This window comes from Streptomyces sp. MJM8645 (assembly GCF_001625365.1).
GTDB lineage: Bacteria > Actinomycetota > Actinomycetes > Streptomycetales > Streptomycetaceae > Kitasatospora.
On sequence record NZ_LJJF01000001.1, the window covers coordinates 4747501 to 4805171 of the forward strand.

Annotated in this window: 41 protein-coding genes, 3 rRNA genes and 1 other RNA gene (2 of these 45 only partly in view); 34 read left to right on the forward strand and 11 right to left on the reverse strand. The window is 72.1% G+C overall.

Going from position 1 to position 57671, the window contains the following annotated elements; all coding sequences use genetic code 11:
- The 5 genes from A6F73_RS20520 to A6F73_RS20540 all read left to right on the forward strand — a co-directional run.
- Positions 1-12, forward strand: a 16S ribosomal RNA gene (locus A6F73_RS20520) (it extends 1512 nt beyond the left edge of the window).
- A gap of 268 nt (positions 13-280) precedes the next feature.
- Positions 281-3401, forward strand: a 23S ribosomal RNA gene (locus tag A6F73_RS20525).
- Between the two features lie 87 nt (positions 3402-3488).
- A 5S ribosomal RNA gene (gene rrf / locus A6F73_RS20530) occupies positions 3489-3605 on the forward strand.
- The 16S, 23S and 5S rRNA genes sit together here, the layout of an rRNA operon.
- Positions 3606-3809: 204 nt before the next feature.
- Positions 3810-4217 carry a YciI family protein gene (locus A6F73_RS20535; protein WP_063351357.1) on the forward strand — a complete coding sequence of 136 codons (408 nt, stop codon included), beginning with the start codon at positions 3810-3812 and terminating at the stop codon, positions 4215-4217.
- A gap of 8 nt (positions 4218-4225) precedes the next feature.
- Positions 4226-5371: a DUF6596 domain-containing protein gene (locus A6F73_RS20540; RefSeq protein ID WP_063349147.1), complete on the forward strand. Its 1146-nt coding sequence runs from the start codon at positions 4226-4228 to the stop codon at positions 5369-5371.
- An 86-nt stretch (positions 5372-5457) separates the two neighbouring features.
- Here the strand turns inward: A6F73_RS20540 and A6F73_RS20545 are convergent, their stop codons facing one another.
- The 5 genes from A6F73_RS20545 to A6F73_RS20565 all read right to left on the reverse strand — a co-directional run bounded on the left by A6F73_RS20545 (position 5458) and on the right by A6F73_RS20565 (position 10882).
- Positions 5458-6768, reverse strand: coding sequence for a DUF58 domain-containing protein (locus tag A6F73_RS20545; RefSeq protein WP_063349148.1), 1311 nt, complete (start codon positions 6766-6768; stop codon positions 5458-5460).
- A 28-nt stretch (positions 6769-6796) separates the two neighbouring features.
- Entirely contained in the window at positions 6797-7717 is a 921-nt protein-coding gene (locus A6F73_RS20550; RefSeq protein ID WP_244293663.1) for a MoxR family ATPase, read from the reverse strand.
- Positions 7718-7818: 101 nt separating this feature from the next.
- On the reverse strand, positions 7819-9051 hold the full coding sequence (locus A6F73_RS20555; protein WP_063349150.1) for a DUF4350 domain-containing protein: 1233 nt from the start codon (positions 9049-9051) through the stop codon (positions 7819-7821).
- On the reverse strand, positions 9048-9707 hold the full coding sequence (locus A6F73_RS20560) for a DUF4129 domain-containing protein (RefSeq protein WP_063349151.1): 660 nt from the start codon (positions 9705-9707) through the stop codon (positions 9048-9050). The genes A6F73_RS20555 and A6F73_RS20560 overlap by 4 nt, the downstream gene beginning before the upstream one ends.
- A gap of 5 nt (positions 9708-9712) precedes the next feature.
- The gene (locus tag A6F73_RS20565) at positions 9713-10882 is read right to left on the reverse strand and encodes a hypothetical protein (protein WP_063349152.1); all 1170 of its coding nucleotides are present in this window, start codon (positions 10880-10882) and stop codon (positions 9713-9715) included.
- Between the two features lie 288 nt (positions 10883-11170).
- On the opposite strand from A6F73_RS20565, the gene mtrA reads away from it, so the two are divergent.
- The 3 genes from mtrA (at position 11171) to A6F73_RS20580 (ending at position 15795) form a co-directional block, all read left to right on the forward strand.
- The gene (mtrA, locus tag A6F73_RS20570; protein ID WP_030247322.1) at positions 11171-11848 is read left to right on the forward strand and encodes an MtrAB system response regulator MtrA; all 678 of its coding nucleotides are present in this window, start codon (positions 11171-11173) and stop codon (positions 11846-11848) included.
- A gap of 118 nt (positions 11849-11966) precedes the next feature.
- Positions 11967-13955, forward strand: a complete 1989-nt coding sequence (gene mtrB / locus A6F73_RS20575; RefSeq protein ID WP_279634958.1) for an MtrAB system histidine kinase MtrB — start codon at positions 11967-11969, stop codon at positions 13953-13955.
- Positions 13930-15795 carry an LpqB family beta-propeller domain-containing protein gene (locus tag A6F73_RS20580; protein WP_208869098.1) on the forward strand — a complete coding sequence of 622 codons (1866 nt, stop codon included), beginning with the start codon at positions 13930-13932 and terminating at the stop codon, positions 15793-15795. Before mtrB ends, A6F73_RS20580 begins: the two co-directional genes overlap by 26 nt.
- Positions 15796-15872: 77 nt before the next feature.
- On the opposite strand, the gene A6F73_RS20585 is transcribed toward A6F73_RS20580, so the two are convergent.
- Positions 15873-16592 carry a ComF family protein gene (locus A6F73_RS20585; protein ID WP_107452923.1) on the reverse strand — a complete coding sequence of 240 codons (720 nt, stop codon included), beginning with the start codon at positions 16590-16592 and terminating at the stop codon, positions 15873-15875.
- Positions 16593-16962: 370 nt separating this feature from the next.
- Here A6F73_RS20585 and raiA point away from each other — a divergent pair, with 370 nt between their 5' ends.
- Together raiA and A6F73_RS20595 are read left to right on the forward strand one after the other, a co-directional pair.
- Positions 16963-17655, forward strand: a complete 693-nt coding sequence (gene raiA / locus A6F73_RS20590) for a ribosome-associated translation inhibitor RaiA (protein ID WP_063349155.1) — start codon at positions 16963-16965, stop codon at positions 17653-17655.
- A gap of 253 nt (positions 17656-17908) precedes the next feature.
- Positions 17909-18619 carry a response regulator transcription factor gene (locus A6F73_RS20595; protein WP_063351359.1) on the forward strand — a complete coding sequence of 237 codons (711 nt, stop codon included), beginning with the start codon at positions 17909-17911 and terminating at the stop codon, positions 18617-18619.
- 20 nt (positions 18620-18639) lie between these two features.
- On the opposite strand, the gene A6F73_RS20600 is transcribed toward A6F73_RS20595, so the two are convergent.
- Together A6F73_RS20600 and A6F73_RS20605 are read right to left on the reverse strand one after the other, a co-directional pair.
- Positions 18640-19863 carry a crosslink repair DNA glycosylase YcaQ family protein gene (locus A6F73_RS20600; RefSeq protein ID WP_063349156.1) on the reverse strand — a complete coding sequence of 408 codons (1224 nt, stop codon included), beginning with the start codon at positions 19861-19863 and terminating at the stop codon, positions 18640-18642.
- 56 nt (positions 19864-19919) lie between these two features.
- Complete coding sequence (locus A6F73_RS20605; protein WP_063349157.1) at positions 19920-20492, reverse strand: GNAT family N-acetyltransferase; 573 nt, start codon at positions 20490-20492, stop codon at positions 19920-19922.
- A gap of 242 nt (positions 20493-20734) precedes the next feature.
- Here A6F73_RS20605 and secA point away from each other — a divergent pair, with 242 nt between their 5' ends.
- Complete coding sequence (gene secA, locus A6F73_RS20610) at positions 20735-23497, forward strand: preprotein translocase subunit SecA (protein WP_063349158.1); 2763 nt, start codon at positions 20735-20737, stop codon at positions 23495-23497.
- Positions 23498-23637: 140 nt separating this feature from the next.
- Here secA and A6F73_RS20615 read toward each other — a convergent pair whose 3' ends face one another.
- The gene (locus A6F73_RS20615; RefSeq protein WP_063349159.1) at positions 23638-24078 is read right to left on the reverse strand and encodes an Rv3235 family protein; all 441 of its coding nucleotides are present in this window, start codon (positions 24076-24078) and stop codon (positions 23638-23640) included.
- 360 nt (positions 24079-24438) lie between these two features.
- Between A6F73_RS20615 and A6F73_RS20620 the strand changes: the two genes are divergently transcribed.
- The 14 genes from A6F73_RS20620 (at position 24439) to A6F73_RS20685 (ending at position 43369) form a co-directional block, all read left to right on the forward strand.
- A complete protein-coding gene (locus A6F73_RS20620; RefSeq protein ID WP_159398499.1) occupies positions 24439-25611 on the forward strand; it encodes a patatin-like phospholipase family protein in 1173 nt (390 codons plus the stop codon).
- A 90-nt stretch (positions 25612-25701) separates the two neighbouring features.
- Positions 25702-26211: a hypothetical protein gene (locus A6F73_RS20625; RefSeq protein WP_063349161.1), complete on the forward strand. Its 510-nt coding sequence runs from the start codon at positions 25702-25704 to the stop codon at positions 26209-26211.
- A gap of 85 nt (positions 26212-26296) precedes the next feature.
- Positions 26297-26956 carry a haloacid dehalogenase-like hydrolase gene (locus tag A6F73_RS20630; RefSeq protein ID WP_079135844.1) on the forward strand — a complete coding sequence of 220 codons (660 nt, stop codon included), beginning with the start codon at positions 26297-26299 and terminating at the stop codon, positions 26954-26956.
- A 151-nt stretch (positions 26957-27107) separates the two neighbouring features.
- On the forward strand, positions 27108-28733 hold the full coding sequence (gene pruA, locus A6F73_RS20635; protein WP_063351360.1) for an L-glutamate gamma-semialdehyde dehydrogenase: 1626 nt from the start codon (positions 27108-27110) through the stop codon (positions 28731-28733).
- Between the two features lie 283 nt (positions 28734-29016).
- Positions 29017-33963, forward strand: a complete 4947-nt coding sequence (locus A6F73_RS20640) for an NAD-glutamate dehydrogenase (protein WP_063349163.1) — start codon at positions 29017-29019, stop codon at positions 33961-33963.
- Positions 33964-34568: 605 nt separating this feature from the next.
- Positions 34569-35888, forward strand: coding sequence for an ATP-binding protein (locus A6F73_RS20645; RefSeq protein ID WP_063349164.1), 1320 nt, complete (start codon positions 34569-34571; stop codon positions 35886-35888).
- A complete protein-coding gene (locus A6F73_RS20650; RefSeq protein ID WP_063349165.1) occupies positions 35885-36295 on the forward strand; it encodes a roadblock/LC7 domain-containing protein in 411 nt (136 codons plus the stop codon). The genes A6F73_RS20645 and A6F73_RS20650 overlap by 4 nt, the downstream gene beginning before the upstream one ends.
- Positions 36292-36666: a DUF742 domain-containing protein gene (locus A6F73_RS20655; protein ID WP_063349166.1), complete on the forward strand. Its 375-nt coding sequence runs from the start codon at positions 36292-36294 to the stop codon at positions 36664-36666. Before A6F73_RS20650 ends, A6F73_RS20655 begins: the two co-directional genes overlap by 4 nt.
- Positions 36641-37231, forward strand: a complete 591-nt coding sequence (locus tag A6F73_RS20660) for an ATP/GTP-binding protein (protein WP_063349167.1) — start codon at positions 36641-36643, stop codon at positions 37229-37231. Before A6F73_RS20655 ends, A6F73_RS20660 begins: the two co-directional genes overlap by 26 nt.
- 73 nt (positions 37232-37304) lie before the next feature.
- A complete protein-coding gene (locus A6F73_RS20665; RefSeq protein WP_079135845.1) occupies positions 37305-38690 on the forward strand; it encodes a cytochrome P450 in 1386 nt (461 codons plus the stop codon).
- A gap of 266 nt (positions 38691-38956) precedes the next feature.
- A complete protein-coding gene (locus tag A6F73_RS20670; protein WP_244293666.1) occupies positions 38957-40147 on the forward strand; it encodes a cytochrome P450 in 1191 nt (396 codons plus the stop codon).
- Positions 40144-41058, forward strand: a complete 915-nt coding sequence (locus A6F73_RS20675; RefSeq protein ID WP_244293446.1) for an enoyl-CoA hydratase/isomerase family protein — start codon at positions 40144-40146, stop codon at positions 41056-41058. Before A6F73_RS20670 ends, A6F73_RS20675 begins: the two co-directional genes overlap by 4 nt.
- Positions 41059-41185: 127 nt before the next feature.
- Positions 41186-41989 (forward strand): hypothetical protein, encoded by an 804-nt coding sequence (locus tag A6F73_RS20680; RefSeq protein WP_159398500.1) that lies wholly within the window; start codon positions 41186-41188, stop codon positions 41987-41989.
- A gap of 165 nt (positions 41990-42154) precedes the next feature.
- Positions 42155-43369 (forward strand): IS30 family transposase, encoded by a 1215-nt coding sequence (locus A6F73_RS20685; RefSeq protein WP_063346835.1) that lies wholly within the window; start codon positions 42155-42157, stop codon positions 43367-43369.
- Positions 43370-43475: 106 nt separating this feature from the next.
- Here A6F73_RS20685 and A6F73_RS20690 read toward each other — a convergent pair whose 3' ends face one another.
- A complete protein-coding gene (locus A6F73_RS20690; RefSeq protein WP_063351364.1) occupies positions 43476-46337 on the reverse strand; it encodes an FtsK/SpoIIIE domain-containing protein in 2862 nt (953 codons plus the stop codon).
- A gap of 416 nt (positions 46338-46753) precedes the next feature.
- On the opposite strand from A6F73_RS20690, the gene A6F73_RS20695 reads away from it, so the two are divergent.
- The 3 genes from A6F73_RS20695 (at position 46754) to prfB (ending at position 51330) form a co-directional block, all read left to right on the forward strand.
- Positions 46754-48649 (forward strand): serine/threonine-protein kinase, encoded by a 1896-nt coding sequence (locus A6F73_RS20695; protein WP_063349169.1) that lies wholly within the window; start codon positions 46754-46756, stop codon positions 48647-48649.
- A gap of 228 nt (positions 48650-48877) precedes the next feature.
- A complete protein-coding gene (locus A6F73_RS20700; protein WP_063349170.1) occupies positions 48878-50137 on the forward strand; it encodes a serine/threonine-protein kinase in 1260 nt (419 codons plus the stop codon).
- 80 nt (positions 50138-50217) lie between these two features.
- On the forward strand, positions 50218-51330 hold the full coding sequence (gene prfB, locus A6F73_RS20705) for a peptide chain release factor 2 (protein WP_063349171.1): 1113 nt from the start codon (positions 50218-50220) through the stop codon (positions 51328-51330).
- 65 nt (positions 51331-51395) lie between these two features.
- Here prfB and A6F73_RS20710 read toward each other — a convergent pair whose 3' ends face one another.
- Positions 51396-51590 (reverse strand): hypothetical protein, encoded by a 195-nt coding sequence (locus A6F73_RS20710; protein ID WP_063349172.1) that lies wholly within the window; start codon positions 51588-51590, stop codon positions 51396-51398.
- Between the two features lie 349 nt (positions 51591-51939).
- Here A6F73_RS20710 and ftsE point away from each other — a divergent pair, with 349 nt between their 5' ends.
- The 6 genes from ftsE to A6F73_RS20740 form a co-directional block, all read left to right on the forward strand.
- Entirely contained in the window at positions 51940-52629 is a 690-nt protein-coding gene (gene ftsE / locus A6F73_RS20715; protein ID WP_063349173.1) for a cell division ATP-binding protein FtsE, read from the forward strand.
- 86 nt (positions 52630-52715) lie between these two features.
- Positions 52716-53627 (forward strand): permease-like cell division protein FtsX, encoded by a 912-nt coding sequence (gene ftsX / locus A6F73_RS20720; protein WP_063349174.1) that lies wholly within the window; start codon positions 52716-52718, stop codon positions 53625-53627.
- A 110-nt stretch (positions 53628-53737) separates the two neighbouring features.
- Positions 53738-54874, forward strand: a complete 1137-nt coding sequence (locus tag A6F73_RS20725; RefSeq protein ID WP_063349175.1) for a S41 family peptidase — start codon at positions 53738-53740, stop codon at positions 54872-54874.
- 43 nt (positions 54875-54917) lie between these two features.
- Positions 54918-55394, forward strand: a complete 477-nt coding sequence (gene smpB / locus A6F73_RS20730) for an SsrA-binding protein SmpB (protein WP_063349176.1) — start codon at positions 54918-54920, stop codon at positions 55392-55394.
- Between the two features lie 85 nt (positions 55395-55479).
- Positions 55480-55861, forward strand: a transfer-messenger RNA (tmRNA) gene (gene ssrA, locus A6F73_RS20735).
- 128 nt (positions 55862-55989) lie between these two features.
- Positions 55990-57671, forward strand: partial view of a UvrD-helicase domain-containing protein gene (locus A6F73_RS20740; protein WP_063349177.1) — the 5' portion only. Its footprint extends 622 nt past the window's final position; only the first 1682 of its 2304 coding nucleotides appear in the window; its start codon is at positions 55990-55992; its stop codon lies off the right edge, out of view.

Consider the following 57671-nt stretch of genomic DNA (forward strand, 5'->3'; position numbering starts at 1 on the left):
ATCACCTCCTTTCTAAGGAGCACATGGCCGCTTGCAGGCGAATGTCCTGCACGGTTGCTCATGGGTGGAACGTTGACTATTCGGCACAGGAAGAGATCAGAGGTTAGTACTGCTTCGGCGTGGAACGCTTCTGGGATTGACTGTGTCGGGCACGTTGTTGGGTCCTGAGGGAACGGAAGTTGCCTCATGGAAGCCGGCCTCATCTGATGCGCTCTTCGGGGTGTTGAGGGTGTGTGACTGGTCGTTGTTTGAGAACTGCACAGTGGACGCGAGCATCTGTGGCCAAGTTTTTAAGGGCGCACGGTGGATGCCTTGGCACCAGGAACCGATGAAGGACGTGGGAGGCCACGATAGTCCCCGGGGAGCCGTCAACCAGGCTTTGATCCGGGGGTTTCCGAATGGGGAAACCCGGCAGTCGTCATGGGCTGTCACCCGCTGCTGAACACATAGGCAGTGTGGAGGGAACGCGGGGAAGTGAAACATCTCAGTACCCGCAGGAAGAGAAAACAACCGTGATTCCGGGAGTAGTGGCGAGCGAAACCGGATGAGGCTAAACCGCGATGGTGTGAGACCCGGCAGGGGTTGCCATCGCGGGGTCGTGGGATTTTTCTTGACCGGTCTGCCGGCCGGTCGGCGAGTCAGAAACCGTATGGGTAGTCGAAGGACATGCGAAAGGTCCGGCGTAGAGGGTAAGACCCCCGTAGACGAAATCTGTACGGCTCGTTTGAGAAACTCCCAAGTAGCACGGGGCCCGAGAAATCCCGTGTGAATCTGGCGGGACCACCCGCTAAGCCTAAATATTCCCTGGTGACCGATAGCGGATAGTACCGTGAGGGAATGGTGAAAAGTACCGCGGGAGCGGAGTGAAATAGTACCTGAAACCGTGTGCCTACAAGCCGTGGGAGCGTCGTCGTGGTCTTCGGATCACGGCCGTGACTGCGTGCCTTTTGAAGAATGAGCCTGCGAGTTTGCGGTGTGTAGCGAGGTTAACCCGTGTGGGGTAGCCGTAGCGAAAGCGAGTCCGAATAGGGCGTCTGAGTTGCATGCCCAAGACCCGAAGCGGAGTGATCTAGCCATGGGCAGGTTGAAGCGCGGGTAAGACCGTGTGGAGGACCGAACCCACCAGGGTTGAAAACCTGGGGGATGACCTGTGGTTAGGGGTGAAAGGCCAATCAAACTCCGTGATAGCTGGTTCTCCCCGAAATGCATTTAGGTGCAGCGTCACGTGTTTCTTGCCGGAGGTAGAGCACTGGATAGGCGATGGGCCTTACCGGGTTACTGACCTTAGCCAAACTCCGAATGCCGGTAAGTGAGAGCGTGGCAGTGAGACTGTGGGGGATAAGCTCCATGGTCGAGAGGGAAACAGCCCAGAACACCGACTAAGGTCCCTAAGCGTGTGCTAAGTGGGAAAGGATGTGGAGTCGCAGAGACAACCAGGAGGTTGGCTTAGAAGCAGCCACCCTTGAAAGAGTGCGTAATAGCTCACTGGTCAAGTGATTCCGCGCCGACAATGTAGCGGGGCTCAAGCACATCACCGAAGTCGTGTCATTGCAGCATATAGGGCCAACGCCTGCTGTGATGGGTAGGGGAGCGTCGTGTGCCGGGTGAAGCGGCGGTGGAAACCAGTCGTGGACGGTATACGAGTGAGAATGCAGGCATGAGTAGCGATACAAGAGTGGGAAACTCTTGCGCCGATTGACCAAGGGTTCCTGGGTCAAGCTGATCTGCCCAGGGTAAGTCGGGACCTAAGGCGAGGCCGACAGGCGTAGTCGATGGACAACGGGTTGATATTCCCGTACCCGCTTTGAAGCGCCAACGCTGAACCAGGTGATGCTAAGGCCGTGAAGCCGGCCCGGAGTCTTCGGACAAAGGGACGTGGTGGAGCCGCTGAACCAAGTCTGTAGTAGGTGAGCGATGGGGTGACGCAGGAAGGTAGTCCAGCCCGGGCGGTGGTTGTCCCGGGGTAAGGGTGTAGGACGAACGGTAGGCAAATCCGCCGTTCACATAGTCTGAGACCTGATGCCGAGCCGATTGTGGTGAAGTGGATGATCCTATGCTGTCGAGAAAAGCCTCTAGCGAGTTTCATGGCGGCCCGTACCCCAAACCGACTCAGGTGGTCAGGTAGAGAATACCGAGGCGTTCGGGTGAACTATGGTTAAGGAACTCGGCAAAATGCCCCCGTAACTTCGGGAGAAGGGGGGCCATTCCTGGTGACGGCACTTGCTGTCAGAGCTGGGGGTGGCCGCAGAGACCAGCGAGAAGCGACTGTTTACTAAAAACACAGGTCCGTGCGAAGCCGTAAGGCGATGTATACGGACTGACGCCTGCCCGGTGCTGGAACGTTAAGGGGACCGGTTAGCTTGGATTCGTCCAGGCGAAGCTGAGAACTTAAGCGCCAGTAAACGGCGGTGGTAACTATAACCATCCTAAGGTAGCGAAATTCCTTGTCGGGTAAGTTCCGACCTGCACGAATGGCGTAACGACTTCTCGACTGTCTCAACCATAGGCCCGGTGAAATTGCATTACGAGTAAAGATGCTCGTTTCGCGCAGCAGGACGGAAAGACCCCGGGACCTTTACTATAGCTTGATATTGGTGTTCGGTTCGGCTTGTGTAGGATAGGTGGGAGACTTTGAAGCAGCAACGCCAGTTGTTGTGGAGTCGTCGTTGAAATACCACTCTGGTCGTGCTGGATGTCTAACCTGGGTCCGTGATCCGGATCAGGGACAGTGTCTGGTGGGTAGTTTAACTGGGGCGGTTGCCTCCTAAAGAGTAACGGAGGCGCCCAAAGGTTCCCTCAGCCTGGTTGGCAATCAGGTGTTGAGTGTAAGTGCACAAGGGAGCTTGACTGTGAGACTGACGGGTCGAGCAGGTACGAAAGTAGGGACTAGTGATCCGGCGGTGGCTTGTGGAAGCGCCGTCGCTCAACGGATAAAAGGTACCCCGGGGATAACAGGCTGATCTTCCCCAAGAGTCCATATCGACGGGATGGTTTGGCACCTCGATGTCGGCTCGTCGCATCCTGGGGCTGGAGTAGGTCCCAAGGGTTGGGCTGTTCGCCCATTAAAGCGGTACGCGAGCTGGGTTTAGAACGTCGTGAGACAGTTCGGTCCCTATCCGCTGTGCGCGTAGGAGTGTTGAGAAGGGCTGTCCCTAGTACGAGAGGACCGGGACGGACGAACCTCTGGTGTGCCAGTTGTCCTGCCAAGGGCATGGCTGGTTGGCTACGTTCGGGAGGGATAACCGCTGAAAGCATCTAAGCGGGAAGCCTGCTTCGAGATGAGCACTCCCACCTCCTTGAGAGGGTAAGGCTCCCAGTAGACGACTGGGTTGATAGGCCGGATATGGAAGCCCTGTGAGGGGTGGAGTTGACCGGTACTAATAGGCCGAGGGCTTGTCCTCAGTTGCTCGCGTCCACTGTGTTGTTCTGAAACAACGACCCCAACCCGTTTGGCTACGGGGTTGGTGCGGTTGACAGTTTCATAGTGTTTCGGTGGTCATAGCGTGAGGGAAACGCCCGGTTACATTCCGAACCCGGAAGCTAAGCCTTACAGCGCCGATGGTACTGCAGGGGGGACCCTGTGGGAGAGTAGGACGCCGCCGAACAATCATTCACAGAGAACCCCCATCCGGGAAACCGGATGGGGGTTCTTTGCGTTTCCGGCCCACGGGAGCACCTCACCAGGGCCCCACGAAAGTCCCCACGAAAGTTCAAAAAAGTTCGGCCGGCCATGTCGAGAACCCGTGGCTGGCTCCGTCCCCGGGGTGGACGCGGCCACAATGGGTCGCACCAGCACCGAGGAGAACATCATGGCCAAGTACCTGCTGCTCAAGCACTACCGAGGCGCCCCGGCTCCGGTCAACAACGTGCCCATGGACCGATGGACGCCCGAGGAGATCTCGGCGCACGTGCGGTACATGCAGGACTTCGCGGACCGGCTGGAGAAGACCGGCGAGTTCGTCGACGGCCAGGCACTCGCTCCCGAGGGGACGTTCGTCCGGTACGACGGCGAGGGGCGCCCGCCGGTGACCGACGGCCCGTTCGCCGAGACCAAGGACCTGATCGCCGGCTGGATGGTGATCGACGTCGACAGCTACGAGCGCGCCGTCGAGCTGGCCGGGGAACTGTCGGCCGCTCCCGGGGCGGGCGGGCGGCCGATCCACGAGTGGCTGGAGCTGCGTCCGTTCCTGGCCGCGCCGCCCACCGTCACCGAGTGACCTCCCCGGTGGACGAAGTCCTGCTCCGGAGCCTCGCGCCGAGCGTGCTCGGTATCCTCGTCCGCCGCGGAGCCGACTTCGCGGCGGCCGAGGACGCCGTGCAGGACGCGCTGGTCGAGGCGGTCCGCGTCTGGCCGGCCGACCCGCCGCGGGACCCCAAGGGCTGGCTGGTCACCGTGGCCTGGCGCCGGTTCCTCGACGGGGCCCGGGCGGACGCGGCCCGCCGCCGACGCGAGGACCGGGTCGAGGAGGAACCGGAGCCGGGGCCCGCGTCCGCGGTGGACGACACGCTCCAGCTCTACTTCCTGTGCGCGCACCCGTCGTTGACGCCGTCGTCGGCGGTCGCGCTCACGTTGCGGGCCGTGGGTGGGTTGACCACCCGCCAGATCGCCCAGGCCTACCTGGTGCCCGAGGCGACCATGGCGCAGCGGATCAGCCGGGCCAAGCGGACCGTCTCGGGGGTGCGGTTCGACCGGCCCGGCGACGTCGCCACCGTGCTGCGCGTGCTCTACCTGGTCTTCAACGAGGGCTACTCCGGGGACGTCGACCTCGCCGCCGAGGCCATCCGGCTGACCCGGCAGCTCGCGGAGGCGATCGACCACCCCGAGGTGGCGGGGCTGCTCGCCCTGATGCTGCTCCACCATGCCCGGCGCGGGACCCGGACCGCGTCTGACGGGAGCCTGGTGCCGCTCGCCGAGCAGGACCGTGGCCGGTGGGACACCGGGTTGATCGCCGAGGGCGTCGGGATCCTGCAAGCGGCCCTCGGCCGCGACCGGTTGGGCGAGTTCCAGGCCCAGGCCGCCATCGCGGCGCTCCACGCCGACGCGCCCACCGCCGAGGAGACCGACTGGGTGCAGATCGTCGAGTGGTACGACGAGCTCGCCCGCCTGACCGAGAGCCCGGTCGTCCGGCTCAACCGCGCGGTGGCCGTCGGTGAGGCCGACGGACCGCGCGCCGGGCTGGCGGCACTCGGGGAGCTGGACGGCTCGCTGCCCCGCCACACGGCGGTGGCGGCGTACCTCCACGAGCGCGACGGCGACCTGGAGACGGCGGCCCGGCTGTACGCCGAGGCGGCCCACCGGGCCCCCAACCTCGCCGAGCGCGACCACCTGACGCGCCAGGCCGCCCGGCTCAACGCCCGTCGGCGTCGCTGACGGACCAGGTGGGTGACGCCGCGTCACCACGGCCTGCCCGTTGAAGGAACGGGACCACCCGACGGGGCCGTCCGTACGGCGATGGCTCAGAGGCGGCCGGCGGCCTTGAGGGCGAGGTAGGTGTCCGCGAGGGCGGGGGCGAGTTGGGCGGGGGAGGCGTCGAGGACGGTGACGCCGTGGCGGCTGAGGAGGTCGGCGGTGGCACGGCGGTCGGCGCGGGTCTGTTCGGCGGCGGCGGCGCCGTAGACGGCCTCCAGGGTGCCGCGCCCGGCGGCGAGGGCGTCCAGGTGGGGGTCGGCGACGGAGGCCAGGACCACCTCGTGGCGCTTGGTGAGGAGCGGCAGCAGCGGGCGCAGGCCGTCTTCGACCGGGGCCGTGTCGAGGCCGGTGAGCAGGACGATCAGCGAGCGGTGCGGTGCCATCTTGAGGGCGGTGGAGACCAGTGAGCGCATGTCGGTCTCGTGCAGGGCGGGTTGGAGGGAGGCCATCGCGTGGGTGAAGGCCGGCAGGATCTCGCTGGGCGAGCTGCCGGCGACCGCGGCGCGCTTGCGGGCGTCGTGGGCGAGCAGGTCGACGCGGTCGCCGGCGCGGGTGGCGAGGGCGGTGAGCAGCAGGGCGGCGTCGAGGGCGGCGTCGAGGCGGGGTGCGTCGCCGACCCGGCCGGCGGAGGTGCGGCCGGTGTCGAGGACGACGAGGATGTGCCGGTCGCGTTCGGGGCGCCAGGTGCGGACGGCGACGGTGTTGCGGCGGGCGCTGGCCCGCCAGTCGATGGAGCGGACGTCGTCGCCGGGCAGGTACTCGCGCAGGGAGTCGAACTCGGTGCCCTGGCCGCGGGTCAGGACGGAGGTGCGGCCGTCGAGTTCGCGCAGCCGCGCGAGCCGGGAGGGCAGGTGCTTGCGGCTGTTGAACGGGGGCAGGGCGCGGACCGTCCAGGGCAGGTGGTGCGAGCCCTGGCGGCCGGCCAGGCCGAGCGGCCCGAGCGAACGGACCGTCACCCGCCGGGCGTGGTGGTCGCCGCGGCGGGTCGGGGTGAGTACGGTGACGGCCCGGCGCCGCTCGCCGGCGGGGACGTGCAGGGTGTGCCGGGAGGCGGCCTCGGCGGTGCCCGGCCGCCAGGCGGACGGGGCCCAGGCGTCGCGGATCCGGGCTCGGAGGGGCCGCCCGGAGGGGTTGGTGACGGTCAGTTCGACGGAGGCGGGTTCGCCGAGCCGGACGGTGGTGTCGCCGCCCCGGCCGAGTTCCAGGCTGCGGACGGGGGCGGCGAGCACCAGGTCGATCACGGCGGCGAGCAGCACGGTGCCGGTGACGAGGCCGATCCCGGCCCAGGACGGCAGCAACAGGCCCACGACGAGCGTGCCGAGCGCGGCGAGCAGGGCGGTTCGCCCGGTGAGGGCCATGCGGTGCGCTCCTTCGGGAACGGGTGGTTCAGCGGGGGGCGGGCGTCTGGGTGAGGACGGCCTGGATGACGGAGTCGGCGGTGACGCCCTCCATCTCGGCCTCGGCGCGCAGCGCGACGCGGTGCCGCAGGGTGGGCAGGGCCAGGGCCTTGACGTCGTCGGGGGTGACGTAGTCGCGGCCGGCGAGCCAGGCCCAGGCGCGGGAGGCGGCCAGCAGGGCGGTGGCACCGCGCGGCGAGACGCCGATGGACAGCGACGGGGACTGCCGGGTGGCCCGGCAGAGGTCGACGATGTACGCGAGGATCTCGGGGGAGACGGTCAGCTTGGCGATCTGCTCGCGGGCGGCGGCGAGGTGCGCGGGCCCGGCGACCGGGCGGACGCCGGCGGCGGCGAGGTTGCGGGGGTCGAAGCCGGCGGCGTGCCGGGACAGGACCTGGAACTCCTGGTCCCGGTCGGGCAGCGGCAGGACCAGCTTGAGCAGGAAGCGGTCCAGCTGGGCCTCGGGCAGCGGGTAGGTGCCCTCGTACTCGACCGGGTTCTGGGTCGCGGCGACCAGGAACGGGACGGGCAGCGGGCGCGGCACGCCGTCGACGGTGACCTGGTGCTCCTCCATGGCCTCCAGCAGGGCGGCCTGGGTCTTCGGCGGGGTGCGGTTGATCTCGTCGGCGAGCAGCAGGTTGGTGAAGACCGGGCCGGGCTGGAAGGAGAACTCGGCGGTCCGGGCGTCGTAGACGAGGGAGCCGGTGACGTCACCGGGCATCAGGTCGGGGGTGAACTGGATGCGCTTGGTGTCCAGGTTGAGCGCGGTGGACAGGGTGCGGACCAGCAGGGTCTTGGCGACGCCGGGGACGCCCTCCAGCAGGACGTGGCCGCCGCAGAGCAGGGCGACGACGAGGCCGGTGACGGCGGCGTCCTGGCCGACCACGGCCTTGCCGATCTCGGCGCGCAGGGCGGTGAGTGCGGCGCGCGGGTCGACGGCGGTGTCGGGGGTGCCCGGGGTGGCAGCCGCCGCGCCGGGGGTGCTGGACGGGGTGGCGGTGGCCTGTTCGGTCACGGGTTCCGTACCTGCCTTTCGAGGGCGTCGAGGTCGTCGGCGAGCCGCAGCAGTGCGGCGTCGTCGGTCGGGGGCGGGCCGAAGAGGAGGGCCCGGACGTCGCCGGCGGGCTGCTCGGGGAGGCGGTCGGCCACGGCCGCGCACAGGGTGTCGGGGTCGGGCGCGCCGGCGTGGAGCGGGACGCCCAGGGCGGGGGCGAGGCGGTGCGCGGCGGCCCGGCGCAGGGCCTCGGCGGCGCGGCCGCGGGCCTTGGCGCGGCGGTAGAGCCGGGCGCGGCCCTCGGTGGTCTCGGCGGCGCGGACCACCACGGGCAGGTTCTCGCTGATCACCGGGCCGAGTCGGCGGCCGCGCCACAGGGCGGTCAGGACGGCCGCGGCGGCGAGCTGGTAGCCGGCCCAGCGCCAGCCGTCCGGGATGTAGTCGCCGAAGGTCTTGTCCCGGGTGCCCTGGGCGGGCGGGACGCTGTAGTCGGGCAGGTGCCAGGTGAGGCGGGGCTGGGAGCCGAGCAGGCCGAGGGCGAGGGCGGCGTTGCCGTCCTTGGCGAGCTGCTCGTTGTGCAGGAAGGCGCCGGTGCCGAGCACGATGACGTCGCCGCCGGCGGTCGGGGCGCTGACCAGCGGGTAGCCGTGGCCGCGCGGGTAGCAGCCGGCGCCGCGGCTGCCGCTGGTGTAGAGCATCCCGCCGATCTCGGCGCTGCCGGCCCGCACGGCCTCGGTGAGCGGGCACTGTGCGGCGGTGCTGCGGACGGAGGCGTAGGAGGGCCCGCCGTCCTCGTCGGAGGGGCGGATGCCGGGGGCCAGGGCGCTGAGTGCGGCCGGACCGGGGGCGATGAGGACGAGCCGGCTGTGCCGGGCTGCGGCGACGGCGCGCAGTTCGGCGGGGCCGAGCAGGTCGGGTTCGGGCAGGACGAGGGTGTCGGCGCCGCCCGGGTGGCTGATGAGGTCGGTGGTGAGGTCGGCCTTGAGGCCCTGGTGTTCGAGCAGCGCGAGGACGGCGTGGGTGCCGTCCTGGTCGTAGGAGCGCGGGTCGAGCGGCGGGTAGCGGCGGTCCTGGCCGAGGGCGGCCACGGCGGTGGCGCCGATCAGCAGGATGGCGAGGACGAGCAGGTACCAGCGGGCCCGGCGCCAGAGGCCGCGGCCGGTGAGGGCGAGGCTGGTCGTGGCCGTCCCGTCGGGGGCAGGGACGGCGGGCGGCTGCGGCGCGGGCGGCGCGGGGGTGGTGCTGGTCATGCCGCTCCTCCCAGGGCCGGGCGGGCGCGTTCCAGGGTCCGGTCGAGCTCGCGCAGCAGCTGGTACGCGGCCTGGTCTGCGGTGCGCTCGCCGTAGGCGATGTCGTCGAAGGTGCGGGCGGCGGCGGCCAGGGCGGCGGCGTGGTCGGGCAGGGCCCGGCCGGCCTCGGTGGCGGCCTCGTCGGCGGTGCGGCCGGGGCGGACGTCGAGCAGGGTGCGTTCCTCCAGGGCCCGGACCAGGGCTCGCATCTGCGCGCGGACGGCCTCGTTCCAGTGCCCGGCGGCGGCGTGCCGTTCGGCGTCGGCCCGGTACTGGCCGGCGCCGCGCGGTCCTTCGACGCCGTAGACGTCGAGGACGGTGCGGGCCGCGCGCCGTGGAGCGCCGAGGCGCCACCAGAGGGCGGCGCCGATCAGCAGGGCGACGATCAGGAAGAGCACCAGGCCGGTGGTGCCGCTGGTGCCGTTGCCGGAGATGCTGTCGAGCGCGTCGGTGATGTGGTCGTTGAGCCAGGTCATGACCCGTTCCAGGACGCTCGGGTCGTGCTTGTGGTACTCGGCGTTGAGCAGCTCGTCGCGGGCGGCGTCGCGGGCCGGGTCACGCGGGACGGTGACCGGGGCGCCGTCCGCGACGAGGAGCCTGTCCCCCCAGGTAGGCATCCGGGTCAGCGCCTCGCGGGGGGTCGGCCGGCCTGGTCGCCCCAGCCGGTGGCGCCGGGCTCGGCGAGGCCGGCGGCGCGGGCGAGTTCGATGTCCAGGGCCTCGCGGCGGATCCGCTGGTCGATGTAGATGAGGACGCCGAGGGCGGCCCGGAAGGGGATGGTGAGGGTCGCGGCGATGATGCCGGCGATCGCGGTGGTGATCAGCATCGCGGTGGGCTCGTGGGCCGCGGTGAGGTCGACCTGGCGGTCGAAGTCGCTGAAGCCGAGGACGAGTCCGGCGAAGCGGAACGGGATCGCGATGACCATGGCGACGATGAAGGTCAGCACCTCGCCGAGCAGCGAGATGCCGAAGATGCGCCACCAGGAGCCGAGGGTCAGGCGCCGGGAGCGGGACAGTGCGGTCCGCACGCCCTGCTTCTCCAGCATCAGGGCGGGGGCGGCCAGGCTGAACCGGATCCACAGCCAGAACCCGACCGGGATGGTCAGGATGCCGACGAGGAAGAGGAGGGCCTCCGTCCCGGGGTCGCCCGCCGAGCCGGTGGCGTAGAAGTACCAGGGGCTGAAGCCGAGCAGCACCACGCCGCCGGACATCAGGCCGGTGAGCAGGGTCAGCCCGAGCAGCTGGGGCAGCCGGCGGCGGGCGTCGCGCCAGGCGTCCCCGGCGGTCGCGGACTGCCCGAGGACGGCGCGGCTGACGACCATGGTGAGCAGCGCGGTGGCGACCACGCCGAGCAGCACCGTCAGCGGCATCGAGGCGAGCATGGTCGTCACCTGGGTGGCGGGGCCGGTCTTGCCCTTGACCAGCAGCTGGGCGGCGACGTTTCCGGCCTGCTCGACGATGGCGATGCCGAGGGAGAGGGCGAGGGTCGTCCGCCAGTGCTTGCGGATGGTGGCGACGGAGCCGTCGAGGAGTTCGCCGAGTCCGAGCGGGCGCAGCGGGATGACGCCGGGCTTGGGGCTCTGCGGAGCGCCCCAGCCGTAGGGGTGGTGGCCGCCCGGTGCGGGCCGGCTCCAGTCGGGCCGGGCCTGCTGGCCGTTCCAGCCGGGGGCCGGGGCGCCCTGCGGTGGTGCCGACGGCCCGGGCACGGCGGCGGGCGCGTCGGCCGGGGGCCGGGCGTCGTCGCGGGGCGGCTCGGGCGAGCCGGGCGAGGCCCAGCCCGGAGTGTCGGTCATCACTGCTCCTCGGAGGGGCGTCACGGGCGCGGTTCCGGGCGGATCTTTCGCCCGCGCGCAGCGCCCATCGTGCCATGGGGCCTGGGGAGGCCCCATGGGTATCCGGCCGCTGATCGGAAACGGGGGCCTTCCGGTGGTCGGGCGGTGGGCCGCGGACCGTTCGAAGGCGTTCCGACCGGGCACATTCGCCCGGTATGGCCGGAATTAACCGGTGAGGGGAGTTGGCCGTTGTGGAGCATTGGCACTGCTGTGCGGCAGGTCACAATGCGGTAATGAGAGGATGGACGCATGAAGGGACGCGTCCTCGTCGTTGATGACGACTCCGCACTGGCCGAGATGCTCGGTATCGTGCTGCGTGGTGAGGGTTTTGAGCCGTTTTTCGTCGCGGATGGAGACAGGGCGCTAGCCGCGTTCCGGGAGACCAAGCCGGACCTGGTCCTGCTCGACCTGATGCTGCCCGGTCGGGACGGTATCGACGTCTGCCGGCAGATCCGGGCGGAGTCCGGTATTCCGATCGTCATGCTGACCGCGAAGACCGACACGGTCGACGTCGTGGTGGGCCTGGAGTCGGGTGCCGACGACTACGTCACCAAGCCGTTCAAGCCCAAGGAGCTGGTGGCCCGGGTGCGTGCCCGGCTGCGCCGTGCCGAGGAGCCGACGCCCGAGCAGCTGACCATCGGCGACCTGGTGATCGACGTGGCCGGCCACTCGGTGAAGCGGGACGGCCGGGGCATCCCGCTGACCCCGCTGGAGTTCGACCTGCTGGTCGCGCTGGCCCGCAAGCCCTGGCAGGTGTTCACCCGCGAGGTGCTGCTGGAGCAGGTCTGGGGCTACCGGCACGCGGCGGACACCCGCCTGGTCAACGTCCACGTGCAGCGCCTGCGGTCCAAGATCGAGAAGGACCCGGAGCGCCCCGAGATCGTGGTGACCGTCCGTGGCGTCGGCTACAAGGCCGGACCCAGCTGACGTGACGCACCTGGCTGACGAAGCCCCGTCGGGTTCCGCGACCGACGGGGCCGACGCGGTTCGCGGGTCCGTGCTGAGTTCGACCACCCGCCGCCGGCGCCGGGCGGCCGCGTTCGCGCTGCTGACCCGTCAGCTGCGTCGGCCCGCGCGCCGGGTGACGGCGCTGTACCGCCGGTCGATCCAGCTGCGCGTGGTGGCGGTCTCGCTGCTCGCGTCCATCGCGGTCGTCCTGGTGCTCGGCGTGGTCGTGATGGCGCAGGTGCGCACCGGCCTGCTCGGCACCAAGATGGCGGCCGCCCGCGAGCAGGCCAGGATCGGGTTCCAGGCGGAACTGAAGAAGATCGACGAGGCGAAGGACCAGCGGCTGCGGGTCGGCGCCACGCCCGACCCCACCATCGAGGAGACCGGCACCTGGCTGCTGCGCCAGGTCAACGACCTGGCCGCGAGCGGGCAGACCGTCTACTCGGTGATCGCGATGGCCGCCGGCACCGACGCCATCGTCCCGGAGAACGGCTTCGCGCCGCGCTTCTCGGGCGACATCCTGCCCAGCAGCGTCCCCGACACCCTGCGGGACAGGGTCCACTCCGAGCCCGGCCAGATGTTCGACCAGCCGGCCCGGATCCACCGGGCCGACGAGCGGACCGAGCCCGGGCTGGCCCTCGGCATGCAGTTCACCGGCCCGGCCGGCAACAGCTACCAGATGTTCTACGTGTTCTCCTTCGGCCAGGAGACCGACACCCTCGACCTGATCACCGGCACCCTGGCGACCGCCGGCGTGTTCGTGGTGATCCTGATGGGCGGCATCGCCTGGGTCGTGGTGCGCCAGGTGGTCACCCCGGTCCGGATGGCCGCCGGCATCTCCGAGCGGCTCGCCGACGGGCACCTGGAAGAACGGATGAAGGTCACCGGCACGGACGACATCGCCCGCCTCGGCGAGTCGTTCAACCGGATGGCCAATGCCCTCCAGGCGCAGATCCGCCAGCTGGAGGAGCTGTCCCGGGTGCAGCGGCGCTTCGTCTCGGACGTCTCGCACGAGCTGCGCACCCCGCTGACCACGGTCCGGATGGCCGCGGACCTCATCTACGACAGCCGCGAGGACCTGGACCCGATGGCGGCCCGCTCGGCGGAGCTGCTGCAGGGCCAGCTGGACCGCTTCGAGTCGTTGCTCGCCGACCTGCTGGAGATCAGCCGCTTCGACGCCGGCGCCGCGATCCTGGACGGCGAGCCGGTCGACCTGCGCGACATCGTCGCCCGGGTGGTGGAGGCCGCCGACCCGCTGGCCCAGGCCAAGGGCAGTGCGGTGGTGATCCGCGGCGACGGCGAGCCGGTCGTCGCCGAGGTGGACTCCCGCCGGATCGAGCGCATCCTGCGCAACCTGGTGGTCAACGCCCTGGAGCACGGCGAGGGCCGCGACGTGGTGGTCCGGCTGGGCTCGGCCGACGGCGCGGTCGCGGTCGGCGTGCGCGACTACGGCATCGGCCTCAAGCCGGGCGAGGCGTCCCGGGTGTTCCACCGCTTCTGGCGGGCCGACCCGTCCCGGGTGCGGACCACCGGCGGCACCGGCCTCGGCCTGTCCATCGCGGTCGAGGACGCGCACCTGCACGGCGGCTGGCTGCAGGCCTGGGGCGAGCCCGGCGGCGGCTCGCACTTCCGGCTCACCCTGCCGCGCACCCGGGGCGGCGAGATCAGCCGGGCACCGTTCCGGCTGGAGCCGGAGGACTCCCGCAACAACCGGGGCCTGGGCACCTACGGCGCGCCGTACCGGCGGGCGATCAGCCCGGCCGGCGCGACCGCGATGACCGCGGCCGAGGAGCAGGCGGAGACGCCGGAAGGGCCCGTCAACGGCTTCGGCAGCGGGCTCGGCGGGGTGCTGAACATCGGCCCCGACCTGGGCAAGCGCCGGTTGCCCGAAGGGCCGCGCGCGGACCCCTCGGACGTCCGGACGGCGGGGACCGGGTACGGTGCCACCGGCGCCCAGGTGATGGTGGACCCGACGCCCGGACGGCCGTCGGTGGCACAGCGGACGGCGGAGCCGGACGTGACGGGTGGGATGGGCGGGACGGACCTGGAGGGGTCGCAGCGTGCGAAGGACGAGCAGCAGGACTGAGCCGCGGTTCACGGCGGTGGCCGGCGTGGTGCTCGGCGCCCTGGTGGCGAGCGGCTGCGCGGCCATGCCGGACTCCGGCGGCATCTCCAGGGTGGAGCTGTCGCAGGGGGCGGCCGACAAGAACCTGCAGGCCAAGGTCTACCCGGTGGCGCCGGCCAAGGGCGCCAAGCCGCGCGCCCTGCTGACCGGGTTCCTGGACGCGGTGACCGCCGACGAGGGGTACGAGACCGCGCGCCAGTACCTCACCGAGAACGCCTCCGCACACTGGAACCCGGACGCCGGCATCCAGGTGCTCTCCGCCGCCACCCCGAACCTCCCGGCCGGCCAGGAGATCGCCGACACCGACACCAGCGTCTCCGCGACGGTGACCGGCTCGCTGATCGCCAGGATCGACGAGAAGCACTCGTACCTGGCCGAGGGGCAGCGGGACGTCTCGGCCGACTTCACCCTCGTCCGGGAGAAGGACGGCGAGTGGCGGATCGACAAGCTGCCGGCCGGCGTGATCATGAACGAGACCAACTTCAACAACAGCTACCGCCAGGTCGACCGGTACTTCTACACCACGCCGGACCCGTCCTCGACCGTCACCGGAAGTGCCGGCCAGCAGGTCCTGATCCCCGACCCGATCTACCTGCGGCGCCGGATAGACCCGCTGACCGCCGCCGCCAAGGCCCTGGTCGCCGGGCCCTCGACCTGGCTCGCGCCGGTCGCCCGGACGTCCTTCCCGAGCGGCGTCAGCGTCGACCGGGTGAGCGTCGACGACGGCCGGATCGCCCACGTGCAGCTCGGCGGGGCGGACGTCAGCGAACCGGTGTCCTGCCGGCGGATGGCGACCCAGCTCTTCTACACCCTCGCCGACCAGGGCAAGGGACAGGTCGAACGGCTTGAGCTGAAGGGCCAGCGGGGCAACTGCTTCGCCAGCCGCAACGACCTGCCGGCCACCGGCCCCGGCGCCCTGGCCGGGCCGCTGCCCGCGCAGCAGTACTACCAGCGCGCCGACAACGGCCTGCTGATGGTCACCGACGAGCAGCGCAACGGCGAGCCGGTGCGCGGCGTCCTCGGCAAGCCGCAGCCCGCCGGCAAGGCGCCGCTCGGCACCACGGCCGTCAGCCGGGACGGCTCCCGGGCCGCCGCCATCAGCGGGGACGGCCACCAGCTCTACTCGGTGCCGCTGGCGGACAGCGCGGTGGCGCTGCCCGACCCGGTGCTCACCTCGCCGGTGAAGACCGCCGACAAGGAGGACGGCCTCGCCTCGCCCAGCTGGGACGGCCGCGGCGACCTCTGGGTGGTGGACCGCAACCCGCAGGGCCCGCGGGTGGTGATGGTCCGCGGCAACCGGACGTACCCCGTCGCGGTCGAGGGGCTGGACGGGCAGACCGTACAGGCCCTGAAGATCTCCTCGGACGGCGCCCGGGCCGCCCTGGTGGTCAAGACCGCGGGCGTGCCCAGCCGCTCGCTGTACTTCGGCCTGGTGGTGCACGGCGGCACCCCGGAGGCGCCGACCGCGCGGATCACCGGCCTGCGCCGGGCGGCCCCCTCGCTCACCGATGTCGCCTCGGTCTCCTGGGCGGAGGCCGACCAGCTGCTGGTGCTCGGCAAGGAGGCCGACCGGATCAAGCAGCTGTACTACATCGGCACCGACGGCACACAGAGCGCCGACACCACGCTGCAGGCCGAGAACATGCTCACCGTCTCGGCCTCCGAGTCCCGGGGCAACGTCCTGGCCCAGGCGCCGGCGGTGCTCGCGGCGGCCGGAGGCGCGATCTACCGCCTGATCGGCAGTCAGTGGCGCGAGGTCCAGTTGGCCGACAAGGCCGGGTCCTTCTTCTACGCGGGCTAGGAACCCGCCAGCCAGGCCCTGACGCGCAGTTTCCTGAGGCCCCGACCCCCTGGTGCCCCGTCGGGCCGATCGGTGCCTCAGCCGGGCCGGTGCGCGGTGGCGGCGACCGCGGCGCCCGCCCGGGCGGGCAGTCCGGCGTCCGCCAGTGCCCGGGCCGCCTCGGCGAGGCTGGCACCGGTGGTCACCAGGTCGTCCACCAGGACCGGCTGACAGCCCAGCAGGGCGCGCCGGGCACGCGGCAGCACGGTGAGCGCGCCGTGCAGGTTGCGGTGGCGCTCGGCCGCGCTCAGCCCGGCCTGGTCGGCGACCGGGCGGGCGTGCCGCAGCAGCGGCTCGGCCCGGGCGTCCAGGCCGGACCGGCGCAGTGAGCGGGCGGCGGCCCCGGCCAGCCGCAGCGTCGGGTCGTGGCCGCGGGCGCGGACGGCGGAACGGGCCGAGGGCATCGGGACCAGCAGCAGCGGCGCGGCCCCGGCACGCGGCCCCAGGGCGGAGCGGACGGCCCGGCCGAGCGCCTCGCCGAGCGGGCCCGCCAACCGCAGCGCGCCGCGCTCCTTGTGGGCGAGCAGCAACTGCCGGACGGGGTCGGCGTACGGGGCGGCGGCGTGCGCCCAGGGCAGCAGCGTGGGGCCGGGCCGGGTGGCGGCCAGCGCGTGCCGGCAGGCCGGGCAGAGCTGGGTGCGCTCGGTGCCGCAGCCGGCGCAGCGGGCCGGGACCAGGACGTCCAGCAGTCCGGCCAGTGCGTGGCCGAACGGCCCTTGGGCGGACGGCGGACGGGTGGGGGCGGAGGGTGGTGGCATGGCTGCTCCTGGCGACGGCAGGCACGGAGAGTGAGCAAAGGATGCGCCGTACGGGGGGTGTTGTCCAGGTATTTACCCGTGCTTCACTCGCAGGAGGGTAGACAGGGTCCAACAGCTTGACCGCCCGCCCGCAGTATCGGGTCATACCCGACTCCGCGCCTGGGGAGGCGAAAACCCCGTGTGAGGTGTTCGATAAAGCTCCAAGGGGTTTCAACCGTCCCTGGTGGGGAGGAAGTGAGGTGAGGGCCAGTCGTTTCCCGCCGCTGGCGGCGGGGGCGGGGGGCCGGCAGTGGATGGGCTGGTCCAGCTGGGTCTCAGTCCGGTCCGGTAGCACCCGGATCGGCGTCAGCACGAGGGATCGGAGTTCTGCGTGGACATCGTCGTCAAGGGCCGCAAGACCGAGGTGCCCAAGAGGTTCCGCGAGCACGTGGCCGAGAAGCTGGAGAAGGTCCAGAAGTTCGACGGCAAGGTGATCAGCCTCGACGTCGAGGTGTCCAAGGAGCACAACCCGCGGCAGGCCGACCGGTCCGAGCGGGTGGAGATCACTCTCCGTACCCGTGGGCCGGTGATCCGGGCCGAAGCCGCCGCCGCCGACCCGTACGCGGCGCTCGACCTGGCCTCGGCGAAGCTCGACGCCCAGCTGCGCAAGTCCGCGGACCGGCGCCGAGTGCACAAGGGCGGCAACGGCCGCACCCCCATCAGCGTCGCCGAGGCGACCGCGGCGCTGGCCGCGCTGCCGGACACGGCGGCGCCGGAGGGCGAGACCAACGGGGCCGTCCGCAAGACCATGATGGGATCCCTGGAAGTGGAGGGCGAAGGCCCGCTGGTGGTCCGGGAGAAGACCCACCCGGCCGCCCCCATGGCGCTGGACCAGGCGCTGTACGAGATGGAACTGGTCGGCCACGACTTCTACCTCTTCGTGGAGAAGGACAGCGGCCTGCCGAGCGTCGTCTACCGCCGTCACGGCTACCACTACGGCGTCATCCACCTGCAGACCGACGGGTCGGCCGGCGCGGGTAGTGGCGCGGGCGGGGCGATCGGCGAAAGCGACGACGAGGACTGACCGTCCGAAGACAATCCTGGAGGGGTGACCCCGGCGGCCGAGTCCGCCGGGGTCACCGGCGTTTCGGGGCAGGGCGGCTGGAGCGGGAGTCGAGGGCCGGCCCGGGAGGTCACCCGATGCGGAACGGCGGCGTCGGAGGGTGACCGCAACGGCCGCGCGGCGTGGAATGATTGGCGCACGACGACCCGCGAAGGGGGAGGAGCGGATGGGGGATCACTTCGGGCTGGGGCCCGCTACGGGGCCGGTCACCGGACTGTCACCGGGACCGGAGGAGGAACCCGCGTACGCGCCGCACCGGGGTGAGCCGATCCGCGTGCTGGTGGTGGACGACCACGCGTTGTTCCGCAGGGGGCTGGAGATCGTGCTCGCGGAGGAGCCGGACATCAAGGTCGTCGGCGAGGCCGGCGACGGCGCCGAGGCCGTGCTGAAGGCTGCCGACCTGCTGCCGGACATCATCCTGATGGACGTCCGGATGCCGCGCCGCAGCGGGATCGAGGCCTGCACCGCGATCAAGGACGTGGCACCCAGCACCAAGATCATCATGTTGACGATAAGCGACGAGGAGGCCGACCTCTACGAGGCGATCAAGGCAGGCGCCACCGGCTACCTGCTGAAGGAGATCTCCACCGACGAGGTCGCCACCGCGATCCGCGCGGTCGCCGACGGGCAGTCCCAGATCAGCCCGTCGATGGCGTCCAAGCTGCTCACCGAGTTCAAGTCGATGATCCAGCGCCGCTCCGACGACCGGGACCTGGTGCCCGCACCCCGGCTCACCGACCGGGAGTTGGAGGTGCTCAAGCTGGTGGCGACCGGGATGAACAACCGGGAGATCGCCAAGGAGCTGTTCATCAGCGAGAACACCGTGAAGAACCACGTGCGCAACATCCTGGAGAAGCTCCAACTGCACTCCAGGATGGAGGCCGTGGTGTACGCGATGCGCGAGAAGATCCTCGAAATAGGGTGACCGTGGCTGCGCCCCAAGCCCTAGCTCGCGAGGAGCTTCTCGAGGGCCGGGCGCAGCTGCTCGTCCGGCAGGGTCTCGACCCGGACGTCGTCGCAGCCCACCCAGGAGGCCGCCTCGCGCAGGGCCGCCGCCAGCGCCTCGACGTGCCGGGCGCCGTGCCCCCGGTCGCCGGCCAGTGAGACCTGACGGGCCACCAGGGTGCGCCCCTCCCGGGCCGGGTCGACCCGGCCCACCAGCCGGCCGCCGGCCAGCAGCGGCATCGCGAAGTAACCGTGCACCCGCTTGTGCTTGGGCGTGTAGGCCTCCAGCCGGTGCGTCATGCCGAAGATCCGCTCGGTGCGTGCGCGGTCCCAGATCAGCGAGTCGAACGGCGAGAGCAGCGTGGTGCGGTGGCGCCCGCGCGGGGCGGTGGCCAGTGCGGCCGGATCGGCCCAGGCCGCCGCCGCGGCGCCGTCCGGGCCCCAGCCGGCCACCTCGACCGGGACGAGCCCGCAGTCCGCGAGGACCGGGTCCAGCTCCTCGGCGCGCAGCCGGTGGTAGTCCAGCAGGTCGGCCCGGGTGGCCACGCCGAGCGCGGCCCCAGCCTGGGCGACCAGGGTGCGCACGCACTCCCGGTCGGTGCGGTCCTGCCCGAACAGGGCCTCGGGGATGGCCTGTTCGGCCAGCGCGTAGACGCGCTTCCAGCTCCGGCGCTCGGTGCAGACCACGTCGCCGAAGGCCAGCGCCCGTTCCACCGCGATCTTGGTGTCCGACCAGTCCCACCACTCGGCGGTCTTCTTGGCGCCGCCCAGCTCCGTGGAGGTCAACGGGCCCTCGGCGCGCAGCTTGTCGAGCACGTGCCGGTACGTCTCGGGCGTCACCTGGTGGCCCCAGAGGTGGCCGCGCTCGCGGTAGCGGCGGCGCCGGAACGCGAACAGCGGCCACTCCTCGACCGGCAGGATGCAGGCCGCGTGCGACCAGTACTCGAAGCTCGTGCCCGAGCCCCAGTACGCCGCCTCGACGGCCGGGCGGCCGACCGCGCCGAGCCGGGCGTACGGCACCAGTTCGTGCGAGCGGGCCAGCACCGAGATGGTGTCCAGCTGGACGGCGCCCAGGTGTCGCAGCACCCCGCGCACCCCGGCCCGGCGGTCCGGCGCGCCGAGCAGGCCCTGGGCGCGAAGGGCGATCCGGCGGGCTTCGTCGGCGCTCAGGACGGTGACGGGCGGCGGGCCGGCGGGGGAGCCGGCGGCAGGCAGGGCGGTCATGTCGGCGAGGGTAGTCCGGGGCACCGACAGCCGGTCGGGGTGCGTCGGCGCGGACGTCAGGGACGGAGGTCCGGGAGGTCCGGGAGGTCCGAGGCGAGCAGTGAGGCGACCCAGGCGTCGTGGAAGGCGCCGCGCTGCTCGGCGTACGAGCGCAGGGTGCCCTCGAAGCGGTAGCCGACCTTCTCGGCCACCGCGCGGGAGCCCTCGTTGCCCACATAGGCCTGCCACTCCAGGCGGCGCAGGCCGAGCTCGACCAGGCCGTGGCGGGCGACCGCGCGGGCGGCCTCGACCGTGTAGCCGCGGCCGCGGAACTCCTTCGTCGCCCACCAGCCGACCTCGGCGGAGCCCGGGTCGCCGTGGCGCAGCACGAGGCCCTGGGTGCCGACCAGGACGTCGGAGCCGCGCTCGAACACGCACCAGATCCGGTTCTCGCCGGTGCGCCAGCCGTGCGCGGCGAGGTCGCGGACGAAGTACTCGGCGTCCTCGCGCCGGTACGGGCTCGGGACGACCGTCCAGCGCTGGATCTCGGCGTCCTGGCAGGCGGCGAAGACGGCGTCGATGTCCGACTCCTGCGGGGCCCGCAGGACGAGGCGGTCGGTGGTGAGGGTGACGGTGCGGGGCTCTTCCATGGGCGGATTATTCCGTGGAAAGAGGAATTCGGGCATCCGAATATCGAGCCAACCCCTCGATCCGCTGACCGGTTTGTCCTGGTGGACGGTGCTATCGGATCAAGTGCTCGCGCGGGTGACACGGGAATACCGTGCTGACGCACCTCCCGGGGCATTGGACTCCTCGCATACGATGGCCCGTGCGGTGGGGTGAACCCGCCGTGCAGTCGTCCAGTGCCAATACAGGCAAGGAGCCCGCCCAAGTGTCCGTCTTCGACAAGATCCTGCGCGCCGGCGAAGGCAAGATCCTTCGCAAGCTGCAGCGGATTGCTGCCCAGGTCAACTCCATCGAAGAGGACTTCGTCAACCTCACCGACGCCGAGCTGCGCGCGCTGACCGACGAGTACAAGCAGCGGCTCGCGGACGGCGAGACCCTGGACGACATCCTCCCCGAGGCGTTCGCCACGGTGCGCGAGGCCGCCAAGCGGGTGCTCGGTCAGCGGCACTACGACGTTCAGCTCATGGGTGGTGCGGCCCTGCACCACGGGTACGTGGCCGAGATGCGCACCGGTGAGGGCAAGACCCTCGTCGGCACCCTGCCCGCGTACCTGAACGCGCTCACCGGCAAGGGCGTCCACCTGATCACCGTCAACGACTACCTCGCCGAGCGCGACTCGGAGTGGATGGGCCGGGTGCACCGCTTCCTCGGCCTCGAAGTCGGTGTGATCCTCGGCAACATGACGCCCGCCGAGCGCAAGCACCAGTACTCGATGGACATCACGTACGGCACGAACAACGAGTTCGGCTTCGACTACCTGCGCGACAACATGGCCTGGTCGAAGGACGAACTCGTCCAGCGCGGCCACAACTTCGCGGTCGTCGACGAGGTCGACTCGATCCTCATCGACGAGGCCCGCACCCCGCTGATCATCTCCGGCCCGGCCGACCAGGCGACCAAGTGGTACGCCGACTTCGCCAAGCTGGTGCTGCGCCTGAAGATCGACCGCGACTACGAGGTCGACGAGAAGAAGCGCACCGTCGGCATCCTGGAGGAGGGCGTCACCCGGGTCGAGGACTACCTCGGCATCGACAACCTCTACGAGTCGGTGAACACCCCGCTGGTCGGCTTCCTGAACAACGCCATCAAGGCGAAGGAGCTGTACCGGGCGGACAAGGACTACGTCGTCATGAACGGCGAGGTCATGATCGTCGACGAGCACACCGGCCGCATCCTGGCCGGCCGCCGCTACAACGAGGGCATGCACCAGGCGATCGAGGCGAAGGAGGGGGTGGAGGTCCAGAACGAGAACCAGACGCTGGCCACCATCACCCTGCAGAACTTCTTCCGCCTGTACGACAAGCTCGCCGGCATGACCGGTACCGGCACCACCGAGGCCGCCGAGTTCCACCAGATCTACAAGCTCGGCGTGGTGCCGATCCCGACGAACAAGAACCCGCTGCGCATCGACCAGCCCGACCTGATCTACAAGTCGGAGCCGGCCAAGTTCGCCGCCGTGGTCGAGGACATCGCCGAGAAGCACGAGAAGGGCCAGCCGGTGCTGGTCGGCACCGTGTCGGTGGAGAAGTCCGAGTACCTGTCGCAGGAGCTGCGCAAGCGCGGCATCCCGCACGAGGTGCTGAACGCCAAGCACCACGAGCGCGAGGCGCAGATCGTCGCGCAGGCGGGCCGCAAGGGCGCCGTGACCGTCGCCACCAACATGGCCGGCCGCGGTACCGACATCATGCTCGGCGGCAACTCCGACCACCTCGCGGCGGCCGAGCTGGCGCAGCGCGGGCTCACTCCGACCGAGACCCCGGAGGAGTACGAGGCCGCGTTCCCCGCCGCCCTGGAGAAGGCCAAGGCCTCGGTCAAGGCGGAGCAGGACGAGGTCAAGGAGGCCGGCGGCCTCTACGTGCTGGGCACCGAGCGGCACGAGTCCCGCCGGATCGACAACCAGCTGCGCGGCCGCTCCGGCCGTCAGGGCGACCCGGGCGAGTCCCGTTTCTACCTGTCGCTGGGCGACGACCTGATGCGCCTGTTCAAGGCCGGCATGGTCGAGCGCGTGCTGTCGATGGCCAACGTGCCCGAGGACGTGCCGATCGAGTCCAAGATGGTCACCCGGGCGATCGCCTCCGCGCAGACCCAGGTCGAGCAGCAGAACTTCGAGATCCGCAAGAACGTCCTCAAGTACGACGAGGTGCTGAACCGCCAGCGCGAGGTCATCTACGGCGAGCGCCGCCGCGTGCTGGAGGGCGAGGACCTGCAGGAGCAGGTCGGCCACTTCATGGACGACACCGTCGAGGCCTACGTCAAGGCGGCCACCGGCGAGGGCTTCGAGGACGACTGGGACCTGGAGAAGCTCTGGACCGCGCTCAAGCAGCTCTACCCGGTCACCCTGGACCTGGAGGAGCTGGAGGAGGAGGCCGGCGGCCCCGCCGCGATGACCTCCGAGTTCCTGGTCAAGGTCGTCCAGGAGGACATCCAGGCGCAGTACGGCGCCCGCGAGGACCAGCTCGGCGCCGAGATCATGCGTGAGCTGGAGCGCCGGGTCGTGCTGTCGGTGCTGGACCGCCGCTGGCGCGAGCACCTCTACGAGATGGACTACCTCCAGGAGGGCATCGGCCTGCGGGCCATGGCGCAGCGCGACCCGCTGATCGAGTACCAGCGCGAGGGCTTCGACATGTTCACCGCGATGATGGAGGGCATCAAGGAGGAGTCCGTCGGCTACCTGTTCAACCTGGAGGTCCAGGTCGAGCAGCAGGTCGAGGAGGTCCCGATCGCGGACGCCGAGGTGCTGCTCGACAAGCTGGAGAAGGACGCCGCCCGCCCGGAGATCAAGGCCAAGGGCCTGGAGGCCCCGAAGCCGCAGCGGCTGCACTACACGGCCCCCTCGGACGAGGTCGGCGGCGGTGTCATCGAGGGCGACTTCGAGGACCTCGGGCCGGAGGACGAGGGCGACGGGCTGACCCGCGCCGAGCGCCGCAAGGCCGCGAAGTCGGCCAAGGGCCGCCGCCGCAAGGGCTGAGCAGGCCGCAGGACGCCGCGCAGGGCGCCGCTCCCGGACGGGGGCGGCGCCCTGTGCCGTCCCGGGCCGCCGCGCGGTCGTGGGGGCTGCTGTGGCCGCCCTGGCCGCTGAGACTGCCGTGGTCGCTGCGACTGCCGTGGTCATCGGGCCTCCACGGCGGTGCACTGCCACTGCCCGGCCTGGCCGCGTTGCTCCAGCCGGAAGGCCACCATGTGGTGCCGCCGGCCGAGGTCGACCCGGACGCAGGCCTCGACCGCGTCGGGCGAGGGCGAGCGGTCGTGCACCGGGCCCAGCCGGGGCCGGTCGGCGGCGCCGCCGCGGCGCAGCGCGCCGGCCCGGACCAGGGAGGCGAGCTGCCCGTAGCCGTCCAGGCTGGTGTGCCGCATCAGCTGGCCGGAGGGCCGGGCGCCGGTGAGCACCTCGACCAGCTGGTGGGCGAAGCGGGAGGCCAGCGCCCGGGGGTCGTGGCCGCCCGGGCCGGTGCAGGCGGCGCGGGGGTGGCGCGGGCGGCGCCCGGCCGGGTCGTGGGCGGCGGTCGTGCGCGGCCGGCGGTGCGGGCGGGCGGTGAGCGGTGCGGTCACGGCGGGCTCCTGGGCAAGGTGGTACGGGTGCGGACGGGTCCTTGCTAGCGGTGCGCCGCGTCGGGCGGCAAGGGCTTTTGCCGCTGCTCCAGGAGTGACCGACAAGTTCACCTATCCGAGTGAATCGATCAGTGCGGTGCCGGGCCCGGCGCGCGGTCGTGCGGTGCCCGATTGACGTGCGTGGCCGGGCCGTACGGTCCGAAAGAGGACGGTTCGATGCGCCGGACCGGGTGGCCCGAATCGCCGCCCCCGTTGCGGTGCCCGGCCGTCGGCGCGCACCATCGGAGCCTGATCGGGAACCGCGCGGAGCGGGACGGGGCCGGGCGGCCACGACCGCACCCACGACGACGGGCGGTCGCGATGACGACACGGGTAGCGGCGGTTCCGGCTCCGGCAGCCGCGGGCACCGCCCCGCCGACCGGGGACGCACCCCGGCGCGGCCTGGTGCTGGGCGGCGGCGGGATGCTCGGCGCGGCCTGGACGGTCGGCGCGCTCTGCGCCGTCGAGGAGGCCACCGGCTGGCGGCCGGGCCGCGCGGACGTGCTGCTCGGCACCTCGGCGGGCTCGATCCTCGGCGCGATGCTGGCCGGCGGGGTCCGCACCGAGCAACTGCGCGACCACCAGCGCGGCCTGCCGATCACCGACGGCCCACTGGCCGGGGTGGACTTCGACTACGACACGGCCGCCGGTGGCGCGCTGCCGCCCCGCCCCGGGGCCGGCATCGGCTCGCCCGGCCTGCTGCGGGACGCCGTCCGGCACCCGCGCGAGTACCCGCTGCTGACCATGGTGTCGGCGATGGCGCCGCCCGGCCGCGGTTCGCTGGCCCCGGTCGGCGAGCTGGTGCGCGGCCTGCTCGGCCCGGGCGGCTGGCCGCCGCCGGGCGCCGACGGCGAGGCCGACGCCGGGGCCGGAGCGGCGGCGCTGCGGGTGGCGGCCGTGGACTACCGCAGCGGCCGCCGGGTGGTCTTCGGGGACCCGGACGCCCCGGCGGTCGCGGTCGCCGACGCGGTGATGGCCTCCTGCTCGATCCCCGGCTGGTTCGCGCCGGTGCGGCTGAACGGCTCGGCGTACGTGGACGGCGGCTGCTGGTCCGCCACCAACGCCGACCTGCTGCTCGGCCGCGGCCTGGACGAGGTGTACGTGCTCGCCCCGATGGCCCTGCGGCTGCGCCCCCGCGCCGACCGCGCCGACAGTGCCGACCGCGCCGACCGCGCCGACCGCGCCGACGCCGGCGGGGTCGCCGGCACCAGCGGGCTCGCGGGCTCCCTCGCCGCGCTGCGCGAGTGGCGCGCCCGGGACCGCCCGCGCGGCGTGCTGGCCCAGCTGGTCAGCCGCTACCGCCGCGCCGTCACCCGGCAGCTGCTGCGCGAGACCGTGCTGCTGCGGGCCGAGGGCGTACGGGTGCGGCTGCTCGCGCCGACCCCGGCCGACCTGGCCGTGATGGGCCCGAACATGATGGACCCGGCCCGCCGCGACGCGGTGCTGGAGAGCGCCCTGCACACGTGCGGCGAGGCCCTGCGGGCCGCCTGCTGAGTCGGGCCGAGGTGATCACGCCCGGCCCGGCGGCGCTTATTCTTGGGGCGCTGGAAGCTGTGCCGCTGGACGAACCGGAGAGTGCCACCGATGCGCGTGTACGTGCCCACCACCCTGAACGGCCTGGCGGCGGCGCACCCGGGTGGTGCCCTGGACCAGTCCGCGGCCTACGCCGTGACGCCCGCGCTGCGCGAGTGGTACGTCAGTGACGACCTGGAGGAGCTGGAGTACGCGGCGCTGAACCGGGCCGCGCAGTCCTCCCTGCGGCTGCTGGCCGCCGACCCGGACGCCCCGCGCCGCCGGGTCGTGGTGGCCCTGGACGTGGCCGACTCGGCCATCCGGCCGTTCCCCGGCGACGAGTACCAGGACCAGGCCTCGCTCGGCCGGGTGGTGCTGGCCGGCCCGTTGCCGCTGGCGAAGGCGGCGGCGGTGCACGCGGACGTCGCCGACGGCGAGGTGGTCGAGGACGTCGCGGCGGCGGTGGCGGCGGTGGCCGCGGCCGACGCGGGCGACCAGGACGCCCAGTTCACCGTGGACGGGGCCGAGGACCACGACCTGCTCTGGTTCGCCACCCAGGAGATCTCCGCGCTGCTGGCCTGAACGGCCGGGTGCACCCGAGCGGAGCAGAGGGGTGCGTGAGCCCCGTCCTACCGGCGTGTCGGTGGTCGGGGCTACCGTTTCGCGCGTGGCTACACACATCGTTTGGGACTGGAACGGCACGCTCTTCCACGACATGGAGGCGGTGCTCGGCGCGAGCAACGCCGCGTTCGCGACCATCGGCGTCGGGCCGATGACCATGCGGGAGTACCGCGAGCAGTACGAGATCCCGATCCCCCGGTTCTACGAGCGGCTGCTCGGCCGGATGCCGTCCCAGGAGGAGTGGCTCCGGCTGGACGAGGCCTTCCACGACCGCTACCGGGAGCTGAGCCCGGCCTGCGGGCTGACGGACGGCGTGCACGAGCTGATGGACGGCTGGCGGGAGGCCGGGCACAGCCAGTCGCTGCTGTCGATGTACGAGCACGAGAAGCTGCTGCCGCTGGTCGACGCCTTCGGCCTGACCGGCCGGTTCCTGCGGGTGGACGGCCGCAGCGGCCCGTCCGGCGGCCAGAAGGCGGAGCAGTTGGCCCGGCACCTGGCCGCGCTCGGCGAGCGGGTGGATCCGGCCCGTACGGTGCTGATCGGCGACGCGGCGGACGACGCCCGGGCGGCCCTGGGCGCGGGTGCGCGCGCGGTGCTCTACACCGGCGGCTCGCACACCCGGGAGAAGCTGGAGCCGCTCGGGGTGCCGGTGGTGGACAGCCTGGCGGAGGCGGTCGAGCTGGCCGGGCGGCTGGGGCGGGGCTGACCGGCCGGGGCGGGCGTGGCGGGCGCCACGTCCGCCGTCCGCGTGTCTGAGCGGGCGGATCGCGTGGCCGCTGGTCAGGCTGGACCAGGGCCTGTCCGGTGGGATCGGGCCCTCCCACCGGAGCAGTCAGCAGGACGGAGCCGCCATGCCGATCGACGCAGTCACCGAGGTGCCCCTCCCGGTCAACGAGCCGGTGCTGGGGTACGCGCCCGGCAGCCCGGAGCGGGGCCGGCTGGTCCGGCGGCTGGACGAGCTGGCGGCCGAGCAGATCCCGTTGCCGATGACCATCGGCGGCGAGCAGCGGTTCGGCGGTGGTGAGCGGATCGACGTGGTCCAGCCGCACCACCACGCCGCCAAGCTGGGGGTGCTCGGCAACGCCACCCGGGAGGACGCCCGCGCGGCGGTGGACTCGGCGCTCGCGGCGGGCCGGCAGTGGCGGTCGCTGTCCTTCGACGACCGGGCGGCGGTCTTCCTGCGGGCCGCCGACCTGCTGGCCGGGCCCTGGCGGGAGACCCTCAACGCGGCCACCATGCTCGGCCAGTCCAAGACCGCGCAGCAGGCCGAGATCGACTCCGCCTGCGAGCTGATCGACTTCTGGCGGTTCAACGTCCAGTTCGCCCGGCGGATCCTGGCCGAGCAGCCGATCTCCGCGCCGGGCGTCTGGAACCGGGTGGACCACCGCCCGCTGGAGGGTTTCGTCTACGCGATCACCCCGTTCAACTTCACCGCGATCGCCGGCAACCTGCCGACCGCGCCCGCGCTGATGGGCAACACCGTGGTCTGGAAGCCCGCGCCGACCCAGACCCTGGCCGCGTACTACCTGATGCGGCTGCTGGAGGCGGCCGGTCTGCCGCCCGGGGTGATCAACCTGGTCACCGGCGACGGCGTCCAGCTGTCCGCGGTGGCCCTCGCCGATCCGGCGCTCGCCGGGCTGCACTTCACCGGCTCCACCGCCACCTTCCAGTCGCTCTGGCAGACCATCGGCGCCAACATCGGCGGCTACCGGGCGTACCCGCGGATCGTCGGTGAGACCGGCGGCAAGGATTTCCTGCTGGCCCACCGCTCGGCCGACCCGGCGATCCTGAAGGCGGCGCTGGTCCGCGGCGCGTTCGAGTACCAGGGCCAGAAGTGCTCGGCGCTCTCCCGGGCCTACCTGCCGCGCAGCCTCTGGCAGAAGATCAAGGACGAGCTGCTGGCCGAGGTGGACGCGCTCACGGTGGGCGACGTCACCGACCTCTCCAACTTCATGGGCGCCCTCATCGACCGGCGCGCCTTCGAGAAGAACCGGGACGCCATCGAGCGGGCCAAGGCCGATTCGACGATCGAGCTGGCGGCGGGCGGCCAGTACGACGACGCGATCGGCTGGTTCGTCCGGCCGACCGTGCTGGTCTCCTCCGACTACCGCAACGAGATCTTCCGGACGGAGTACTTCGGCCCGATCCTGGCCGTCCACGTCTACGAGGACGCCCGCTGGGAGGACGTGCTGCGCCGGGTCGACTCCGGCGCCCCGTACGGCCTGACCGGCTCGGTGATCGCGCAGGATCGTTACGCCATCGCCCAGGCGGTGGAGGCGCTGCGGTTCACCGCCGGGAACTTCTACATCAACGACAAGCCGACCGGCGCGGTCGTCGGCCAGCAGCCCTTCGGCGGCGGCCGGGCCTCCGGGACCAACGACAAGGCGGGCGCCGCCCAGAACCTCCTGCGCTGGACCTCGGCCCGCGCGATCAAGGAGACCTTCGTTCCCCCCACGGACCTGCGGTACCCGCACATGGGCTGAGAGTGAACGGGAAGCTCCGGTTTGGACATGGTGTCCAGGACGGACCGATCATCCTGCGAGTTTGCGCCTCCCTGTCCCTGTCCACCTTCGATTGATCCGGTTAGGCTGGCTGGCGTCGTCGGGTGGCTCCGCAGGACGAATCGTCCTACCCATTGCGAAGGAATTTCATGCGCGCCATGAAGCCTTTTCAGTCGGAAGGTGCGGCAGGATTGCGAGTGACCCGTCGGTGTACACCCACACACCACCGAGTCACGCAACGGCGCGCGACAGGAGCCAAGAAGTCATGCAGACCAAGCTGGACGCAGCCAAGGCCGACCTGCTCAAGAAAGCAGCCGCAGCCGCTGAGAACAGCCAGGTGGGGGGAGCGGCGCCGGGGGAAGGTCTGAGCAACGGCGCTCTGACCGCGTACCTGCACCACTACTACCTCCACACCGCGCCCGAGGACCTGGTCGACCGCGACCCGGTCGACGTCTACGGCGCGGCGGCCTCCCACTACCGGCTGGGCCTCAAGCGCCCGCAGGGCACCGCCGAGGTGCGGGTGCACACCCCCTCGGTCGAGGAGAACGCCTGGTCCTGCGGCCACACCGTGGTCGAGGTCGTCACCGACGACATGCCCTTCCTGGTCGACTCCGTCACCAACGAGCTGTCCCGCCAGGACCGCGCCATCCACGTCGTGATCCACCCCCAGCTGGTCGTCCGCCGTGACATCACCGGCAAGCTGCTGGAGATCCTGGACGTCGACGCCTGCTCCCGCAGCCAGGCCGCCGGCGCCGAGTGGCCCGCCGACGCGAGCGTCGAGTCGTGGATGCACATCGAGATCGACCGCGAGACCGACCGCGACGACCTGCGCGCGATCGAGGCCGACCTGCGCCGGGTGCTCGGCGACGTCCGCGAGGTCGTCGAGGACTGGAGCAAGATGCGCGAGAGCGCGCTGCGCCTGGCCGACGAGCTCGCCGAGGAGCCCCCGACCGGCCTGCCCGAGCAGGAGGTCGGCGAGGCCTGGGAGCTGATGCGCTGGCTCGCCGACGACCACTTCACCTTCCTCGGCTACCGCGAGTACGACCTGGTCGGGCACGAGGGCGAGGAGGTCCTGAAGGCCGTCGCCGGGACCGGCCTCGGCATCCTGCGCTCCGACCCGCGCGGCCACGACGACCACCACCACCCGGCCAGCGAGGCCTTCGGCCGCCTCTCCGCGCCGGTCCGCGCCAAGGCGCACGAGAAGAAGCTGCTCGTCCTCACCAAGGCCAACAGCCGCTCCACCGTGCACCGCCCGTCCTACCTGGACTACGTCGGCGTGAAGAAGTTCAACGCCGCCGGCGAGCCGATCGGCGAGCGCCGCTTCCTCGGCCTGTTCTCCTCCGCCGCCTACACCGAGTCGGTCACCCGCATCCCGGTCGTGCGCCGCAAGGTGCAGGAGGTGCTCGAAGGCTCCGGCTTCTCCAGCGAGAGCCACGACGGCCGCGACCTGCTGCAGATCATGGAGACCTTCCCGCGGGACGAGATGTTCCAGACCGCGGCCTCCGAGCTGATCTCCATCGCCACCAGCGTGCTGTACCTCCAGGAGCGCCGTAAGCTGCGGCTCTTCCTGCGCCAGGACGAGTACGGGCGCTACTTCTCCGCGTTCATCTACCTGCCGCGCGACCGCTACACCACCCGGATCCGGCTGCTGCTCACCGACATCCTCAAGGAAGAGCTGAACGGCGCCACCATCGACTACACGGTGTACGCCACCGAGTCGGTGCTGACCCGTCTGCACTTCGTGGTCCGCGTCGCCCCCGGCACCGAACTGCCGCAGCTCACCGACTCCGACATCGAGCGGATCGAGAACCGCCTCGCCGAGGCCGCCCGGTTCTGGATGGACGGCTTCCACGACCAGCTGCACACCGAACTGGGCGAGGAGAAGGCCGCCGAGCTCGGCCACAAGTACGCCAACGCCTTCCCCGACGGCTACCGTGCCGACTTCCCGCCGCGCACCGCCGTCGCCGACATCAAGCAGATCGAGTCGCTGCACGGCGAGGGCGACTTCCGCCTCAACCTGTACCAGCCGGTCGGCGCCGGCGCCGACGAGCGCCGCTTCAAGGTCTACCGGGTCGGCGGCCCGATCTCGCTGACCGAGGTCCTGCCGGTGCTCCAGCGCCTGGGCGTCGAGGTGCTGGACGAGCACCCGTACGCGCTGCGCCGCTCCGACGACACCACCGCGTGGGTGTACGACTTCGGCCTGAAGCTGCGCGAGGCCACCGAGCTCACCGACGAGGCCCGCGAGCGCTTCCAGGAGACCTTCGCCGCCACCTGGACCGGCAAGGCCGAGAACGACGGCTTCAACGAGCTGGTCCTCACCGCCGGGCTGACCTGGCGCCAGGCGACGGTGCTGCGCGCGTACGCCAAGTACCTGCGCCAGGCGGGCTCCACGTTCTCCCAGGACTACATGGAGGACGCGCTCCGCAACAACACCCACACCACCCGGCTGCTGGTCAACCTGTTCGAGGCCCGGCTGAGCCCCAGCCACCAGCAGGGCGCCGCCGAGCTGACCGAGGGCATCCTGGAGGAGCTGTCCGGCGCGCTCGACGAGGTCGTCTCGCTGGACGAGGACCGCATCCTGCGCTCCTTCCTGCACCTCATCACGGCCACCCTGCGGACCAACTTCTTCCAGCACGACGGCTCCGGTGACTGGCACTCCTACGTGTCGATGAAGTTCGACCCGAAGGCCATCCCGGACCTGCCGGCCCCGCGCCCCGCGTTCGAGATCTGGGTGTACTCGCCGCAGGTCGAGGGCGTGCACCTGCGCTTCGGCAAGGTCGCCCGCGGCGGTCTGCGCTGGTCCGACCGGCGCGAGGACTTCCGCACCGAGATCCTCGGCCTGGTCAAGGCGCAGATGGTCAAGAACACCGTCATCGTGCCGGTCGGCGCCAAGGGCGGCTTCGTCGCCAAGCAGCTGCCGGACCCGTCGGTCGACCGGGACGCCTGGCTGGCCGAGGGCATCTCCTCGTACAAGACGTTCATCTCCGCGCTGCTCGACATCACCGACAACCTGGTCGCCGGCGAGGTCGTCCACCCGGCCGACGTCGTCCGCCACGACGAGGACGACACCTACCTCGTCGTCGCCGCCGACAAGGGCACCGCGACCTTCTCCGACATCGCCAACGGCGTCGCCGAGTCCTACGGCTTCTGGCTGGGCGACGCGTTCGCCTCCGGCGGCTCGGCCGGCTACGACCACAAGGGCATGGGCATCACGGCCCGCGGCGCCTGGGAGTCGGTCAAGCGCAACTTCCGCGAACTCGGCGTCGACACCCAGACCGAGGACTTCAAGGTCATCGGCATCGGCGACATGTCCGGCGACGTCTTCGGCAACGGCATGCTGCTCAGCGAGCACATCCGCCTGGTCGCCGCCTTCGACCACCGCCACATCTTCCTCGACCCGAACCCGGACGCCGCCGCCTCCTACGCCGAGCGGCGCCGGCTCTTCGAACTGCCCCGCAGCTCCTGGGACGACTACGACAAGTCGCTGATCTCGTCCGGCGGCGGCGTCTTCCCGCGCACCGCCAAGTCGATCCAGCTCAGCACGCAGGTCCGGGCCGCCCTCGGCGTCCAGGAGACCCGGCTCACCCCGGCCGAGCTGATGAAGGCGATCCTCCAGGCACCGGTCGACCTGTTCTGGAACGGCGGCATCGGCACCTACATCAAGGCCTCCACCGAGACCAACGCCGAGGTCGGCGACAAGGCCAACGACGCCATCCGCGTCAACGGCGACCAGGTCCGGGCCCGCGTCATCGGCGAGGGCGGCAACCTCGGCTGCACCCAGCTCGGCCGCATCGAGTACGCCGCGGTCGGCGGCCCCGAGAGCACCGGCGGCTGGATCAACACCGACGCCATCGACAACTCGGCCGGCGTGGACACCTCGGACCACGAGGTCAACATCAAGATCCTGCTCAACCAGGTCGTCACCGACGGCGACATGACGGTCAAGCAGCGCAACGTCCTGCTCGCCGAGATGACCGACGAGGTCGGCCACCTGGTGCTGCGCAACAACTACGCGCAGAACGTGGTGCTGGCCAACGCCGTCGCCCAGGCGCACAGCATGGTCAACGTCCACTCCCGGATGATCAACCGGCTGGAGTCGGCCGGCCAGCTCGACCGGGGCCTGGAGTTCCTGCCCACCGAGCGCCAGATCCGCGAGCGCCAGCAGAACGGCCGCGGCCTCTCGCAGCCCGAGATGTCCGTCCTGCTCGCGTACACCAAGATCACGCTGGCCGACGAGCTGCTCGCCACCGCGCTGCCCGACGACCCGTACTTCCACGCCGCGCTGCACGACTACTTCCCGAGCGCGCTGCGGGCCCGGTTCGCCGACGCGATCGACAGCCACGCGCTGCGCCGCGAGATCATCACCACCCTGATCGTCAACGACACGATCAACCGCGGCGGCTGCACCTTCGCCTTCCGGCTGAAGGAGGAGACCGGCGCGACCTACGAGGAGATCGCCCGGACCCACACCGCCGCCCGGGCCGTGTTCGGCCTGGAGGACATCTGGGCCGAGATCGAGGGCCTGGACAACGAGGTCACGGCCCGGGTCCAGACCAAGATGCGGCTGCACTCGCGGCGCCTGGTCGAGCGCGCCACCCGGTGGATGCTCAACAACCGCCGCCAGCCGCTCGACATCGCCGGCACCATCGAGTTCTTCCACGACCGGGTCGACCAGGTCTGGGGCTCGCTGCCCAAGCCGCTGCGCGGCGACGACCTGGTCTGGTTCGAGGCCGTCTACAACGAGCTCGCCTCGGCCGGGGTGCCGGAGGAACTGGCCACCCGGATCGCCGGCCTCTCCTCGACCTTCCCGACGCTGGACATCAGCGAGGTCGCGGACCGCTCCGACAAGGACGTCGCCGAGGTCGCCGAGCTCTACTACGACCTCGCCGACCGCCTCCAGATCACCCACCTGCTCGACCGCATCATCGAGCTGCCCCGCACCGACCGCTGGTCGTCGATGGCCCGGGCCGCGATCCGCGAGGACCTCTTCGCGGCGCACGCGGCGCTGACCGCCGACATCCTCGCCTGCGGCCCCGAGGGCGCCACCCCGGAGGAGCGCTACACGGCCTGGGCAGACCTCAACGCCACCCTGCTGAACCGCGCCAAGAGCACCCTCGACGACATAAGGGGTTCGGACAACTACGAGCTGTCCAGCCTCTCGGTCGCGATGCGCGTCATCCGCACCCTCCTGCGCACGGGCTCCATGCGCTGACGGCCGGCTGCACAGCAAGGCCCTGTCCGGCCGATCTTGCCGGGCCCGCGACGCCGGGCATCCCGCCTGGACGCACGCCCGAATCGCCCAAGTACGTCCAGTACGAGGATGATTCGGGCGCACGCCCAGCCGGGCGCCCAACGCCGCGGGCTGATCCGCCAAGATCGACCGGACAGGACCTAAGCGGCGGGCCCGCGTCCACGGACGCGGGCCCGCCGCTTTTCGTTGCCGCCGGCGGGCGGCGAGCGGCGGGTGGCGGCCGGTGGATTCCGGACGGTGACGGAGCCATCACGCTGCGCGCGAGCCGGGGTGCGGCCGGGAAGTGTCCCCGCGATTAACGTCGCGCTACGAACTCCGCCCATTCCCACCGGAGTTCCCGTCCGGTCGCGAAATTTCGCCCCAACTGCCCTTTTTGGCAGCTGTTCTGACCTACCAGGAGTTGCAGTAGGCTGACCCCGCGATAGGCGTCGCCGCAGGTCCCGTGCCGGAAAGCACCGCGATGTGATGTGACATCAGGTGTCTTTCGGAGGGGGTTCAGGCCGCCAGTCCCATTCGCGCCTTGGGGCCCGGACCGGCTCCACACGGTGCCACCTGAAGAGAGTTTCATGACGTCATTTGTGCAGGAACCCTTTTTCTGGGTCTTCATCGTGGTGATGCTCGCAGCCGTCGGAGCGGCCCTCCAGGCCCGCAGGACGAACCTCGCCCTGCGGAGGCGAAACGTTTCCCTGGAGGAGGCCAGCGCCCTGGCACAGCGGCAGCGCGACGAGTTCGCCGTGCTGCACGACCAGCTGCGGAACCAGCACGCATCCGAGCTGACGGACGTCCGCCGCGACGCCGAGGAGGACACCAAGGCCGTCCTCAAGGCGGCGATGCGGACGCTGCAGGGCTTGGCCGACGAGCAGCAGGTCGTCATCGACAAGGTGCAGCGGAAGTACGGCGACAGCCCGCAGATCCTGGCCGACCTGATGACGATCGACCACACGAACAGCCAGTTCGGCCGACGCGCCCAGGGCATCGCGGTGCTCTGCGGCGGCTGGCTGGGCCGCCGTGAGAGCGTCGCCTCGGTCTACGACGTGGTCCGCAGCGCCCAGGGCCGGATCCGGCACTTCGACCGGGTGCGGATCCACTCCCAGGTCAGCGTCGCGCTCGTCAGCAAGGTCGTCGAGCCCGTCGCCGTCGTGCTGTCCGAGCTGCTCGCCAACGCGACCAACTACTCCGCCCCGGACACCCCGGTGGAGGTCAGCGTCCAGGCCGTCCCCACCGGCGTCTGCCTGATCGTCGACGACGCCGGCCTCGGCATGGGCCAGGAGGAGAAGGACCGCGCGGCGGTGCTCCTGAACCCGGGCGCGCCGATCGGCCTCACCAGCCTGGGCAACCCCCCGAAGTTCGGCTTCGCCGTCTCCGGCATGCTGGCCGCCCGCTACGGCTTCCGGGTCTCCGTCGACTCGGTCTCCCCGTACGGGGGCGTGCGGGCCGTGGTGCTGCTGCCGGCCGAGCTGCTCAGCAGCGAGGTCGCGGCCCCGGCCCCGGCCCCGGCCGCCGCCGTGCACGGCGAGCACCAGGCCGCGCACGGTGACCACCAGGGCGCGCGCGGCGACTACCAGGCCCCGCCGGCGGAGCAGCCCGCGCAGGCCTGGGCGCAGGCCCCCGGTCAGCGGCTCGTGTCGCTGCCCGAACCGGCGGCGCCGCTGGCCCCGGTGCCGGCGGCGGCGGTGACGGAACCGGAGATGACCGCGGACGGACAGCTGCCCCGCCGCCGCCGCAACCGCCCGGTGTCCGTCCTCCCCTCCCCGCAGGACCCCGGCCGGGCCGAGGCACCGGTGCGGAGCCCCGTCCAGAACACGCCGTCCCGCCTCGGCGCGTTCCAGCGCGGCACGCTGTCCGGGCGCAACACCACGAACACGGAAGGAACCGAGATCCAGTGAGCCGCGATCTTTCCTGGGTGCTCAACGACGTACTCCAGGTACCCGGCGCCCGGCACGCCATCCTCGTCTCCGCCGACGGCCTCCTGCTCGAACGGTCCAGCGAGATAGGCCGTGACGAGGCGGAGACCAACGCCGCCGCGATGAGCTCGATGCAGTCGCTGAGCCGCGCGGTCGCCCCGTTCGTCGGCGCAGACGGCGCAGGCGCCGGGGTCTGGCGCCAGACCCTGCTGGAGTACGACCACGGCTGGATCTTCCTGATCGCGGCCGGCAGCGGCGCGTACCTGGCCGCCTCCACCGCCCCCGACGTCGACATGGAGGCGATGTCCTTCCGGATGCAGCAGCAGGTCGGCGCGCTCGGACGGGCGATGTCGGCGGCGCCGCGCCAGAGCACGCTCAGCGGCTCATGACGGCCGGCGGCGAGGAACAGCGGGTCACCGGCGGCTTCATCCGCTCCTACGTGATCACCGGTGGGCGCGAGTTACCGAGTGCGGAGGCCCTGTCTCTGATCACCCTGGTCACCGTCGCGCCCGAGCAGGACCTCCCGACCCTGCCGAGCCCGGAGACCCGGGCGATCTGGGAGCTGTGCTCCGGCGGCTACCTCTCGGTGGCCGAGGTCGCGGCCCGGCTGGAGCTGCCGGTGGGGGTCGTGAGGCTGCTGCTGACGGACCTGATCCATGAGGGACGGTTGCTGTGCCGGTCGGCCCCGCCCCCGGCCCAGGCCCCGGATCCGAGACTTCTAGAGAAGGTACTGCATGGACTTCAACGCCGGTTCGCCTGAGGACATCTACGTCCCGGGCGCGGTGACGACCGCGGTCAAGATCCTGGTCGTGGGGCACTTCGCGGTCGGCAAGACCACGCTCATCGGGGCCTTGTCGGAGATCGCCCCGCTGAGCACCGAGGAGAGCATGACGCAGGCGTCCATCCGCGTCGACGACCTCCGCGGCGTACCGGACAAGAAGACCACGACCGTCGCCCTGGACTTCGGCCGGCTGACACTCGGCGACGACCTGGTGCTGTACCTGTTCGGCACTCCGGGGCAGCAACGGTTCATGCAGCTCTGGGAGGACATGGCGCGGGGCGCGCTGGGAGCGCTGCTGCTGGCCGACCCGACCCGCCTCGCGGACACCTTCCCCGTCATCGACCTGATCGAGCAGTACGGCCTGGAGTACGCCGTGGCGGTCAACAGCTTCGACCGGCAGGACGAGTACACCGAGGACCAGCTGCGCGAGGCACTCGACCTGCTGCCGCACACCCCGGTGGTGTTCTGCGACGCGCGGGACCAGCGCTCCTCGGCCGACGCCCTGCTGACGCTCGTCCGGCACCTGCTCGCCCGCGCCTCCTGACCTCCCCCGCGCCTCCCTCCCCGCACGCCTCCCGGGTCCGCACCCGCCCGGGGCCACCTCCAAGGAACGACCCATGGATTCTCCGCAGCGACCCGCCCCGCAGTCGCCTCCGCAGGGCTGCCCGATGCACGTCGGCGTGAGCACACCGCTCTACGGGGAGATGTTCTCGTCCGACCCCGGCGCGGTCTACGACAAGCTGCGCGCCAACGGCCCCGCCGCGCCGGTGGAGTTGGCCCCTGGGGTGGAGGCCACCCTGGTCACCTCGCACGAGGCCGCCCTGCGGGTGCTGCAGAACCCGGGGATGTTCGCCCGGGACTCGCGGCGCTGGGCGGCGCTCAACGAAGGACGGGTGCCGATGGACAGCCCCGTCCTGCCGATGATGTTCTACCGGCCCAACTGCCTCTTCACGGACGGCGCCGAGCACCTGCGGCTGCGCAAGGCCGTCACCGAGAGCCTGGGCCGGCTCAACGACAACCGGCTCAACCGGCACGTCGAGCGGATCGCCGGCTACCTGATCGACCAGTTCAGTCCGCTGGGCCGGGCCGACCTGCTCAACGACTACGCCAAGCTGCTGCCGCTGCTGCTGTTCAACCAGCTGTTCGGCTGCCCGGCCGACATCGGCGACCGGCTGACCCGCAGCATGTCCGCGCTCTTCGACGGCCTCGACGTGATCCAGGCCAACGAGGAGCTGACCGCCTGCCTGATGGACCTGGTCGCGCTGAAGCGCCGCCAGCCCGGCGACGACATCACCTCGTGGCTCATCCAGCACCCGGCCGGCCTGCGGGACGAGGAGCTCAAGGACCAGCTGGTCATGCTGATGGGCGCCGGCGTCGAGCCCGAGCGCAACCTGATCGGCAACGCGCTGCTCCTGCTGCTGTCCGGCGAGGGCCGCTCCGGACTGCGCATCGAGGACGCCCTCGACGACGTGCTGTGGAACAACCCGCCGATCGCCAACTACGCCACGCACTACCCGATGCAGGACCTCGACGTGGGCGGGGTCCCGATGGACGCGGGCAGCCCGGTGGTGATCAGCTTCGCCGCCGCCAACAGCGACCCCGCGCTGACGGACGCCCGGCTGACCCTCAGCAAGGGGGCCCACCTGGCCTGGGGCGCCGGCCCGCACGCGTGCCCGGCCAAGTCCCCGGCCCAGCTGATCGCCCTGAGCGCGATCGAGTGCCTGCTCAACGCCCTCCCGGACGTCACGCTCGCGGTGCCCGCGGAGAGCGTGGAATGGCGGCCGGGCCCGTTCCAGCGCGGCCTGGTCTCGCTGCCGGTCCGGTTCAGCCCGGCGCCCGCCCGGACCGCGAGGCCGGCCGCGGGCGCGGACACCGCGCCGGGCGGATCGCCGGTCGGCGCCGAGGCGACGCAGGCGTACCCGCAGGCCACCGCCCCCGCGCCGGGCCGGGCCGGGCAGAAGAAGGGGTGGTGGAGCTCCTTCCTGGACGTCTTCCGGGTCTGACACGCCCCGGGCTCCGATCCGACGCGCCGTCGGAAGCCGTTCCGCCACCGCGGCGTGAACGGAGTCCGACGGCGGTGCGGGTACGTGACGCGGGCAACACGGATCGACGCTTGAGCGCGCTGTTGCTGGGTAGATCGCCGCCGTACTGCCCGCCCGCGCGTAAGGAGCCCCGTGTGACCGCCACGTTGGAAGCCCGCCCCGCAGACCCGGAGCGCCCGGACGGAAGGGTGGTCGACCGCCGTGCCGCCGTGCCGCTCCTGCGCAGGCTGCGGTCGGCCGAGGGACTCGCCGACCCGAGCCCGGTCTACGACGGGCTGCGGGCGCTGGGAGACCTCGTTCCGGCGCCCTGGGGCGGCTACCTGGTCACCGGGTACGACGCGTGCGACCAGGTCCTGCGCGGCAGGACCTGGCTCGTCCCCGACTTCGCCTGGCAGGAACGGCAGACCGAGACGGGGCGCTGGGACGCCGTCGCCACCCAGGAGATGAGCCGGACCCTCTCCCGGCTCAACGCCCCCGACCACACCCGGCAGCGGCGCAGCCTCGGGAACCTCTTCGACCGGAACACCCTGCGGGACATGGAGCCGCAGATCGAGGCCGACGTCGCCGAACTGCTCGACCGCCTGGCCGAGCGAATACGGACGGACGGCGAGGCGGACCTCTCCGCCCTGGTCAGTGAGCAGCTGCCGATCGGCACCGTCGGGCGCTGGCTGGACATCGCGCCCGAGGACTACCCGCACATCCTGACGATGACCCACAACCAGGTGCACGCCCAGGAGCTGCTGCCCACCAAGAGCCAGCTGGCGGTCTCCGAGCAGGCCACCATGGACCTGCGCGAGTACTTCACCCGCCTCGTCCGGGAGCGTCGCGACAACGACGGCGACGACGTGATCGCCGGCTGGATCCGCACCTGGGACGCGCTGGAGTCCGACCGCGAGGCCACCGACCGGATGGTCTACCAGCTCACCATGTTCGTCACCATCGCCTCGCTGGAGACCACGGCGACGCTGCTCTCCTCGCTGGTGTGGTCGCTGCTGCGGTCGCCCGGCCGGTGGGAGTGGCTGCGGGAGCGGCCGGAGCACATCGACGACGCGATCGACGAGGCGCTGCGCTACGACCCGCCGGTCCGCGTCAACAGCCGCGTCGCGGGCGAGGACACCGAGCTGGCCGGGGTGTTCCTGCCCAAGGACACCATGGTCCACGTGATGTACGGCGCGGCCAACCGCGATCCGCGCCGCAACCCGGACCCGCACACCTTCGACGTGCTCCGCCGGGGCACCCACCTCACCTTCGGCGGCGGCGCCCACTACTGCCTCGGCGCGGGCCTGGCCCGGCTGGAGGCACGCGCCCTGCTCGGCCAGCTGCTGCGGCGCTTCCCGACCCTGCGGGTGGCGAGCCCGCCCGAGTACGCACCCCGGATGGTCTTCCACCGGGTGACGTCCCTGAGAGTGGCCGCATGAATGTTCCTCCGCAGGCTCCCCAGTACCCCCCGTACGCGATGCAGCCGCCGCCGTACGTCCCGTACCCCTCGGCGTCGGCCGGCTGGTACCCGCCGGTCCCTCAGTCCTCGTCGGCCCCCGAGCCCGTGCCGGCCCCTGCGCCCGCCCGTACGGTCCGTTCCGAGCTCCGGGGCGCGGTGCTCCACGTCGAGCTGGACAGCCCGGAGACCGGGAACGCCGTCACCATGGCGATGCTGGACGAACTCCTCGCCGTCCTCGCCGTCCCCGACCCGGCCGTGCGGGTGATCGTGCTGTCCGCGGCCGGCCGGGACTTCTGCCTCGGCGGCGACCGCGACGAACTCCTCGCGGGCCTGGACGAGGACCCGACCGGCGGCCGCATACGGGCCTACGGGGACAAGGCCCGCCGGGTCTGCGACGCCCTCGTCAACAGCCCCGCCGTCACCGTCGCCCGGGTCCAGGGCCGGGCGACCGGCGCCGGCTTCGCCCTGGCGCTCGCCTGCGACCTGCGGGCCGGCGCCGACAACGCCGTCTTCCGGCTGCCCGAGCTGGCCCTCGGCCTGCCCGTCGCCTGGGGCGGCCTGCTGCCCCGGCTGCTGCACGAGGTCGGCGCGGCCCGGGTCCGCGAGATCATCCTCACCGGCCGCCCGGTCGGCGCGGCGGAGGCGCGGGAGCTCGCCATCCTGCAGCGCGTCGTCCCCGAGCAGGAGCTGGACGAGGCGGTGGCCGAGTGGGCCCGGCCCATCACGCGCCGCCCCGAGGCCGCCCTGCGGGTCACCAAGACGCTGCTCGCCTCCCACGCGTCGGCGACCCGGATGGCCGACGCCTCCATGCTCGACGCCGAGCTGATGGCCTCGGTCCTGGCCGCCGCCCACTACACCCACACCGCCGCCGGCCGGGGGCCGGCCTCCTGACCGGTGCGTGCGAAGGGGCCCGCTAGAACCCAAGGAGGATGCGGGCCCCTTCCGCGTGTGTGGGGACCGGTGGTGGATCGTGTCCGAACGTCCGCTACCGTGTGCGGTCGACGAAGCGGAGATGATCATGGCGGGGATGACGCGCGGCGTGCGCGTAGCGGGGGCCGTGCTGACGACGGCCCTGGTCGTGGCCGGAGCAGCGGCCTGCGCGGGGGACGAGGGCGGAGCCGCCGCGGCGGCCAGTACACCGCCGCAGCCGTTCGGTGCCGCAGGCTACCGCGGGCTCCAGCTCTCGATGACCAAGGAGGAGGCGCTCACCTCCGGGGCCCTGGAGCCGTCGCCGGTCTCGCTGCTCAACGGCTGCACCGACTACGCGTACAAGGGCGGCCCGGCGCCGGACCCGGTCCGGATGGCGGCCGAGGCGGAGGTCCGTACGAAGGTCGACAAGGCTCGGGCCAGGATCGACGAGATCAAGGCGACCAGGAAGCCGGTCGCGCCCCTGGCCCCCGGGGCCTCCTCGAAGGAGCGGCAGGAGTACCTCGCGGGCCTTCGGGAGCAGCTCGATCAGACCGAGGCGGGGCGGCAGGAGATGGCCGTGCTCTACAAGGACCTGGACCTCATCGGCCCGGCCCGCAAGAACCGGGACCAGGCCTTCCTGGCCACCGGCCGGGTCAACTTCGGTACCGAGGGCCTGCGCCAGCTGGTCGCCCCGGCGGACGCCCGCACCGCCGAGGGAGTCGGCGCCGGCTCGGCGGAGGAGGAGCTCAAGCGGGCCTACGAGGGCAAAGACCTCAAGCCGACCAAGGACGGCACGTACGAACTCCCGGCCGAGGGCGGCAACGGCGGCCCGGACTGGTTCTACGAGTTCACCATGGCCGAAGGCAAGGTCGCAGGCCTCGCCCTGGTCAAGCACAACACGTACTGCTCCTGACGTACTGCTCCTGAGAATCGACGGCGACGCCTCGGCCGAGGAAAGGCGCACGGCGCCAGGACCTCCGTCCGGTCGAGGCGGCGCGTACGTGGCTCCGCTCTCGGCGGCCCCGGCCGACCCCTTGGGTTCTAGGAGTCGTTGCAACACCCCAGTTCAAGGGGTGCGATGGACTTCGAGATCCGCAGGGTCCGGGCGAACCACACCACGAGGCCTCTGGTCCGTGAGCGGGAGGAATACTTCCGGCTCATGGACCAGGGCCTGAGTAGCGCCGAAGCGTGTCGGCGTGTGGGGATCAACCACCGGACGGGCAAGCGGTGGCGCAACGGCCGCAACCCGTCGGGCAGGAACAAGGCGGCACCACCGGCCAACGCGGTGGTGCCGCCTTCCGCTCCGTCCCGCTACCTGAGCGAGGCCGACCGGCTCCACATCGCCGACCGGCTGCGGGAGAAGGCCACCGTCCGCGCGATCGCCGCCGAGCTGGGCCGCAGCCCGTCCACGGTCAGCCGGGAGATCCGCCGCAACCGGCACCCGGACAGCGGGGCCTATAGCCCGCACGCCGCACAGGCCCGCGCCGATGCCCGAAAGCCCCGTCCCAAGCCTGGCAGGATCGGCCGCAACCCCGAGCTGCGGGACTTCATCCAGGACCGTCTGGACAGGAAGTGGAGTCCGGAGCAGATCTGCCAGGCTCTGCGGGACACCTTTCCCGAGCGGCCGGAGATGCACGTGGTCCACGAGACTGTCTACCAGGCCCTCTACGTCCAAGGCCGCGGGGAGCTCCGCCGCGAGCTGGCCGGCGCCCTGCGCACCGGCCACGCGCGCCGCGTCCCCCACCGCCAGGCCGCCGCACGCAGGCCCAGGTTCGCCACCCCGATGGTCATGATCAGCGAACGCCCGGCCGAGGCCGAAGACCGGGCAGTGCCCGGCCACTGGGAGGGCGACCTGATCATCGGAAAGGACGGCGCCTCCGCCATCGGGACCCTGGTCGAGCGCGCCACTCGCTACGTGATGCTCCTGCACCTGCCCCACGGCCGCGCCGCCGAGCACGTTCGCGACGCCCTGGTGGACACCGTGCAGTCCCTGCCCGGCCACCTGGTCCGGTCGCTGACCTGGGACCAGGGCGCGGAGATGGCCTCCCACGGCTCGTTCACCGTCGCCACCGGCGTCCCGGTCTACTTCTGCGACCCCGCCAGCCCCTGGCAGCGCGGCTCCAACGAGAACACCAACGGGCTCCTGCGGCAGTACTTCCCCAAGGGCACCGACCTGACCACCCACGGCCCGCAACACCTCGCAGAGGTCGCCGCCGAACTCAACGGCCGCCCACGCAAAACGCTCGGCTGGGAAACCCCAGCCGAGCGCCTGCATAAACTACTCGCGGCCTGATCAAACCAACCACGTGTTGCGACGATCCCTAGAAACCGCCCCCCGGCCGGGGCCGCCGGCGTGTTCGCGGTTCCTGGGAAGTGGGCGGCGCGCTGGTGCGAGCCGGTCAGTGGGCGGCCGCGCGTTGGAGGGCGCTGGCGAGGAGGGCGAGGTCGGTGGGGCCGTTGCCGAGTTCGCGGACCGGGCGGCGGGCGGGTGGGGCGCCGAGTTGGAGCGGGTCGATCGCGACGACGGTGGGGCGCAGGGTGGCGGTGCGCGGGATGCGGCCGCTGATCCGGGCGGTCTGGAAGGCGGTGACGCCGCCGTCCGGCAGGCGCAGGTAGCCGCGGCCGGGGGTGTCCTCGGGCAGGGCGGCCGCGTCGCCGAGGTGGATCAGCAGGTCGGAGTCGGCCGGGTCCTCGGTGCGCAGCGCGATGCGGAGCAGGGCGGCCTCGTCGACCTCGGTGCCGGCGCTCTCCTCCGGGTGGCCGGTGGTGACCGCGAGGTGGACGCCGAGCGGGCCGCCGTGGCGGGCGACGGCGGCGAGGGCGCGGGCGAGCGGGCGGCCGGCCGGGGAGGTGGGGGAGAGGAGGGCGTCGTAGTCGTCCACGACGACGACCAGGCGGGCGGGGCAGGGGGCGGCGGCGGGGGAGGTGACCGGCCGGGGGCCGTCGCCACCGCTGCGCGGGTGGATGATCTTCGGGGTGGCGGCGGAGGCCGCGCCGACGACGGCGGGCACCGGGACGGCCGGGTGTCCGGCGAGGCTCTGTCCGGCCAGGCCCTGCCCGGCCAGGCCCTGCGCGTCCAGGCTCTGCCCGTCCAAGATGCGGGCGGCGTGCCAGGAGGCGAAGTCCAGTCCGTCGAACAGCCGCTCGCGCAGGGCGAGTTCGTCCTCCAGGGCCTCTGCGGCGAGCAGCGCGGCCCGCGGGTCGTCGGCGGCGTTCACCAGGCCGGTGACGTGCGGCAGTTCGGTGCAGCCGTCCAGGCCGTCCTCGGTGGACCGGCCCTCGATGAGGGTGACGGTGAGGCGCTCGGGGCGTTCCGAGACGGCGAGCGAGGCGACCAGGGTGCGCAGCAGCTCGGTCTTGCCGGAGCCGCGGGCGCCGCCGATGAGCAGGTGCGGGCCGCCCGGGTCGGGGGAGGGGAGGGCGAGTTCGGGGTCGGCCAGGTCGAGCGTGCAGAGCTCGTCCCGGGTGGTGCCGAGCAGCGCGGTGGCGGCGCCGATGCCGCCGGCGTGCGCCGCCCAGCGGGCGGACAGCTTGGCCGGGGTGACGGTGTCGAGCTGGAGCAGGTCGAGCAGCCGCAGTGCGTCGGGCAGCGGGCCGCGGGCGGCCGGGGCAGCCTCGCGCAGCGGGGCGAGCACGCGGGCGAGCCGTTCGGCCCAGGCGTCGGAGACGGCGTCCAGGGAGACCTCGTGCAAGGTCTCCCGGCCGCGGGCGACGGGGCGGTCGAGGGAGAGCTGGGTGCCGACCTCGCCGGTGATCAGGGCGGTGGCGCCGAGGCCTCGGGGGAGCAGTTCGGGCTGCTCGGCGAGGCAGACCGGGAAGATGCCGACGGCCGGTCCCTGGCGCAGCAGCAGGTCGACGGCCTGCCGGGCGGTCTCGGTGGTCGGGCGGCCGTCCACCACGACGACGGTGGCGGGGTGGCCGCCGAGGCCGGCCGGGCCGCTGAGCCGGGCGGTGAGTTCGGTCAGCCGGGCGGTGGCCTGTTCGTCGTCGAGGCCGAGCAGCAGCCGGCAGTCCTGGCCGTCGGCGGGGCGCAGGTGGGGCAGCCAGAGGGCCCAGGCCCAGGTGTCGGCGCGTTCTTCGGGGGTGCGGGCCTGGTCGGCGTCGACGACGACCAGGCTCAGGCCGGTCGGCGGGTGCAGGGCGGCGAGCTGGGCGACGACGGCCCGGGTGAGTGCGTCCAGGCGTTCGCGCGGGCCGCTGAGGCCGAGGCTGCCGGCGGTCTGCAGGTCGAGGGTGACGGGGACGGCGGGCAGCATGGTGCCGGGTGCGGTGCCGGGGCCGCCGGGGCGGTCGGCGGTGCCCAGGCGCAGGGTGAGCGCGTCGGGGTGGCCGGGGCCGCGCTCCCAGAGCCGGGGGCCGGGGCCGACGGCGTTGAGCAGCAGGGTGGCGAGATCCGGCCACCGTTCGCGCTGGGCGGCGGCCTGGCGCAGTCGTACGGCGGTGTGGTGGCGTTCGGCGCTCTCCTGGCCGGGCGGTTCGGCGGTGCGGCCGAGTCGCAGCGAGAGCAGGCCGCGGCCGCGGCCGGGGGCCGGTTCGGGGGCGGCGGGGGGTTCGGCCACCGGCGGGGTGGGGCGGACCGGGCCTGGGGCGGCGAGCTGGAGGTGGCCGTGGCCGTCGGGCAGGGCGGCGCGGCCGGTGCCGTCGGCCGGGTCGGGGGTGGCCACGTGCAGGGTGGATTCGCCGATGCGCAGCAGGGCGCCGGCTTCCAGCGGGACGGCTTCCTCGGGGGCTCCGGGCGGGACGAGCCGACCGTCCAGGGTGGTGCCGTTGGTGGAGCCGAGGTCGCGGACGGTGATCCTGCCGTCGTCGGCGAGGTGCAGGGCCAGGTGCAGCCGGGAGACGTCGGGGTCGTCGAGCGGGACGTCGGCTTCGCCGGAGCGGCCGATCCGGATCTCCCGGCCGTGCAGCCGGTGCACTCCGCCGGCGTCCGGGCCGCCGACCACGCGAAGTTCGGCGGCGGCGGGGGTGTCGTCGGGGTCGTCGGCGGTCGGGTCGGGCTCGTTGAGGCTGAGGACGGCCCCGTCGAGGAGCGGGGGGTGGCCGAGCAGCGTGTGCTCGTCGACCCGGTGCGCCCCGGCGTACAGGTGCACGTGGGTGGCGGCCCGGGGCCCGCGCACGCCGACGGCGCCGGCGAGGGCGCCCGCGAGGGAGCCGAGCGCGGTGCCGACGGGGGCGGTGACCAGCACGTCCACGTAGGGGATGGCGGAGCCGGCGGCGGCCGGGCCGCTGCGCGGTCGGAGGACGGTCAGCCGGATCTGCATCTCGCCCGCGGGTCCCTTCTGCTGGTGTGGAGCCTGGTACCGCTGCCCGGTGTCGTCGCGGGCGCGCGGGGCGGCCGCGGCGACCCTTTGGGCCACACGAGTGGCGAGTGTCCATCCTGCCATCCGTCACGGACAGTCCGCGCACCGTACCGGATTTGACGATCTTGCGATCATCGCCATGGTGGAGGCGACGGAGGGTCAGGTCAACCGGTGCGGCGAGGGCCCCGTCGGCAGGCCCGCCGAACCGGTCCGGGAACTCCCCTAGGGGATGTCCCCCAACCCCTCCGGGATGGCCTGCCGGTCGCCCCAAAAACCTGAACGGACACCGTTAGAGTGGCCGCAGACACGGGCCCGGCAGGCTCACCGCACCGGCGGAGGAGCGCCCCGCGCGGGCGGCACGACGAGGAGTGCGACAGGTGCGGCCAGTCGGCAGCAAGTATCTGCTTGAGGAGACCCTCGGACGGGGTGCCACCGGGACGGTCTGGCGCGGCCGGGTGCGCCCCGACGTCCAGGTGCCCGGCAGCGAGCCCGGGCAGCTGGTGGCGATCAAGGTGCTGCGCGAGGAACTGGCGTCCGACCCGGACGTCGTGATGCGCTTCCTGCGCGAGCGCTCGCTGCTGCTGCGGCTGACCCACCCGAACATCGTCCGGGTCCGCGACCTGGTGGTCGAGGGCGAGCTGCTGGCCCTGGTGATGGACCTGATCGACGGCCCCGACCTGGCCCGCTACCTGCGCTCCAACGGCCCGTTCAGCCCGATCGCCGGCGCCCTGCTGATGGCCCAGGTCGCGGACGCGCTGGCGGCCAGCCACGAGGACGGGATCGTCCACCGCGACCTCAAGCCGGCCAACGTGCTGCTCGCCTCCACGGTGCTGGACGGCACCGAGCAGATGCACCCGATGCTGACCGACTTCGGCATCGCCCGCCTCGCCGACTCCCCGGGCATCACCCGCACCCACGAGTTCGTCGGCACCCCCGCCTACATCGCGCCGGAGTCCGCCGAGGGCCGCCCGCAGACCTCCGCGGTGGACGTCTACGGCGCCGGGATCATGCTGTACGAGCTGGTCACCGGCCGCCAGCCGTTCCAGGGCGACAGCGCGATCGCGCTCCTCCACGCCCACCTGGCGCAGGAGCCGCAGCGGCCCAGCACCATGCCCGAGCCGCTGTGGACGGTGATCGAGCGCTGCCTGCGCAAGGACCCGGCGCAGCGGCCGTCCGCGACCTCGCTGGCCCGCGCGCTGCGGGTGGTGGCGGCCGGCGTCGGGGTGCACGCCTCCCCGTCGGCGGTGGACGAGGCGCTCGCGGTCGGCTCGCTGCTGCTGCCGGACCCGCGCCCGACCTCCGTCCCGAGCGCCGGTGCGGGCGTCCCCGGCCTGTCGCCGGCCGCCCCGGCCGCCCCCGCGGCCCCGCAGTACGACCCGGCCGGGGCGACCCAGGTGATGGGCACCCAGCCGCCGCCCGCCCCGCCGTTCGGGGCCCCGGACCGCACCCAGGTGATGCCGCCCACCGTCGTGCCCCCGCCCCCGCCGGGCGCTCCGGGTGTTCCGGGGTCTCCGGGGGAGGAGACGCCGCACCCGTGGCAGACGCAGCTGCGGGCGGCCCGGGACCGCAACCAGCAGACCCAGGTCGGCTACTTCGGCCCGGAGGACTTCGAGGACCCGCAGGTCGCCCCGAGGCCCTTCCAGGCCGGCCCCCCCGGCTACCAGCCGCAGCCGCCGGCCGGCTACCACCCGGACCAGCGGCGCCAGGGCCCGCCGCCGCCCGGGTACGCCCAGCGGCCGCCGGTGGCCCCGCCGCCCTACCAGGGCGGTCAGGGCTACCAGGCCGGGCAGTCCGGTCACGGCGGCCCGCCGCAGCCCGGGCCCGGTGGACGCCCGCAGCCGCCCGGCGGCTACCGGCCGGCCCCGGCCGCGTACGGGCAGTCGCAGGGCGGCTACCCGCCCCCGCCCGCCCCGGTCCCGCGCCGGGCCGAGCCGCCGGCGCCGCAGCACCGCGAATCGCCGCAGCACCGCGAGCCCCCGCAGCACCGCGAGCCCCCGCAGCGCCGGGACGAGCCGCGTCGGGACGAGCCGCGCGAGCAGGACCGCCGCGAGCCCGCCCCGCCGCGCGAGCGGCGCCCGCGCAGCCGCAACCGGATGTACATTCCCGGGCTCGGCTGCCTCAAGGGGTGTCTGGTGGTGCTGCTGGTGCTGGTGGTGGCCGGGGTGGCGCTGTGGAACTTCACGCCGCTGCCGCACTACTGGGACAACATCCAGGGCTGGTTCAACACCGTGCGCGACTGGGCGGACGCCTTGTTCGGCAGCTCGAAGAACTGACGCCGGGCCAGGCCCTGCCGTGCGGGCCCGCCCGGTCCAGGGCCGGGCCCGCGCGGCGGGATTGACGCTTTGTCGACAATTCGCAAGATTTCTCGCCCGCGACTGCCCGCCCAGGGCCCTCGGGCGGCCCGCGCGGGGCGCCGGGGCGCGTAGGTTGGTCGCTGTTGTCCCGCCCCATCGAGCGCACCGGACCCCCGGGCGCGCTCCCGCGCCGCCCACGGAGCAGCATTGGCACGCAAGATCGGCAGCCGGTACACCGTTCACCAGGTGATCGGCCGGGGTTCGGCCGGGACGGTCTGGCTCGGTGAGGGGCCCGACGGCCCGGTGGCGGTCAAGCTGCTGCGCGAGGACCTGGCCGCCGACCAGGTGCTGGTCGGCCGCTTCGTCCAGGAGCGCGCCGCGCTGACCAGCCTCGACCACCCCCGGGTGGTCGGCGTGCGTGACATGGTCGTGGACGGCAGCGACCTCGCCCTGGTGATGGAGCTGGTCCAGGGCACCGACCTGCGCTCCCGGCTGGAGCGTGACGGCGCGCTCCCGCCGCAGACCGCCGCCTCGGTCATCGCGGACGTCGCCGACGGCCTGGCCGCCGCGCACGCCGCCGGCATCGTCCACCGCGACGTCAAGCCGGAGAACGTCCTGCTCGACCTCGCCGCCGCCCCCGGCCCCGGCGGCGCCCCGCGCGCCAAGCTCACCGACTTCGGCGTGGCCCGCCTGGTCGACGCCCCGCGCCGCACCCGGGCCACCCGGATCATCGGCACCCCCGACTACCTCGCCCCGGAGATCATCGAGGGCCTGGAGCCGCGCGCCGCCGTCGACATCTACGCCCTCGCCACCGTGCTGTACGAGCTGCTGGCCGGGTTCACCCCGTTCGGCGGCGGCCACACCGGCGCGGTGCTGCGCCGGCACGTCACCGAGCAGGTGCCGCCGATCCCCGGCCTGCCGGACGGGCTGTGGCGGATCATCTCCGAGTGCCTGGCCAAGGCCCCGGCCTCCCGGCTGCGGGCCGCCGAACTGGCGGCCCGGCTGCGCGAGCAGCTGCCCTCGCTGGCCGGCCTGCCGGTGCTGGCCGTCCCCTCCCAGGGCCGCGCCCCGGCGGAGGAGGCACTGACCCCCGGTGAGGCCGTGTACGCCGAGGTGGACGCAGGCCCGGGAATCCACAAGCGCCGCCGGGGCCCGGCCGTCCCGTTGGTGCCCGGCGTCGCCCCCGACTCCACCCGGGACACCCACACCAGCCTGCGCCGCCCCTCCGCGGACGAGCTGGCCGCGTACGCCGCGGAGTCCCGTGCCCAGCGCACCGCCCCGGGCACCGGGCACCGCCGGGACCGGCAGGCGCTGCTGCGCCGCCGCCGGGTGCTGGCCGTCCTGCTGGCCACCGTCCTGCTGCTGGCGGGCGCCGCCGCGGCCTGGACGGCCTTCGCGGCCACCGCCCCGGACGCCGGTCACCCGGCCCGTCCGACGGTGTCCGGCACGGCCCCGCGGGCGCCGTAGCGGGCCGTCGGGCGGGTACCGCGAGAGCCGGAGGACCCCGGTGTCGTCATGACCACCCCCGGAACCATTACCCTGGGGGCGTGGCAGCCGTCGATCCTTCCGAAGAGCTCAAGAACCTCGAAACGACCATGGGGTCGATCGAGGCCGTCCTCGACCTGGACAAGATCCGGGCCGACATCGCTGTCCTGGAGGAGGCGGCAGGCGCCCCCAACCTGTGGGACGACATCGCGAACGCGCAGAAGGTGACCAGCCGGCTCTCCTTCCTCCAAGGCGAACTGCGCAAGGTCGAGGGCCTGCGCAGCCGCATCGACGACCTGGGCGTGCTGTTCGAGCTGGCCGAGGCCGAGGACGACGCGGACACCCGGGTCGAGGCCGAGTCCGAACTCGTCTCCCTCCAGAAGGCGGTCGAGGAGCTGGAGGTCCGCACCCTCCTGTCCGGCGAGTACGACGCCCGCGAGGCGCTGATCAACATCCGCGCCGAGGCCGGTGGCGTCGACGCCGCCGACTTCGCCGAGCAGCTGATGCGCATGTACCTGCGCTGGGCCGAGCGGCACGGGTACCCCACCGAGGTGTACGACACCTCGTACGCCGAAGAGGCCGGCATCAAGTCCGCGACCTTCACGGTCAAGGCGCCGTACGCCTACGGCACCCTGTCGGTCGAGCAGGGCACCCACCGCCTGGTCCGCATCTCGCCCTTCGACAACCAGGGCCGCCGGCAGACCTCCTTCGCCGGTGTCGAGGTGCTCCCGGTCGTCGAGCAGTCCGACCACGTCGACATCGACGAGGGCGACCTGCGGATCGACGTCTACCGCGCCTCCGGCCCCGGCGGCCAGGGCGTCAACACCACCGACTCGGCGGTGCGCATCACGCACCTCCCGACCGGTGTCGTGGTCTCCTGCCAGAACGAGCGCTCGCAGATCCAGAACAAGGCGTCCGCGATGAACGTCCTCCAGGCGAAGCTGCTGGAGCGGCGCCGCCAGGAGGAGCGGGCGGCGATGGACGCGCTCAAGGACAGCGGCAGCTCCTGGGGCAACCAGATGCGCTCCTACGTGCTGCACCCGTACCAGATGGTCAAGGACGTCCGGACGGAGTACGAGGTCGGCAACCCGCAGGGCGTGCTGGACGGCGATATCGACGGCTTCATCGAGGCCGGCATCCGCTGGCGCAAGCAGCGCGAGACCGCCGCGCAGTAGGCGCAGGCATACGAAAGGGCCCCCGACCGCAGTGGTCGGGGGCCCTTTCGTATGCCTCGGTGGGTTCAGGCCAGTGCCTGCCGGGCGATCAGCGCCACCGCGAGCAGACCGGCCAGCAGGGCCAGCAGCATCGCGGGGGAGAACGCCGCGAACGGACCCTGCTGCTCCTGCAGCCGGGCCCGGTTGGCGCGGCAGACCGCGCAGCGCCCGTCACTCACGCGGCCGTTGCAGTTGGCGCACACCAGATGGTCGCAGGTCATGCGATCTCCTCCTCGCTGCTACAGCCAACGCACCGGACGGGGCTTTGGTTCCTCTTCTTGCCCTGTGCGGGGGAGCGCCCGAACACGGACGCCACCTCCACTCTGCCAGGTTCTGACCGTTCCGGCTCCCGGGCTGTGAGATGCCTCCCAATTTTCGGGGCATAACCAGACATTCTCCCCCAGATTTCGACGGCTGTCCTGGGCGAGCCCTGCACGCCGACCGACGATTCGCGTATGGTCCCAGACCGGGAGCGGCCCTTTCCGCTCCCGCCACCCGCCCCAGGGCCGGGAGCCCGGGGTGGACCGACCGAGGACTGGCGCCGCCTAGGATGGCCTCCGTGATGCAGCCGTGATCAGATTCGACAACGTCTCCAAGACCTATCCCAAGCAGAACCGTCCCGCCCTGGACAACGTCTCGCTGGAGATCGAGAAGGGTGAGTTCGTCTTCCTGGTCGGCTCGTCCGGCTCGGGCAAGTCCACCTTCCTGCGCCTGTGCCTGCGCGAGGAGCGCCCCTCCACGGGCGAGGTGCACGTGCTGGGCAAGGACCTCGGCAAGCTGTCCAACTGGAAGGTGCCGCACATGCGCCGCCAGCTGGGCACCGTCTTCCAGGACTTCCGCCTGCTGCCCAACAAGACGGTCGCGCAGAACGTCGCCTTCGCCCTCGAAGTGATCGGCAAGCCCAAGAGCGCCATCAACAAGGTGGTGCCCGAGGTGCTGGAGCTGGTCGGCCTCGGCGGCAAGGAGGACCGCATGCCGGGCGAGCTGTCCGGTGGTGAGCAGCAGCGCGTGGCGATCGCCCGCGCGTTCGTGAACCGTCCGATGCTGCTGATCGCGGACGAGCCCACCGGCAACCTCGACCCGCAGAACTCGGTCGGCATCATGAAGCTGCTCGACCGCATCAACCGCACCGGCACCACGGTGCTGATGGCCACCCACGACCAGGCCATCGTCGACCAGATGCGCAAGCGCGTCATCGAGCTCGACAAGGGGCTGCTCGTCCGCGACCAGGCCCGCGGCGTCTACGGATACCAGCACTGACCGACCGGCGCAGCCGGCGCTGAACCCGTAGGGCCGTCCGCCCGCGTCGCCAGACCAGCAGTACCGACCCTGGAGTTGTTACCCGCATGCGTGCCCAGTTCGTCCTGTCGGAGATCGGTGTGGGTCTCCGCCGCAACCTGACGATGACCATCGCGGTCGTGGTCAGTGTCGCGCTCTCCCTCGCCCTGGCCGGTTCCTCGCTCCTGGTCCGCGACCAGGTGAACTCCATGAAGGGGTACTGGTACGACAAGGTCGAGGTGAGCATCTACTTCTGCACCAAGTCGGACGCGCGCAACTCGCCGCAGTGCGACAAGGGTGCGGCCACCGACCAGCAGGTGCAGGACATCAAGGCCCAGTTGGACAAGATGGACTCGGTGGTCCAGTCGTCGGCCTTCGAGAGCTCCGCCGAGGCGTACAAGCACTGGAAGGAGATGAACCCGGACAACCCGCTCATCTCCGTCCTGGGCCCGGACGCGATGCCGCAGTCCTGGCGGGTCAAGCTGAACGACCCGACCAAGTACGACGTCATCCAGAGCGCCTTCGCCGGCAAACCCGGCGTCAAGTCGGTGGAGGACCAGCGGAAGATCCTGGAGAACCTGTTCGGCCTGCTCAACGGCCTCCAGACGGCGGCCTTCGTGATCATGGTGCTGATGCTGTTCGTCGCCCTGCTGCTGATCGTCAACACCGTCCGGGTGTCGGCGTACAGCAGGCGGCGCGAAACCGGCATCATGCGCCTGGTCGGCGCCTCGAACTTCTACGTCCAGATGCCGTTCATCGCCGAGGCCGCGTTCTCCGCGCTGCTCGGCGCGGCCATGGCCTCCGGGCTGCTGGTCGGCGGGCACTTCTTCGTCCAGAACTGGCTGGCCGACCGGGTGCAGTTCATCCACTTCATCGGCCTCGGCTCGGTGCTCGCGGTGATACCGCTGCTGATCGTGGTCGGTATGGGCATGGCCGGCGTGGCGGCGTTCTTCACCCTGCGCAAGTACCTCAAGGTCTGACCACCTCCGGCCCCGGCGGCCCCGGACGGCACTGCGCCGTCCGGGGCCGCCGTCGTTTCGCCCGCCGTTGTGGCCCGTCGCGCCCGACACGGTGTCTACACTCCGGTGCCATGCTGGAAACTCCGCGCAGGGCACGTCAGGTGGCCACCCTCAGCCTGGTGTTCGGTGTCGTGCTGATCGCCGGGGCCGCCACCGGCGCCTGGGGCGACCCGCCACGGCACCCGGCCGCCGGCGCCGCCCCGGTCGCGGGCGCGGCCCCGGGCCTCCCGGCGGACCCGGCCGGCACCGCGCTGTCCGAGCAGCAGGCCGAGCACCTGCTCGGGGCCAACGGCGACCGCTGGGGCGCCTACTACAGCGCCCAGGAGTACGCCGCGTTCAGCCAGGGACTGGACGGCCGCTACCTGGGCGTCGGGCTCTCGGTCGGCCGCGGCGAGGACGGCGCCACCGCGGTCTCCCAGGTCGCGCCCGCAGGGCCCGCCGCCACGGCCGGGATCGAGGCCGGCGACCGGCTGCTGCGGATCGACCAGGACCAGGCCGACCACCTGCCGGTCACCGAGGTGGTGGCCCGGCTGCGCGGGCGCGACGGCGAGCGTGGGGTGGGCTCCGAGGTCACCCTCGCCGTGCGGCGCGGTGCCGGCGAGGTCCGCGAACTGCGGCTGCGGCGCGCCCTGTTGGACAGCCGGCAGGTCACCGCCGAGCAGCTGGAGAAGGGCGTGCTGCGGATCGCCGTGCGGGCCTTCACCAGCGGCGTGACCGATCAGGTGCGCGCCGCTCTGCGCGCCCCGCACGCCGGTGTGGTGCTCGATCTGCGCGGCAACTCGGGCGGGTTGGTCGAGGAGGCCGCCGGCACCGCCGGGATCTTCCTGGACGGCGGCCCGGTCGGCTCGTACCAGGAGCGCGGCGAGACCAGGGAGTTGACCGCCCCGCCCGGGGGCGACCAGCGCACCCCGCTGGTGGTGCTGGTCGACGGCGGCACGATGAGCGCCGCCGAATTGCTCACCGGCGCGCTCCAGGACCGCAGCCGCGCCGTGGTGGTGGGCTCCCGGACCTTCGGCAAGGGCACCGTCCAGCAGCCCAGCCGGCTCGCCGACGGCGCCGTGCTGGAGCTGACCGTCGGCCGCTACTACACCCCGGCCGGCCGCTCCCCGGAGGGCTCCGGCCTGACCCCGGACGTCCCGGCGGCGGCCGGCGAGGACGCCGACGCGCTCGCCCTGCGGGTGCTGGCCGGGCTCGGCACCCGCGCCTAAAGGGGCTGCCCCGAACCGGCCGAAGTGCGAGAATGGCCGCGCTATGGCAAAGGAAACCGGACAGAAGCTGATCGCGCAGAACAAGAAGGCGCGACACGAGTACACGATCCTCGACACCTATGAGTGCGGCCTCGTGCTCACCGGCACGGAGGTGAAGTCACTGCGCGAGGGGCGGGCCAACCTGGTCGACGGCTACGCCTACATCCAGAACCACGAGGCCTGGATCGACAACGTGTTCATCCCCGAGTACACCCAGGGGACGTGGACCAACCACGCGGCCCGGCGCAAGCGCAAGCTGCTGCTGCACCGGCTGGAGATCCGCAAGATCGAGAGCACGGTCCGCGACGCGGGCCACACGCTCGTCCCGCTCTCGCTGTACTTCAAGGACGGCCGGGTGAAGCTCGAACTCGCGCTCGCGGTCGGCAAGAAGCTCTACGACAAGCGGCAGACGCTGCGCGAGAAGCAGGACACCCGCGAGACGGCCCGCGCGGTGGCGGCCGCCCGGCGGCGCCAGGGTTAATCCGCTGGACCCTCACCCGCCGCCTCGCGTACTATGGCGTCAGCAACACGGACGGTCACCGTCCGGCTGTTTCTCAACAAAACATGGGGATGATCGGTTTCGACAGGGGATGTTGAAACAGGGGAAGCGAGCCGAGGAACGCGGCAATGATCTCGTTAACCACGTGTCGCAAAAAAATAATCGCCAACTCTAAGCGCGATTCCCAGCAGTTCGCTCTCGCTGCCTAATAAGCACCGATAGCGCTTGGGTGTCAGACCGGGGAGTTCCCGACCCGGACCCTGGCATAATCTAGGGAACTCAACCGTCCGCCCGGGCTGCGAGGGTGGATGGGAAATCAAACAGCAGCTGGGCCTGTTGGCGGCTTGTCCGTGTGACTGCCAGGGCCGAGAAAATCACAGCGGACTGCGCTCGGAGAAGCCCTGAATTAACTCCACTGGACCCGGGTTCGATTCCCGGCATCTCCACCACCCCATGTTGACAGTGAAGGCCGTCCACCGCTTTGCGGTGGGCGGCCTTCACGTTTACCCCGGTTGGGGCGTAGGATCATCCGTCCGCTCGTTTTCCGGAGCCGGATTCCGCCGCTACCACCGAGGCCATGCAGAGCAACACGGACACCACCGCCGCCACCGACCGCGAGACCGTACGCGAGCGCGAGATCGCCGGTGAGCAGCAGCACCTCGACACCGTCTACCACCGGCTGGAGGAGAAGCTTGCCGAGGCCGAGTACATCCTGGAGGACGCCGCCAAGCGGGTCCACGTCGGCACCCCCGGCGCGCTCGCCGAGCGCGACGCCCAGGTCTACCGGGCCGGCGCCCACCTCCAGCGCCTGAACAACGAGTTCGAGGACTTCCTGTTCGGCCGGATCGACCTCCAGCGGGCGGACGCCCCGGAGGAACACGGCATCCCCTCCGACACGCCGCTCGACCCGGCCGACCCGGCCGTCGCCGAGACCCTGCACATCGGCCGTCTCGGTGTGCTGGACGCCGAGTACGGGCCGCTGGTGATCGACTGGCGGGCGCCCGCCGCCGCGCCGTTCTACCGCGCCACCCCGGTCGAGCCGGGCCGGGTGGTCCGCCGCCGGGTGATCCGCTCCAAGGGGCGCAAGGTGATCGGCGTCGAGGACGACCTGCTGCGTCCCGACCTCACCCCGACCCTGAACGGCCGGGAGCTGGCGGTGGTCGGCGACGGCGCACTGATGGCCTCGCTCGGCCGCGCCCGCAGCCACTCGATGCGCGACATCGTCTCCTCCATCCAGAAGGAGCAGGACGAGGTGATCCGGGCGGCCGCCGCCGGCGCCACGCTCGTCACCGGCGGCCCGGGCACCGGCAAGACCGCCGTCGCCCTGCACCGCGCCGCGTACCTGCTGTACCAGGACCGCCGCCGCTACGCCGGGGGCATCCTGGTGGTCTCGCCGACCCCGTTGCTGGTCTCCTACACCGAGGGCGTGCTGCCCTCGCTCGGTGAGGAGGGGCAGGTCGCCATCCGCGCGGTCGGCTCGCTGGTGGACGGCATCGAGGCGGGCACCTACGACAGTCCGGAGGCGGCCCGGGTCAAGGGCTCGGGCCGGATGGTGCAGCTGCTGCGCCGGGCGGCTCGGGCCGCGCTGGAGCTGGGCGCGCCGCAGGAGCTGAAGGTGGTCGCCCGCGGCGAGGTGCTCAAGCTGGACGCGGGCCGGCTCAAGGCCGTGCGCGGCAACGTGATCGGCGCCGGCGGCACCCCGCTGAACCTGCTGCGCCCGCGCGCCCGCCGGATGCTGCTGGACGCCCTGTGGCAGGAGCTCACCCGGCACCTGCCGAAGCCGACCGACCACTACGCCCGCGAGCAGCGCCAGGAGGAGAAGGAGTCCTTCGACGAGTACGTCTCGGACGAGGCGCCGTTCCTGGACTTCCTGGACGCCTGGTGGCCCGCCGTGACCCCGCGCCGGGTGCTCGGCACGCTCAAGCAGCACCGGCACATCAACCGGATCGCCCGCCGCGCCGTCTCCCCGGACGAGGCGAGGCTGCTGGCGGCGTCCTGGCGCCAGCTGTCCCCGAACGGCGAGGGCGCGCTGTCCGCGCACGACGTCGCGCTGGTGGACGAGCTCCAGGTGCTGCTCGGCGAGGCGGCCCGGCCGAAGGTGCGCGAGGTGAACGCGGTGGACCTGCTGAGCGGGCTGGAGGAGGTCACCACCTTCGCCGACCGCAGCTCCCGTCAGCGCGAGCGCGTCCCCGTCGAGCGCACCGAGTACGCGCACGTGATCGTGGACGAGGCGCAGGACCTCACCCCGATGCAGTGGCG

Excerpts from the sequence above, each read along its gene's own strand:
- A6F73_RS20535 (WP_063351357.1), top strand. The coding sequence starts at position 3,810 with ATGGCCAAGTACCTGCTGCTCAAGCACTACCGAGGCGCCCCGGCTCCG.
- A6F73_RS20545 (WP_063349148.1), bottom strand. The coding sequence starts at position 6,768 with ATGGCCCTCACCGGGCGAACCGCCCTGCTCGCCGCGCTCGGCACGCTC.
- A6F73_RS20555 (WP_063349150.1), bottom strand. The coding sequence starts at position 9,051 with ATGACCAGCACCACCCCCGCGCCGCCCGCGCCGCAGCCGCCCGCCGTC.
- A6F73_RS20560 (WP_063349151.1), bottom strand. The coding sequence starts at position 9,707 with ATGCCTACCTGGGGGGACAGGCTCCTCGTCGCGGACGGCGCCCCGGTC.
- A6F73_RS20565 (WP_063349152.1), bottom strand. The coding sequence starts at position 10,882 with ATGACCGACACTCCGGGCTGGGCCTCGCCCGGCTCGCCCGAGCCGCCC.
- mtrA (WP_030247322.1), top strand. The coding sequence starts at position 11,171 with ATGAAGGGACGCGTCCTCGTCGTTGATGACGACTCCGCACTGGCCGAG.
- A6F73_RS20585 (WP_107452923.1), bottom strand. The coding sequence starts at position 16,592 with ATGCCACCACCCTCCGCCCCCACCCGTCCGCCGTCCGCCCAAGGGCCG.
- A6F73_RS20600 (WP_063349156.1), bottom strand. The coding sequence starts at position 19,863 with ATGACCGCCCTGCCTGCCGCCGGCTCCCCCGCCGGCCCGCCGCCCGTC.
- A6F73_RS20605 (WP_063349157.1), bottom strand. The coding sequence starts at position 20,492 with ATGGAAGAGCCCCGCACCGTCACCCTCACCACCGACCGCCTCGTCCTG.
- A6F73_RS20620 (WP_159398499.1), top strand. The coding sequence starts at position 24,439 with ATGACGACACGGGTAGCGGCGGTTCCGGCTCCGGCAGCCGCGGGCACC.
- A6F73_RS20625 (WP_063349161.1), top strand. The coding sequence starts at position 25,702 with ATGCGCGTGTACGTGCCCACCACCCTGAACGGCCTGGCGGCGGCGCAC.
- A6F73_RS20640 (WP_063349163.1), top strand. The coding sequence starts at position 29,017 with ATGCAGACCAAGCTGGACGCAGCCAAGGCCGACCTGCTCAAGAAAGCA.
- A6F73_RS20645 (WP_063349164.1), top strand. The coding sequence starts at position 34,569 with ATGACGTCATTTGTGCAGGAACCCTTTTTCTGGGTCTTCATCGTGGTG.
- A6F73_RS20655 (WP_063349166.1), top strand. The coding sequence starts at position 36,292 with ATGACGGCCGGCGGCGAGGAACAGCGGGTCACCGGCGGCTTCATCCGC.
- A6F73_RS20660 (WP_063349167.1), top strand. The coding sequence starts at position 36,641 with ATGGACTTCAACGCCGGTTCGCCTGAGGACATCTACGTCCCGGGCGCG.
- A6F73_RS20665 (WP_079135845.1), top strand. The coding sequence starts at position 37,305 with ATGGATTCTCCGCAGCGACCCGCCCCGCAGTCGCCTCCGCAGGGCTGC.
- A6F73_RS20675 (WP_244293446.1), top strand. The coding sequence starts at position 40,144 with ATGAATGTTCCTCCGCAGGCTCCCCAGTACCCCCCGTACGCGATGCAG.
- A6F73_RS20680 (WP_159398500.1), top strand. The coding sequence starts at position 41,186 with ATGGCGGGGATGACGCGCGGCGTGCGCGTAGCGGGGGCCGTGCTGACG.
- A6F73_RS20685 (WP_063346835.1), top strand. The coding sequence starts at position 42,155 with ATGGACTTCGAGATCCGCAGGGTCCGGGCGAACCACACCACGAGGCCT.
- A6F73_RS20690 (WP_063351364.1), bottom strand. The coding sequence starts at position 46,337 with ATGCAGATCCGGCTGACCGTCCTCCGACCGCGCAGCGGCCCGGCCGCC.
- A6F73_RS20710 (WP_063349172.1), bottom strand. The coding sequence starts at position 51,590 with ATGACCTGCGACCATCTGGTGTGCGCCAACTGCAACGGCCGCGTGAGT.
- ftsX (WP_063349174.1), top strand. The coding sequence starts at position 52,716 with ATGCGTGCCCAGTTCGTCCTGTCGGAGATCGGTGTGGGTCTCCGCCGC.
- A6F73_RS20725 (WP_063349175.1), top strand. The coding sequence starts at position 53,738 with ATGCTGGAAACTCCGCGCAGGGCACGTCAGGTGGCCACCCTCAGCCTG.
- smpB (WP_063349176.1), top strand. The coding sequence starts at position 54,918 with ATGGCAAAGGAAACCGGACAGAAGCTGATCGCGCAGAACAAGAAGGCG.